This window comes from Pseudomonas sp. NY11955 (genome assembly GCF_048068035.1).
GTDB lineage: Bacteria > Pseudomonadota > Gammaproteobacteria > Pseudomonadales > Pseudomonadaceae > Aquipseudomonas.
In genome coordinates this window covers 512,903-569,379 of sequence record NZ_JBLUPS010000002.1, presented here as the reverse complement: position 1 = coordinate 569,379, position 56,477 = coordinate 512,903, and the positions used below count along the sequence as shown (strand labels likewise).

The window sequence follows — 56,477 nt, the reverse complement described above, 5'->3', positions numbered from 1 at the left end:
GCTGCGGCGAAGGCAAGCCATGGCAGCCCTCCACCCAGTCCTCGGCACTGAGGTACTCAAGGTTCAGCCATAGCGGCGGCAATGGACGGGCACGCATGGCCTCGACATAGGCCGCCGGCAATTGACAGGCGAACGCGCCGATCACCACGTCGGCCGGCGCCACCGGCAGCCACGCTCGCGGCCAGTGGCGCACATCCACACCGTGCTGCCACTGTTGCGCGGCAGTGGCGTCGGCGCCGGGGCACATGGGCGTGAAAGCGTCGAGGTCATCCACCCACAGGCGCACCGCCAGGCCATGCTCGTCGACCAACTGCCGGGCCAGGCGCCAGGTCACGCCGATGTCGCCGTAATTGTCGACGACACTGCAGAAAATGTCCCAGGTGGCGTTCATGCGCCCCTCCCGTGCTGGTGCAAAAACCGCGAATTCTGCGCATAAATTGTCGCCGACAAAAGCACCTGCGCGGAAAAATCCCCAAGCGCATGCGACAATGCACCCCGACTACCCTGCCAGGAGGCTGCCATGCCCCGCCACCGTGAACTGAAGATCACCCTCAAGCCGTTGCCGCTGATTGCATGCGTTGCCTTGGGCCTGTGGCTGGGCGCGGTGGCGATTGCCGTGAGCCTGTGGTTGGCCCTGCAGTGGTGGCCACAGCAGGTGCAACCTCTGGTCCAGGCTGTCGCACCCACCGTGCACCGCCCCGCCGCACCCGCTGCGCCGGCTGCCGCGCAGGACACCCAGGCCGAGATGTTCGAGCGCTACAAGGACATCCTGCACAAGCAGGAACTGCAACAGGCCGCCGAGGCCGCCCAAGGCAACCCGCGCAACCTCAACAGCCCGAAGTGCCAGTTCTGGCTGCAGCAGAACCGCACCGCACCCACCGACAAAAGCCAGGCCAACGTGCTGGAGTTCTGTTACTGACCATGGACAAGCCGCACCTATTGGCGCTGATCGTCGCCACCCTCGAGCGCGACTTGGATGTGCTGACGCGGGCGGCGCAAACCGCCTACGAGGCCGCCACCGCCGAAGAGAACATTGCCGAGAACAAGTACGACACCCTGGGCCTGGAAGCCTCGTACCTGGCCACCGGGCAGGCCCGGCGCAGTGCCGAGATACGCCAGGCGCTGTTGAATTACCAGCAATTGCTGCTGCGTGACTACGACCCGGCGCGGGGCGTGCAAGTGAGCAACCTGGTGGCGCTGGAGGATGAGGATGGTGGGCAACGCCGGCTGTTCCTCGGGCCTGAAGCCGCGGGGTTGAAGATTGGCGAGGGGGATGGGCTAGTGACGGTGATTACCCCGCGTTCGCCGCTGGGGCAACAGTTGATGGGCAAGAAGATCGATGACGAGGTGAATCTGGGCGCGCAGACATTGTTCATTGCTGATGTGGTCTGAAGGCGACCACTGGCATCAGCCCTGTGATCGCCTTGTGTAGGAGCAGCCTTGCGCTGCGAAGGGGCCACAGTCGATCCATAGCCTTGCCGGCCTCTTCGCAGCACAAGGCTGCTCCTACAGAGACCGCAGGGCATCGAACCGCTCGGCAAGCCCCTGTTCGGCAAATTGCTCCACCACAAAATCGATGAATGCCCGGGTCTTGCCCGGCATCAGCTTGTGCTCGGCGAAATACAGGCTGATGTGCCCATCGTCCACATACCAGTCCGGCAACACCCGCTGCAGCCGCCCCTCCTGCAAGTAGGGCACGGCAAACGGCAGGCTCACCAGGGCAATCCCCAGCCCCTGCTCGGCCACCGCGCACGCCGCATCCGAATCGCTCATGGTCATCGCCTGGCGCAATTGCAGCGGCTGCTGCACCTGCCAACGACTGGTCAACGGCCACGAGCGTACCCGCCCAGTCTGCGGCGAGCGGATCAGGATGCCGTCATGGCGCTGCAGCCCCTGCGGGTCTGCTATCGGCGCGTGCCGCCGCAGATAGGCCGGTGCCGCCACCAACACCCGGTGCGCTGGGGTCAGCTTGCGCGCCACCACCCCCGGCGGCAGTTCGAAACCACCGCCAATCGCTGCATCGAAGCCTTGGCCGATCAAGTCAACCTGACGGTTGTCGAAATGCCAGTCAGGGATAATCGCCGGATAGCGACGCAGAAACTCGCTCAGCAACGGCAGCACATACAAACGCCCGAACACCGTGCCCATGCTCACCCGCAACAACCCGGCCGGCTGGCCTTCGGCACTGGCCAGGTTGGCCACGGCGTACTGGATGGTGCGGAAGCTGTCACTGACCTCGCCGAGAAAACGCTGCCCGGCTTCAGTCAAGGTCAGCTTGCGGGTACTACGCTGGAACAACCGCACACCCAGGCGTGCTTCCAGCTGGGCAACGTGCTTACCCACGGCGGCCGGGGTAATGCTCAAGCGCCTGGCAGCCTCGGCAAAACTGCCGACTTCGGCACTGCGGATGAAGCATTCCAACGCGTTGAACGATTCCATGGCCATGATTGGCAACCAAAGGTTTACTCAGCAGATAGTGATTACCATCTTATCAGCAGCTAATCGAGCGCCGATACTGCGCCCATCCAAGGCATTCGGCCTGGCTTCCAGCAGGAGATCAGCATGTCCAAGCAACTTACACTCGAAGGCAAAGTGGCCCTGGTACAGGGCGGTTCCCGCGGCATTGGTGCCGCCATCGTGCGGCGCCTGGCCCGCGAAGGCGCGCACGTGGCCTTCACCTATGTCAGCTCTGCCGGCCCGGCAGAAGAACTGGCCCGGGAAATCAGCGAAAACGGCGGCAAGGCCCTGGCCCTGCGTGCTGACAGTGCCGATGCAGCGGCCGTGCAGTTGGCGGTGGATGACGCCGTAAAAGCCTTCGGCAGGCTGGATATCCTGGTCAACAACGCTGGTGTGCTGGCGGTGGCACCGGTGAGCGAATTCGACCTGGCCGACTTCGACCGCCTGCTGGCAGTGAACGTGCGCAGCGTGTTCGTCGCCAGCCAGGCCGCAGCGCGCTACATGGGCCAGGGCGGGCGCATCATCAACATCGGCAGCACCAATGCCGAGCGCATGCCGTTCGCCGGCGGCGCGCCATACGCCATGAGCAAGTCGGCACTGGTTGGCCTGACTCGCGGCATGGCGCGTGACCTTGGGCCGCAGGGCATTACCGTGAACAACGTGCAACCGGGGCCGGTGGACACCGACATGAACCCCGCCAGTGGCGAGTTTGCCGAAAGCCTGATCCCACTAATGGCGATCGGCCGGTATGGCGAGCCGGAGGAAATTGCCAGCTTCGTGGCCTACCTGGCGGGGCCTGAAGCGGGCTACATCACCGGAGCCAGCTTGACCGTGGATGGTGGGTTCGCGGCCTGATCGCTGGGTTACCAGAAACCCTGGAATCGCCCACAGGATCACCACAGGTTCAGGCCTGTGGTGATCCTGTAGTCTTGTTAAGCTTCACCGCACTCTACTGCCCGCCCCGAGAACCGCATGCACACCCCCACACTCAGCCGCGCCCTGATCTTGCTGATGGCCACCGCCACTGGCCTGGCCGTGGCCAGCAACTACTACGCCCAACCGCTGCTGCACAGCATCGCCCAGCAGTTTGGCCTGAGCACTGCCAGCGCCGGCAGCATCGTGATTGCCGCGCAGCTCAGCTATGGCGCCGGCCTGTTGCTGCTGGCACCGCTGGGTGACCTGTTCGAACAGCGCCGGCTGATTACCGTGATGACCGCTATCTCCACCCTGGGCCTGGTCATCAGCGCTTGTGCCCCGAGCCTGCCTTGGCTGATCCTCGGCACGGCGTTGACCGGGCTGTTCTCGGTGGTGGCGCAGATCCTCGTGCCGATGGCCGCTACCCTGAGCGAGCCGCATCAGCGTGGGCGCGCGGTCGGCACGCTGATGAGCGGCCTGCTGCTGGGCATCCTGCTGGCACGTACCGCTGCCGGCTTCATGGCCGAACTGGGCGGCTGGCGCAGCATCTACGTGCTGGCCGCCATACTCATGGCAATCACCGCCGTGGCGCTGTACCGCAGCCTGCCGCAGCACCACAGCCATGCCGGGTTGAAGTACCCGGCCCTGATCGGCTCGGTGTTCCGCCTGTTCCTCGAAGAACCCGTACTGCGTCTGCGCTCACTGCTCGGCTTGCTGTCGTTCAGCCTGTTCGCGCTGTTCTGGACGCCGCTGGCGTTCCTGCTAGCAAAAGGCCCCTACCATTATTCGGATGCGGTGATCGGCCTGTTCGGCCTGGCGGGCGCCGCGGGTGCGCTTTCAGCCAACTGGGCCGGGCGGCTGGCCGACCGTGGCAAGGGCTCGCTGGGCACCACCGTGGGCCTGGTGGTGTTGCTGTTGTCATGGGTGCCGCTGGGTTTTGCCGAGCAGTCGCTGCTGGCCTTGTTGCTGGGTGTGTTGATGCTCGACCTGGCGGTGCAGCTGGTGCACGTGAGCAACCAGAACGCCGTGATCGCCCTGCGACCCGAAGCGCGCACGCGGCTGAATGCTGGGTACATCACCTGCTACTTCATTGGCGGGGCACTGGGGTCGTTGCTGGGCACGCAATTGTTCCAGCACCAGGGCTGGAGTGGGATCGTGATGGCGGGGTTGGTGATTGGCGGGTTGGCGTTGTTGGCATGGGGCCTGGCAGAACGCAAGCGCAAGAACGCATTGCAAGTGGTCTGAAAAACCATCATTGGATCATTCGCGGGCACGCCCGCTCCCACAGGGGTATGACTACCCTTAACCTGTGGGAGCGGGCGTGCCCGCGAAGAGGCCATCAGCTAGGGCGACAAAGCACCGCACTACCCTCCGTCGCATGGCCGTTGACTTGCCTGCCCGGGCAGCGCTCAGTAGGCGCTGGAAAAATGCCCTTTCCCTGACAGGACGACTTTATGACAAGACTCACGGTGCAATCCGGCGATTTCTTGCAAGGTGAAGGCGAGTATCGCAACGGATCGCTTACTCTCAAGACCCCGCGCAGCCCCTCTCCCGGCGAGCGGATTTCCCTGGCACGCATCAGCGACTTGCGGCTGGCCAGCCTGGAATCCAGCCGCAGCCTGGGCAGCGCCCTGGGCTGGGGCGTGGCCGGCGCCCTGGTGGCAGGGCCGGTGGGGCTGTTGGCCGGGTTGTGGCTGGGCGGCAAGGAAGAAGAAGCGACCTTCCTGGCCACCTTCAAGGATGGGCGCAAGCTCATGGCCATTACCGATGGCAAGACCTGGTCGAAAATCGATGACAACTGGCGCCAGCACAAGCGGCCGACCGGCACAGGCTGAAAATCCAGGGGCCCTGATCGTTCCATGTTGAAGGCGGCTGTTAAGATGCCGCCTTTTTTCATGGTCGGAGCCCCCGCATGTCCTCGCATCACCCCCGCCTGCCCCTGAGCCTGCTCAGCCTGGGCCTGGCCCTGCAATGCCCCCATGTGCTTGCCGAAGACAGTGTGGTGCTGGCCCCGTTGCAGGTCTCCGACACCTACGCCAATGATGGCTACCAGGCACGCCAAGCCACCGTGGGCGGCTTCCAGCCCGCGCCGTTGCTCGACACACCGGCCGCTGTCAGCGTGTTCAGCCAGCAACTGCTGGAAGACCGCCAGGTGCGCATGCTCAGCGAAGTGCTGCAAAGCGACGCCTCGGTCGGTGAAAGCTACGCGCCCATCGGCTACTACGAAAACTTCAATGTGCGCGGCTTCGAGCTGAACGCCGCCAGCAGCTACCGCATCAATGGCCAGACCATCGCCGGCGAGCAGAATGTGGCCCTGGAAAACAAACAGCAGGTGGAGCTGCTCAAGGGCCTGTCCGGGCTGCAGAGCGGCGTTTCGGAGCCGGGCGGGCTGATCAACTATGTAACCAAGCGCGCCGAAGACGTACGCAGCATCACGGTGTCGACCAACGAACAAGGCGAACGCTACCTGGCCACCGACCTGGGCGGATGGTTCGGCAGCGAAAAGCAGTTCGGCCTGCGCGCCAACCTGGCCCATGAAGACATCCGCTCGTACGTCGACCACGCCGACGGCAAGCGCGACTTCGCCTCGTTGGCGTTCGACTGGCAGATCAACCCGGATGCCACCCTGCAGTTGGATGCCGAGTACCAGCACCGTGAACAACGCTCGGTACCGGGGTACCAGTTGCTCGGCGGCAGCGAAGTGCCCCACGGCATCGACCCGGATGACCGCCTGGCTTATCAGCACTGGGCCAAGCCCGTGCAGAACGACTCGCTGAACCTTGACGGGCGCTTCGAGTACCGCTTCAACGACGCCTGGACCGGCAGCTTGAGCGCCTCGCGCAGTAAGGTGGTGATCGACGACTACAGCGCGTTTGCCTGGGGCTCGAGCGAAGGCGCGTTTTTCGGCAGCAATGGCGACTATGACATCTACGACTTCCGCAGCCCCGACGACACCCGCCGCATCGACGAGGCGCAGGCCATGCTCAACGGGCGCTTCGACGCGCTGGGTGTGGGCCATGAGCTGACCGTGGGCAGCAGCGCGCAACGGCGCACGCTGGATCAGCGCCCCAGCTACATGGAATGGGTCGGCACAGGCAACATCCAAACCGGGGCGCCCGCTTTTGATCCATCCGCAAACCCCATCAAGTCCAGCGAGCGCCGCCTCGACAGCCGCCAATACGGCCTGTTCGTCAGCGACCGCATCAGCTTCAACGAACAATGGCAGACCGTACTGGGCGCCCGTGAAGTTCGCCTGGATGAAAAGACCTGGGACGAAAACGGCGTTGCCGGGCGCCACACCCGTCAATACGAGCTGCTGCCCAATGCTGCGATCATATTTAAACCGCAGCCGAACACCACGGTGTATGCCAGCTATTCCAAGGGCCTGTCTGCCGGTGGCACGGCACCTTGGTTTGCGCTGAACCGATTCGAAATCCTTGCCCCCACCACCTCCCACCAGCTGGAGCTGGGCCTCAAGCATGACTGGCAGGGCCTGAGTTTCAGTGCCGCGCTGTTCCAGATCCGCCAGGCTTACCAGTACGCGCGCCCTGACGGTGCTGGCAACTTCACCTACCTGCAGCAAGGCCAGCAGAAAAATACCGGCCTGGAGCTGGGCGCCAGCGGCTGGGTGACCTCGAACCTGCAGGTGCAAGCCAGCGCAGCCGCCATTCGCGCACGGGTGCAGAACAGCGGTACCGATGACTATGAAGGGCACCAGGCGATCAACGTGCCCAGGTTCCGAGCGGCGCTGCAGGCGGAATACAGCCTGCCGGTGCCAGGCCTGGCGCTGCTGGGCGGGGCGCGTTACAGCGCCAGCAAGTATGCGAGCCAGGCGGGGAATGTGCAGGTTGGCGGGTATACCGTGTTCGATCTTGGCAGCCGCTACCGCACGCGCATTGCCGGGTACGACACGGTGCTGCGGCTGACGGTGGATAACCTGTTCGACAAGCGTTACTGGCGTGATGTGGGGGATTACCTGGGGGATAACTACCTGTTCCAGGGCGCGCCACGTACGGCCCGGCTATCGGCCTCGGTTAGCTTCTAGATTTTTTGGGGCTGCTTTGCAGCCCATTCGCAGCACAAGGCTGCTCCTACAAGGGTAAACGCGATTCCTGTAGGAGCAGCCTTGTGCTGCGAATGGGCCGCAAAGCGGCCCCCAAAGGCGTCAAAAACAAAAAGCCCCCGGCTTTTCAGCGCGGGGGCTCTTCGTAGAATGTGGCGGTGAAGAAGGGATTTGAACCCTTGATACGATTTCTCGTATACACACTTTCCAGGCGTGCTCCTTCGACCACTCGGACACTTCACCGTTTCTCTTCAAGCCTTGCAGCCTGTCGAGGTGCGCTAATTTATTGAAAGACATTCCCTTTGGCAAGCATTTTTTTCAATTTTTTCATGTATTTGCACTTGGGCCACGGTGAACGCTGACCGACCAGTCAGCCTTGCTGCTTTACCTTGCCCCTGGCGCTGGGTAACGTCGTCGCCACGCCAACAAAAGGACTCTGCCATGAGCGAGCTGATTACCTACCACGCCGAAGACGGCATCGCCACCCTGACCCTGAACAATGGCAAGGTCAACGCCATCTCGCCGGACGTCATCAATGCCTTCAACGCAGCGCTCGACCGTGCCAGCGAAGAGCGCGCGGTGGTGATCATCACCGGGCAGCCGGGCATTCTGTCGGGCGGTTACGACCTCAAGGTGATGACCAGCGGCCCGAAGGAAGCCATCGGCCTGGTCACCGCCGGCTCCACCCTCGCCCGTCGCCTGCTGTCGCACCCGTTCCCGGTGGTGGTCGCCTGCCCCGGCAATGCCGTGGCCAAAGGGGCCTTCCTGCTGCTGTCGGCCGACTACCGCATCGGTGTCGAAGGCCCGTACAAGGTGTGCCTGAACGAAGTGCAGATCGGCATGACCATGCACCATGCCGGTATTGAACTGGCCCGCGACCGCCTGCATCGCTCGGCCTTCCAGCGCTCGGTGATCAACGCCGAAGTGTTCGACCCGCAAGGTGCGGTGGGTGCCGGTTTCCTCGACAAGGTAGTGCCGGCCGAGCAGTTGCAGGAAGCGGCACTGGCCGCGGCGCGGGAGCTGAAAAAGCTGAACATGCTGGCGCACAAGAACACCAAGCTGAAGGTGCGCAAGGGGCTGCTGGAGGCGCTGGACAAGGCAATCGAGCTGGACCAGCACCATATGGGCTGACCGCAAAAGGGCCGGAACAGGCTTACACCAAGGTTTGCCCCAACCAGTGCACACCCGTACACTCCCCGGCGACTGTCTGGTGTGAGCCGTACCATGCTTTATTCATTGCGCATGTTCCTACTGGCGCTGCATTTTCTTGCCGTTGGCGTGCTGGGCCTGATCATTGGCCTGTGCCGCCCCTTCAACCCCGACAACAGCCGCGTGTTCGCCCGGCTCTACAGCGTGCCGGCCACCTGGCTGATGCGCATCAAGGTCAAGGCCGAGGTTGGCCCCCTGTGGGACCAACCGCCCGGCTGTGTGATCGTTGCCAACCACCAGTCCAACTTCGACCTGTTCGTGCTGGGCCAGGTGGTACCACAACGCACCGTGGCCATCGGCAAGAAAAGCCTGGGCTGGATCCCGCTGTTCGGCCAGTTGTTCTGGCTGGGTGGCAACGTGCTGATCGACCGCAAGAACGCCTACCAGGCGCGCAAGGCCATGCACAAGACCACCCGGGTTCTGCAGAACGACACCTCGATCTGGATTTTCCCCGAAGGCACCCGCAATGCCGGCGAGCATTTGCTGGCGTTCAAGAAAGGCGCGTTTCACATGGCCATCGAGGCCGGCGTGCCAATCGTGCCGGTCTGTGTCAGCCGCTACGCCGGGCGCTTGAGCCTGAACAGCTGGCGCCAGCGCAGCGTGATCGTGCGCTCGCTGCCGCCAATCGCCACGGCGGGCATGACCCAGCAGGACCTGCCGCAGTTGATCGAGCAGTGCCGGGAACAGATGCAGCAGTGCATTGACCGCATGGAAAACGAGCTGGCCTGATCCGGGTTGCTCTTGCGCCGGGTACAGACCAAGCTGTACCCGTGTTCAACCGAAATAAGCGGGCAACCATGGGGCGAGTCGTGGCATCGGCGGTGTACAGCGCCGGCAGAAAGGTCACCAACATCAGCATCGACGAAGGCAGCGAATGGGCGCGCAAGCCGGGGCATTTCGTGTGGATCGGCCTGGAGGAGCCCAACGCCGAGGAACTGGCCAACCTGCAGCGCCAGTTCAACTTGCATGAACTGGCCATCGAAGATGCCCTGGAAAAGCACAGCCGGCCAAAGCTTGAAACCTTCGGCGACGCGCTGTTCATCGTCACGTATTCGCCAGTGCGCCACGAAGGCAAGCTGGAGTTCATCGAAACCCATATCTTCGCGGGCAACGGCTACATCATCACCTGCCGCAACGGCCACTCCAAATCCTACGCCATGGTCCGCCAGCGCTGCGAGGCGCGGCCATTGCTGCTGGAGCACGGCGAGGACTTCGTGCTGTACGCCCTGCTCGACTTCGTGACCGAGAACTACCAACCGGTCAGCGAGGCCATTCATGGCGAGATCGAAGAGCTGGAGCAAAGCGTGCTGGGTGGCTCGCTGCAGGAGGACGACATCCGTCGCCTGCACAGCCTGCGCCGCGACATCCTGCGTCTGCGCCGCTACGTGGCACCAATGGTGGAGGTGAGCGAAGAACTGCAGCGCCTGAGCTTCCCGTTCATCGACAAGAACATGCGCCCCTACTTCCGTGACGTGCAGATTCATGTGACGCGGCAGATGGAAGACCTGGCCGGTATCCGCGACATTGCCAGCCAGACCATCGAGATCGGCATGCTGCTGGAGTCGTCACGGCAAAGCATCGTACAGCGCAAGTTCGCGGCCTGGGCGGCGATCCTGGCGTTCCCAACGGCGATTGCCGGGGTTTACGGGATGAACTTCCAGAACATGCCGGAGCTGAGCTGGCACTATGGTTATTTCGCCGTGCTGGGGGTGATTGCGGCGGGGTGTGCGGGGTTGTATGCCAGCTTCAAGAAGTCGGGCTGGCTTTGAGCGCACAACCCCTGTAGGAGCAGCCTTGCGCTGCGAAGAGGCCCTCATGGTCACACCAGATGTGCCCGTCGTACCGGCCTCTTCGCAGCACAAGGCTGCTCCTACAGAAAAACGCTTCAGGCCGCGTCGTGCTTGCTCACCGAATGCTGGATGAAGCGCAGCATCCACTCCCCCACCAGGTCGCCCTGGTGCTCGGTGGCCAGGCTGGCCACGGCCTTGTGGTACACCTCGTCACCCAGGTATTCCTGGCGCGCATCGAGCAGCGCGCGCGAGTAGTCGTGTACGAACTCCGGGTGGCCCTGGAAGCACAATACCTGGTCGCGAATGTGGTACGCCGCATTCGGGCAAAAATCGCTGGAGGCGATCACCGTGGCACCTTCCGGCAGCTCGGTCACCTGGTCCTGGTGACTGATCAGCAAGGTCAGCTCCGACACCTCCGGGTCCATCCACGGCGCATGCGCCGCCAACGAGTAGCGGTGGATGCCCACGCCCCAGCCCTTCTCGGCTCGCTCGGCCTTGCCACCCAGGGTCAATGCCAGCAACTGGTGGCCAAAACACACACCCAGCAGCTTTTCGCCACGCTCGTACAACTTGAGCAGGTAGGCCTTGAGAGTCTGGATCCACGGGTCGGTACCGAACGAGTCGGCCTTGCTGCCCGTTACAAGGTAGGCATCGAACACTTCATTGTCGGCGGGGTAATCGCCGTTCATCACGTTGTACACACGAAATTCGGCGGCGATCGGCTGACGCGAGAAGAGCTGCTCGAACATCCTGCCGTAGCCCTGGTACTGCGCGGTCAACTCCGGTCGCAGGACATCGGTTTCAAGGATGCAGACGCGTAACGACATAGGGGTAGTCCTGAACGACATGGGTGGGAATCTGCTGTAGAGACTGACGCGAAAGGCACGTACAAGCAAGTAGGCTGCACTGACGAACGGTCACATTTCGTCGGCACGCACTCGACACTTGCGCCACTGTCTAGCCAGAGCATGCCAGCGGGCTGGCACTTCGCCTCATATCCAGAAGAAATCAATTTATCAGCCAATTAGAACAAAGGGTTCTCAAACATGGATGACGCACACCCTACTGTTGGTTGTATATCCACACACAAGAGGCAAGCAGTTCAGGCGCCACACCACGCCACTGCGATCGACCCGAAGCGCGACAGGGAAGCCAACGGGTATTCAGGAATAACAACAAGAAGGCGGTCCGCCATGTTCAGACAATCGAAAATTCGCCAAGCTGGGCTTATTCTCTTCGCCACGACTTTGCTGCTGATCCTGCCGAACCTGACACGTTTGTTCGGCTGACAACGGCGATGGCGCCAACGGGCAGTGCACAGGTAACCTGCTGGCCTTGATGGTCGGAGATTGCCCATGCGCCACTGCCTTGCCCTGTTAGCGTTGCTCCTGAGCCTGCCACTGTCGGCGGCGCAACTGCACCTTGAACTGGGCGCCAATACGCGCCAGTGGAGCAGCGCCGAACTGCTGGGCCACCCGCAGGCACGGGATATCAGCATCGAACAGGACGTTTCCTACAAACGGCCCATGCGGTATCGGGCGGTGCCGCTGGCCACCTTGCTCGAAGGCGTGAGCGCCAGCGATCACCTGCAGGCCGTGGCCCTGGACGGTTTTGCTGCCGAAATGCCCGCTGCGCCCCTGCTGCAGCAAGGCCCCGCGCGGGCCTGGCTGGCCGTGGAAGACCCGGGCAAGCCGTGGCCGCCACTGGGGCAGGGCAAGCCGAGTGCGGGGCCGTTCTACCTGGTGTGGACGGCGCCAGAGGCCAGCGGCATCCGCCCGGAGCAATGGCCGTTCCAGATTTCCGCCATTCGCCAGCTGGCAACTGTCGAGACGCGCTTCCCGGCCTTGCTGCCCGCCCCGACGCTGCCAGCCGACAGCCCGGTACGCCAAGGCTTCGCCTTGTTCCAGCAGAACTGCCTGGCGTGCCACCGGCTCAATGGCGCGGGGGATGCGCAGGTGGGGCCGGATTTGAATGTGCCGCACAACCCGACCGAATATTTCCAACCGCAATACCTACGCCAACTGATTCGAGACCCGCAAAGCCTGCGCCAATGGCCGCAGGCAAAAATGCCAGGGTTTGCTGAAGGTGTATTGAGTGAGCAGGAACTGAATGCGTTGTTGGCCTATCTGGGGCATATGGCTGGGCGCAAGCCTTGAAAGCAGTGCGTGCTTCTTCGCGGGCAAGCCCGCTCCTACAGGTACTCCACATCGCTCAATCCTGTGGTGCTCCTGTGGGAACGGGCGAGCCCGCGAAGAAGGCAACGCAATACGTTCAGGCAATGGGCCGTTCGTGCTTGACCCCCCACCCTTCCACCTCTCCCCCATAAGGTGTCACCAGCTGCTCGAAGGCCTCTTCGAAGTCGCCAATCCCGCCATAGGTGGCATACATGACCTTGCTCAGCTCCAGGTGCCAGGCACCGTCGCCCAGCTCCTTGACCTGGGCATTGAGTGACTCCCCGCGAAACTGCCCGGCCGCTCGGCGGGCCCCTGCTTCATCCGGAAAAACGGCATAGAACTCGATGGGGTGGATCTGGGTGAAGTCGAAACCGCCTGCTTTCATCTGGCGCAGGACGTTGCTGCTGATATCGTCGTTCTGGCTGCTCATGAATCGTCCTCCTGAGTAAAGCGATGGATAGACTTTCCGTGCACTGACGCACCTGCCGGCAGCGGCCAGGCAGTTCGAGCTGATGCAAGACGCGAATTGAGGCAGTGCCAACCCGCAGAATAGGCTGGCACCCTCCACCAGCGTAGTGCCTGCCAGGGCACCACGCAAACGTGTGGTTCAGGGCGCTTCGTGGATGCTGGTGATGGTCACGCCGCTGTGCTCTTTAAGCCAGCGGGCGGTCGGGGAGATGGTGCGGTCCTGGAAGTCGTTGAGGTCCAACTCGTCCATCACCGGGAACAGGTGCGAACGAATGGCCCGCGCGGCGTCCTCTTCGCTGGGGCAGTGCTCGGCCCGCAGCGTCATGGTGGACGGTTCGCCTTTCTGATCGGCAAAGATGACTTCCCACTCTTTCATTGAACGAGCCCTCTCAATCAAAGAACACCAGTTGGGTGATGCCTGATCAAGTGACCTTGGGGCTGAAGAAATGTTCAGTCTGAGCTGGCCTCTTCGCGGCTAAAGCCGCTCCTACAGGGATGTCACAGACTTGAAGGCAGTGATATCCCTGTAGGAGCGGCTTTAGCCGCGAATGGGCCGCATAGCGGCCCCGATTACAGCCTTACTTCGGTGTGCCGTGCACCACGCCAGCGGTGTTATCCAGCAGGCTCTTGGTAGCCGTCTGGATATAGGCTTCCAGCTTCTTGAGCATTTCCGGCTGGTCCGGGCTTTCGATCAGCTCGGCCTTGAACTCGCTGCCCAACTGGTAGCGGTACATGCGCGGGGTCATGTCCTTGGACTCGATCAGGATGCGGTCGCCCTGCACCAGGCCAACGATCTGCTCGCTGCCCGACGGCTTGATCATGCCCACGCCCTGGTCGCCTTCAGGCAGGTTGAGCAGGTCGCGGCCCCAGCACTGGTGGCGGGCCTGGCCACCCAGGCGGCCCATGATGGTCGGCACGATGTCGACCTGGGTGCCCACGGTGTGGTTGACCGCCCCGAACTTCTCCTGAATGCCTGGAGCGATCAGCAGCAGCGGCACGTTGAAGCGGCCCAGGTCCAGTTCGGTCACCTGCTGGTGGTTGCCAAAGCCATGGTCGCCGACGATGACGAACAGGGTGTCCTTGAAGTACGGCTCTTTACGCGCCTTCTCGAAGAACTGGCCCAGTGCCCAGTCCGAATAGCGCATGGCGGTCAGGTGCTCGTCCAGGCGGCCCTGGCCGGTGACTTTCTCTACTGGCAGGTCCTTGGGCAGCGCATACGGCGTGTGGTTGGACAGCGTCTGCAGCAGTGCGTAGATCGGCTTCTTGCCGTCGTGCTTGGCCAGCTCCTCGTTACCACGGTCGAACATGTCCTGGTCGGACACGCCCCAGGTCGGGTCGGAGAACACCGGGTTGACGAAGTCGTTACGGCCGATGAAGGTGGTCATGCCCTGGTTGCCGAAGAAACCGGACTGGTTGTCCCAGGCAAAGTCGCCGTTGTAGACGTACACATCGTCGTAGTCACGGGCGCTGAGCAAGGCCGGCAGGCCAGACAGCTTGTGGCCGCCTTCCGGGGTCTGCATCAGGTACTCGAAACCTGGCAGGTTGGGGAAGCAGGCCATGGTGGCGAACATGCCCTGGTGGGTATGGGTGCCATTGGAGAAGAAGCGGTCGAACAGCAGGCCCTCTTTGGCCAGCTTGTCGAAGTACGGGGTGATGTTGTTGGGGCTGCCCAGCGCGCCCACCGAGTGGCCGGCGAAGCTTTCCATCAGGATCACCACCACGTTCTTGATCGGCAGGGTGCGCTCAGCCGGCGGCACGAAGTCGCGGCGGATGGCTGCCTCGTCGGCATCGACCAAGGTGTCGTTGGCGGTCAGCAGTTGCTCACGCACGCTTTGCGTGGCCACGCTCTGCTCCAGTACCGGCTTCCAGATGTTGGCGCGGTCCTCGCCAAAGCGGCTCTTGGCAGCGTCGATCAGAGTCAGGGTGCCGTTCAGGCCCAGCTGGTTGACGAAGTTGGAGTCGGTGGTGAAGGCATCACCCCAACGCATCGGCGGGCCCTGGCGCAGAGTGCCACGGGCAGCGACCACGGCCACCAGCAAAATCACCATGAACACCGCCAGGCGATTATACCAAGGCGCCACGCGCTGCAGGCCCTCGCCACGGGTCGCGCGGTCGATACCTTTGAACAGCAGGCTCAGCAGCCAGGTGCCGAAGGCCCAGGCCAGCAGGTAGCGCACCACCGGGAAACCGTACCAGAGCATGCTCATGACGGTTTTCGGGTCTTCCTTGATGTACTGGAACACCAAGCCGTTCAAGCGCTGGTGGAACTCGCGGTAGAAGTCCATTTCCATCAGGCCGAGGAACATCACCACGCTCGAGGCGAGGGTCAGCCAGAAACGGAACACGCCACGCCGGGCCATGGCCCAGGGGCTGAGAATGGCCAGCAGCAATGGAATGCTGATGTACACCACCACCCGCAGGTCGAAGCGCAAGCCGTTGAGGAAGCCTTCGGCGACAGTCGAATAAGGGGTATCGCCGATCATGTCGCTGTTGTAGACCAGCAGCGCCAGGCGCACGAGGCTGAGCATCAGCATGATCACCAGGCCGCTGAGCAGCGTGTAGGCCAGGTGGGATTTCAGGGTCGGCGAAAACGACGTTCGCGCGCCCTGTTGCTTCAAGGCGTCCGTGTTAGCCATGAATGGGAAGGTCCTAGGATTGCGGTTTGCGAAGAGGCGATGGCGCTAGACCAACGCAGCATTGTGCGGGTGCGGATTCTGTTTAAACCAATGTGAAAATTTTGTCACGGGGGTGTTGCGGGTTTTGTCCGTACCGGCCTCTTCGCGGGCTTGCCCGCGCCCACAGGGCCGGTACAGGGTGTCAGATCCGCACATTCCCCCGCGGCCCGGCAATCGCCCAGATCACCAACCCCACCACCGGCAGCAAGGCGATCAGCAGTATCCACAACACCTTGATACCCACCTCGCTGCCACTCTTGATCACATTGAGAATGGCCCAGATATCCAGCGCCAGGATGATCAGCCCCACTAGGCTGTTGAACGTAGACCCCATGCCAAAACTCCTGTCCAAAGGCTTTGCTGCACAGCATAGTCAGCTATCAGGGTAATAGAAGGGAATCCTTGGCCGTTGCCACAGGTCCCTGAGTAGACTGCCTGTAACCATTGATTCGAGGTTCGCATGCCCCCCGCCCACAGCCAAAGCGCCGCTTCCCCCTCCCTGCTGCACGCCTGGCGCCAGCAGATCGCCAACACCCCTTGGCTCAGTGCCGGCCTGGGGCTGAGCCTGCTGGCAGTGTGCGTACTGCTGGCGGCCAGCGTGTGGAACGCGGTGAACGGCGACCATGCCGACAACCTGCACCTGGCCGTGCTAGGCGGGTTGTCCGGCTTTGCCGCCACCGCCCTGGGCGCGGTGCTGGCAGTGGTGCTGCGCGATGTCAGCGCGCGTAGCCAGGACGTGATGCTGGGCTTTGCCGCCGGCATGATGCTGGCCGCCAGCTCGTTTTCATTGATTCTGCCGGGCCTGGATGCCGCCCGCGAGATCACCGGCAACGGCCCGGCTGCGGCGTTTACCGTGGTGCTGGGCATGGGCCTTGGGGTGCTGCTGATGCTGGGCCTGGACCGCTTCACCCCGCATGAACACGAAAGCACCGGGCCGTGCGGCCCCGAAGCCGAGCGCATCAGCCGGGTGTGGCTGTTCGTGCTGGCGATCACCTTGCACAACCTGCCAGAAGGCATGGCGATAGGCGTGAGCTTTGCCAATGGCGACATGAACATCGGCCTGCCGCTGACCAGTGCCATCGCCATCCAGGACATCCCCGAGGGGCTGGCGGTGGCGCTGGCCTTGCGCGCCACCGGGCTTTCGAACCTGAAGGCCGCGCTGGTGGCGATAGGGTCCGGGCTGATGGAGCCGTTGGGGGCGGTGATCGGGCTGGGGATTTCGACCGGCTTTGCCCTCGCCTACCCAATCAGCATGGGGCTGGCGGCGGGGGCGATGATCTTCGTGGTAAGCCACGAGGTGATTCCCGAAACCCACCGCAATGGGCACCAGACCGCGGCGACCCTGGGGTTGATGGGCGGGTTTGCGGTGATGATGTTTCTGGACACCGCGCTGGGCTGAATCGGTTTGCCGCTGCATTTGCAGCGTCGGCGAGATCGAGCGCCGCCCGCGCGGCGCATCGCGAGCGAAGCTCGCTCCTACATTTGTTTCGGGCCAATCATTCCTGTGGGATTTGCGCGCGGACGCCTGGGCGCACGGCGCGATATCGCGTCGTACCAACAAGGCGGTCGCGCGCGCCCGTCACAGGCGTTATTGGCCCGAAACAAATGTAGGAGCGAGCTTCGCTCGCGATGCGCCGCGCGGGCGGCGCTCGATCTCACAGACGCTGAAAATCAGATATGAACCGCAACCTTCAGGGCCTCAAGCGCCGGCTCGACCTTGATGCCAACCTCAGCCCCCAACTCCAGCACCCGCGCCAGGTCGTTCTGCCCCACCATCACCATTTGCAGCTCGTCATCCAGCAACTGGCTGAAGTTCAGCAGCACATACCCTCCCGCCTCCTTGTTCAACGCGCCCATCTGTACCTGGATGCGGTTGAGCGCGGTCAGTGGCTCGGTGCGGGCCAACTGCTTGGGCTTGAGGGTAAACGGCACGCTGTTGTCGAACGAGTCGCTGATCTGCTGGAACAGGTCCTGGTAGCTGTCGGCCTGGAACACCACGGTGTCCGGCAGGCTGCCCAGCACCACCCATTCACCCAGCGGGATCGGGAAGGTGTCGTCGTAGTTGATATCAGGGTTGGCGGCCAGGAAGGCGGCAGGGTCGGCGTAGGCCTGGGCGGCCTCGTCGGCGATGCGCTCGATGTCGGCCTCGCGCATGCAACCGGCGCCAATGAGGCTGATGAATTCGAGCAACTGAGTTTTCATGAAAGGGGGCCTGCGACGGGTGAAAAGTCGCCAAGGATAGCCGCAAATGCCCCCTGGCGGTTAGCCGGCCAGCGCTTGCAGGCGCGCGGCGGCGTCCACTGCCCCCATGGTTTGGGCCGCCATCAGGGCGGTGGTACCGCGGGCATCCTGGCGCGCCGGGTCGGCGCCTTGCGCCAGCAAGTAGTCGAGGATTTCGCTACGGTTGAACATGGCCGCCAGCATCAACGCGGTGCGCCCGTCCTGTGCGGCGGCATCCACCGGCACGCCGTGCTCCAGCAACAGGCGGATCATGCCGAGGTCACCCTTGAACGCGGCGCCGGCAATCGGCAACTGGCCGTTGTCGTTGGCAATCAGCGGGTCGGCCCCTTGCGCCAGCAGCACGCGCACCGCGTCGTGATGGCCGTGGTAGCTGGCCAGCATCAACAGGGTGTCGCCCTTGTGGTTACGCAGGTTGGCCGGCAGGCCGCTGGCGAGCAGGCGCGCGAGCATGTCGGCATCGCCCTGGCGGGCACGCTCGAATACCTGTTCGGCAAATGCAGCCGTTTCATCATCGGTCATTGTGGCGGGCGCGGTTTGGCTGGACATCGGGAACCTCCTGGCATAAATGATTGCCCAAGTTTTCGTCAGGCATGCCATTGCGGTCAAAGGTTCAGATTCTATGGGGCCGATAGACGCATACCGAGCCGTGCAAAATGCACTGTGCAAAATGCACGACCATGCAGCCTGCACGATGCCGCTTCTGTAAATAACCCGTAATAGCCTGTATTTACTGGTTTTTTTGCCAACCGAGATTCTGGCACGGTCACTGCAACCATCAACTCACGTCTGCCACACAACAGCCAGGAGTTGATATGGACCTCATCCAGCAAAAGTTCGTCTCGGTATTTTCGGCCTATCAGGTGAATACCCAAGCCCGCCCCGATGGCGGCGTGCTGCTTACCCTGCGCGCGGCGGATGGCAAGGTGACCCGTCGGGTGTTGACCTACGGGCAACTGCACAGTGCCGAACAACTGTCCTGGGCGATCAGCGCCATCCGCCGCGACCTGGCTGAACAGGCCAGCGAATTGCCGGTGATTTCCATGCTGCAAAGCCAGCAACGGTTTGCCTTGCCGACCTACCGCTGAGTGTTGTGTTGGCTGATCTGGCCGCTTCGCAGCACAAGGCTGCTCCTACAGGAGACCGCATTCCTTTGTAGGAGCAGCCTTGTGCTGCGAAGAGGCCGCCAAGCCAATTACAACTCGTCAATCCCCAAGAACGCCCGCGCAGTCACATCCCCGGTAAACCGCGCCTGCACGCCCTGCTCGCTGCCGTAAAGGCGCAACGCTAGGCAAAACGGCGCATCACCCAGCTCTACCCAGCGTCGCGTTCCCGCCGGCACTACCAGCCGGTCGCCCTTCTCGCACAGCACCGAATAAACCCAATCGCCCAAACGCAGGCCAACCTGGGCCCGCCCGCTGACCACGGCAAACACTTCATCGGCGTCATGGACATGCTCGTCGCGCACATCGACCTGTGCCGGGTCTTCACCGTCACGGTTCAACAGCACAAACGCCTTGCTGCCATGCGCCGTCATCAACTGGTCCAGGTATTCACGGCAAGCACCCAGCACCTCATCCTGGGCCGTACCCGGGCGCACCCGCAGGCCATGCTCGGCATGGGTAAAGCGCACCCCGTGCTCGGCCAAGGTGGCGGCGATGTCATCGTGGTGGGTCAGCACCTTGTTCGGCAGCTCCGGGCTGGCGGGGTGGAAAACGCTGAGAATGCTCATCAGGGGCGGGTCCTGGTCGATTGCGAACAAAGGGCAATGATAACGGCTGCGGCCAAGGCTGCGGCACTGGCCATACCAAAGGTGAAGGTGGGGCCCAGCAGCTTCCAGCTGTAGCCAGAGTAAAGCGCACCCAGCGCACCGCCGGTACCCGACAGCGCCGCGTACAGCGCCTGGCCCTGGCCCTGCTGACGGGCGCCGAAGCTGGCCTGGACGAACGCGATACTGGCGGCATGGAAGCAACCGAAGGTGGCCGCATGCAGTAACTGGGCAAAGATCAGTACCGCCGGCTCCTGGGCCAGGTTGCCCAGCAGCAGCCAGCGCAATGCCGCCAGCAGGAAGCTGACCAACAGCACCTGCTGCACGCTGAAGCGGGCGAACAGGCGGCTCATGAGCATGAACATCAGCACTTCGGCCACTACCCCCAGCGCCCAGAGCAGGCCGATGGCACCGCGCGTGTAGCCCAGGTGCTCCAGGTGCAAGGTGAGGAAGGTGTAATACGGCCCGTGGCTGAGCTGCATCAGCGCCACGCAGGCATAGAACGCAACTACCCCCGGTGCACGCAACTGCTGCAGGAAGCCGCCCGCGCCGTTGCGCTCGCCCTGCTCCACCGGCTGGGCATTGGGCACCCACAGGCTGGCGGCGACGATGCCGGCCATGATCGTGACCAGCGCCACCGGGTAGATGTCCAGGCTCAACCATTCGAACAAGCGGCCCAGGCCAACCACGGTGAGGATGAAGCCGATCGAGCCCCACAGGCGCACCTGGCTGTAGCGCGACGTCTGCCCGTGCAGGTGGGCCAGGGTGATCACTTCGAACTGCGGCAGCACCGCATGCCAGAAGAACGCGTGCAGGGCCATCACCAGCGCCAGCCAGGCGTAGCTTTTGCCGAAGAAGATCAGGGCGAAAGTGGCCAGCGTGGAGAACGCGCCCAGCCGCACGATCAGCAGGCGCTGGCCGGTACGGTCGCCCAGCCAGCCCCACAGGTTGGGGGCGACGCAGCGCATCAGCATGGGGATGGCCACCAGCTCGCCGATGCGTGCCGGGGAGAAGCCCAGGTGGTCGAAGTACAGCGCCAGGAAGGGGGCGGTGGAGCCTAGCAGGGCGAAGTAGAACAGGTAGAAGCTGGACAGGCGCCAGTAGGGGATGGGTTGCATGGCTTTACCGTCTGAGCCGGCACCTTGCCCTGTAGGAGCAGCCTTGTGCTGCGAAAGGGCCGGTGCCGCCATGAAGAGGTGTGCTGGCTGCACCGGCCCTTTCGCAGCACAAGGCTGCTCCTACAAAGAGCGGGCCGGCGCAAGCAACAGGATCAGAGCTGGCCCAGCACCGGGGTATTCACCTTCACATCGGCGTTCTGCGCACGGTGGCGCAGCAGGTGGTCCATCAGCGCGATGGCCATCATCGCCTCGGCGATTGGCGTGGCGCGGATGCCCACGCAGGGGTCGTGGCGGCCTTTGGTGATGACGTCCACCGGGTTGCCATCGATATCGATCGAGCGACCCGGGGTGGTGATGCTGGAGGTCGGTTTCAGCGCCAGGTGGGCAACGATCGGCTGGCCCGAGGAAATACCGCCCAGAATGCCGCCGGCATTGTTGCTAAGGAAGCCTTGCGGCGTCAGCTCGTCACGGTGCTCGGTGCCACGCTGGGCAACGCTGGCGAAACCGGCGCCGATTTCTACGCCTTTGACCGCGTTGATGCTCATCAATGCATGGGCCAGTTCTGCGTCCAGGCGGTCGAAGATCGGCTCGCCCAGGCCTGGCATGACGCCTTCGGCGACCACCGTGATTTTGGCGCCCACCGAATCCTGGTCACGGCGCAGCTGGTCCATGTAAGCCTCAAGCTCCGGCACTTTGTTCGGGTCGGGGCTGAAGAAGGCGTTCTGTTCCACCGACTCCCAGGTCTTGAACGGGATTTCGATCGGGCCCAGCTGGCTCATGTAGCCACGCACGGTGATGCCCTGGGTGGCCAGGTACTTCTTGGCGATAGCGCCGGCGGCCACGCGCATGGCGGTTTCACGCGCCGAGCTGCGGCCACCGCCACGGTAGTCACGGATACCGTACTTGTGGTGGTAGGTGTAGTCGGCGTGGGCCGGGCGGAACAGGTCCTTGATGGCCGAGTAGTCCTTGGACTTCTGGTCGGTGTTGCGGATCAGCAGGCCGATCGAGCAGCCGGTGGTGCGGCCCTCGAACACGCCGGAGAGGATTTCCACCTCGTCGGCTTCCTGGCGCTGGGTGGTGTGCCTGCTGGTGCCAGGCTTGCGCCGGTCGAGGTCGTGTTGCAGGTCGGCGAGGGAAATTTCCAGGCCCGGTGGGCATCCATCGACAATGGCGACCAACGCCGGGCCATGGCTCTCGCCAGCGGTGGTGACAGTGAACAGCTTGCCGTAGGTATTGCCGGACATGGACGCTCCGCGAGATCTGCCTGAAATGGACGAAAAGCGCAGTATACAGATGGATTGACCGCCTGTGCTGGCCTCTTCGCGGGCAAGCCCGCTCCCACAGGTCTTCCACAATACTCAGGTCTGTGGTGATTCTGTGGGAGCAGGCTTGCCCGCGAAGGGGCCGAACCTGCCACGCACTGCCAGAGAACCTTCCCACAAACATTGGGTCAAACCACCATCTCCCCATGTAGTACCGCATGATGTCGCGCTTCGTCGCCTTGCTCTTCCTGCTGTGCACCAGCCTGGCCCAGGCCGCCGCCCCCACCGTACTGCAACGCCCCATCGACCTGGACACTGGCCAGGGTGTGCTGCACGGCAGCCTACTATTGCCACAACAGGCCACCCCACCGCCGGTGGTGCTGATCATCGCCGGCTCCGGCCCCACCGACCGCGACGGCAACAACCCGGCGTCCGGCAGGGTCGACAACCTCAAGCGCCTGGCCCTGCTGCTGGCCAACGAGCACATCGCCAGCGTGCGCTACGACAAGCGCGGGGTGGCCGCCAGCCAGCCGGCCACGCCTGACGAGCGTGACCTCAGCGTAGAGCGTTACGTGGCCGATGTGGTCGCCTGGAGCCACAAGCTCAAGGCCGACCCACGCTTCGGCCCACTGATCCTGATCGGCCACAGCGAAGGTGCGCTGATCGCCAGCCTGGCCGCCGAGCAGGCCGGTGCCAGCGCGGTGATCACCCTGGCCGGCAGCGGCCGGCCGTTGGCCGATGTATTGCGCGAGCAACTGGCCCAGCGCCTGCCCCCGGCGCAACTGGCCGGTGGCAGCGCCCTGCTCGACCGCTTGCAGGCCGGCCAAACCAGCCTGGAAGTGCCGGCGCCCTTGCGCCAGGTGTTTCGCCCCAGCGTGCAGCCCTACCTGATCTCGCTGTTCCAGCAAAACCCGGCAGCTGCCTTTGCCCGCCTGCCCATGCCCGCACTGATCGTGCAGGGGCGCAACGACGTGCAGGTGGACGTGGCCGATGCCCAGCGGCTGAAGGCAGCCAAGCCGGATGCGCAGCTGGTGCTGATCGACGGCATGAACCACATGCTGCGCATCAGCCCCAAAAGCATGAGCCAGCAGCGCGACAGCTACCTCAACCCCGAGCTGCCGCTGGCGCGCGAGCTGGGTGAGCGAATTGTGACCTTCATCCAGCATTTGCCTTCGGCATGAGCTGAGCGGGCTCAGGTCCCGGGCAAGCCTGCCGATACAGCAGGCATAGCCGAGGACAAGCCCTGATGACCATCGCCCCCGCCGCCGTAGAGCCGGCCGAAGAACCCCAGGAAAGCCCCGCCCTGCCCTGGGCCGAGCTGACCGCCGAACACTTCCAACTGCTGCGCCTGGCAGCACTGCCCACCGACCGCAGCACCGGCGCCCGGCCGCTGCGCTTCGTGCAGTTCGGCTATGCCGAGCGCCATGACAAAGCGCACAGCCTACTGCGCATGGAAATCCAGTTGCCTGGGCAGAAGGTGCACAAAGAGCAGAACCGCCTGGACATCCGCGTCGACCATGCCGAGCGCCTGGTGCGCATTGGCAATGAGCATGGCCTGCAACTGGAGCCCGTGAACCGTGGCATCGGTCGCTTCATGCTGGCCCAGGCCGCGCAGTGGCTGCAGCGCAAGTGGCCGCACTATCAGGTAGCGGGCATGGCGCTGCCGAGCAAGGATGCGCTGAACGAAGACTCACGCCTACGCCGTGACCACTGCTTGCGCGGTGTGGGGATTGAGGTGGAGTACGAAGACAGCCAGCACCTGAAGGGCCGTACCGTGGAGATGACGGTGGGGCAGCTCAAGGCCGCCTGGAGCAGCGAGCGCTTGCAGCGGGTGGAGATGCTGGATGCCGCCAACCTGCTGCAGCAGGCCGACCAGCAATTGCTGGAAAAGGAAGGGCAACTGCGCGAGCGCGATGAGCGGGTGGCCAAGTACCAGCGCGAAGACGGCGGGCTGCGCTTTACCATTACCTGCCTGGTGGCATTTGCGGTGTTCCAGGCAGGGTTGCTGATCTGGATTGCTACACGTTGAGGCTTTCCATGTGCTCGTCAGGGCATTTTCTGCGCTTGTGAGATCGAGCGCCGCCCGCGCGGCGCATCGCGAGCGAAGCTCGCTCCTACATTTGTTTCGGGCCAATTATGCCTGTGGCAAGGGCGCGCGACCCTTTGGCGCATGGCGCGGTATCGCGTCGTACAAACAAGGCGGTCGCGCGCGCCTGTCACAGGCGATACTGGCCCGAAACAAATGTAGGAGCGAGCTTCGCTCGCGATGCGCCGCGCGGGCGGCGCTCGATCGCTCATACAACGCAAATATCAAGGCAAACCCTTAGCAGCCTCAATCAAACCCGGGCCTTGAACAGCTCCTGATGCTGGCGGCACTGCTCGGCCGTCAGCATGAACACCCCATGCCCACCCCGCTCGAACTCCAGCCAGGCAAAGTCCACCTCAGGGTACAACGCCTCGACATGCACCTGGCTGTTGCCCACTTCGACAATCAACAACCCCTTGTCGGTCAGGTGGTCGGCCGCTTCGGCCAGCATCCGCCGTACCAGGTCCAGGCCATCGTTGCCGCAGGCCAGGCCCAGTTCGGGTTCGTGGTGGTACTCGGCCGGCATGTCGTCGAAGTCTTCGGCATCGACATACGGCGGGTTGGACAGGATCAGGTCGAAACGCTGCCCCGGCAAACCACCAAAGCCATCGCCCTGCACGGTGTACACGCGGGCGTCCAGGCCATGGCGCTCGATGTTCTGGTTGGCCACTTCAAGGGCCTGGAACGACAGGTCGGCCAGTACCACCTCGGCCTCGGGGAACACGTCGGCGGCAACGATGCCGATGCAGCCCGAACCCGTGCACAGGTCGAGAATGCGCGCCGGTTCACTGGCCAGCCACGGCTCGAAACGTTTTTCGATCAGCTCGCCAATCGGCGAACGCGGCACCAGCACCCGCTCGTCGACGATGAACGACATGCCGCAGAACCAGGCCTCGCCCAGCAGGTAGGCCGCCGGTACGCGTTCTTCGATACGGCGTTTGAGCAGGTGCTGCAGGCGTACGCGCTCGTCGTCCTCGAGCATGCAGTCCAGGTAGCTGTCGGCCACCTCCCATGGCAGGTGCACTGCACCCAGCACCAGCAGGCGGGCCTCGTCCCATGCGTTGTCGGCACCGTGGCCGAAGAACAGGTCGTGCTCGTGGAAGCGGCTGACCGCCCAGCGGATGTAGTCGCGCAGCGTGCGCAGACGGGATGTGATCACGGGGTACTCCTATTTCAGACCGGACAAAAGTCTAACAGCCCCACCCGCACATTTGTTCGTTTGCCTTGCCCAAAGGCTAGCCACAGGCCAGTAACCATGCCGCTTGCGTTGTCAACCATTCCCATTGGCGTCAAGGCAGGGGACAATAGGTATACAAAAGCCCTTCCAAGGAGCCCTTGATGTCCGTTCCAACCACGATGTTCCGCCTCACTGGCCGCGACTACCCGCCGGCCAAGCTGAGCCACGCCAGCCTGATCATCATCGATGCGCAAAAGGAGTACCTCAGCGGTCCCCTGCAGCTGTCGGGCATGGACGAGGCCGTGGCCAACATCGCCAGGTTGCTCGACGCCGCGCGCAAAAGCGGCCGTCCGATCATCCACGTTCGCCACCTGGGCACTGTCGGTGGCCGCTTCGACCCACAGGGGCCGGCCGGCCAGTTCATTCCGGGGCTGGAGCCGCTGGAAGGCGAAATCGTCATCGAAAAACGCATGCCTAACGCCTTCAAGAACACCCAGTTGCACGAGACGCTGCAGGCGCTGGGCCACCTGGACCTGATCGTCTGTGGTTTCATGAGCCACTCCAGCGTCAGCACTACCGTTCGCCGCGCCAAGGACTATGGTTACCGGTGCACCCTGGTGGAAGACGCCTCGGCCACCCGCGACCTGGCCTTCAAGGACGGGGTCATCCCGGCCGCACAGATTCACCAGTGCGAAATGGCCGTAATGGCCGACAACTTCGCTTGCGTGGCCCCCACCGCGAGCCTGATCTAAGCGGCTGGCAGTACCGCCCGGCAGCCGGGCGGAACCCGATGGGCGGCAGCAGGTCCTATTCCGGATATCCACAGAGGAGAGCGGAATGAAGCTTAAAGGCAGTTTCGACGCCAAGCGCCTGCGCACGCGCGAGCCGCGTAACTGGGGCGCTCGCCTGGCGGCCGGCCTGTCCGCCCTGCTAGCGACCCTGGGCGTGTTGCTGGCCATGGCCGGCGTCGCTGGCCTGCTGGGCAACTACCCTGCCCTGCAGGAACTCAATACCAACAAACCGCTGTCCAGCATCCTCACCGGGGCTGGGTTGCTGTTGCTATGGCTGGGCGTGCGCTTCTGGCGGCGCAGCCGTATCCGCCTGCGCCGCGGGCGGGAGTTGAACCTGTCGCCGCACCTGATGAAAAAACACGATTGATGGTTCTTCAACACCTGTAGCGACCTCTTCGCGGGCTTGCCCGCTCCCACAGGGGTATCGCCGGGCCTGAGCGTGGCGGAGTACCTGTGGGAGCGGGCAAGCCCGCGAAGAGGCCAGTACAGGCTGCACATGGCCCCACAGTCGCGTAAACTACGCCGCCCACGTGGAGGCATCATGCAAGACGACGATTTTTCCCTGTTCAAGGCCGAAGTGCGCGGCGTCAAGCCGATACGCCACGACCGTGCCGAAGTCGGCAAGCCCAAGGCCGACCGCCAGCAACTGGCCGGTTTGCGCCAGGCGGCAACCGTGCGCAGTGACAAGGCCCTGGTCATCGACGGCATGTCCGACCAGTTCGTCATCGACGTAGGCGCCGAAGACGAGCTGATGTGGCGCCGCGACGGCGTGCAGGAAGGCCAATTGCGCAAGCTGAAGCTGGGGCAGATCCCGTTCGAGGGCAGCCTGGACCTGCACGGCATGACCGTGGAAAAGGCCCGCGAAACGCTGTGGGACTTCATCGCCGAAGCCACCAAGCTGGAAGTGCGCTGCGTGCGCGTGACCCACGGCAAGGCCGCGCGCCTGGACGGCAAGCGCCCGATGATCAAGAGCCACGTCAACACCTGGCTGCGCCAGCACCCGCAAGTGCTCGGTTTTGCCTCATGCAGCGCCCGCCACGGCGGCACCGGCGCGGTGTATGTGATGCTCAAGCGAACCATGCTCGAAGGCCGCGACGAGTAACGCCGCGCTTGCAGCGCCGCCCTCACCGCCGTACCCTTCGTTTTTGCGATTTTTTCCCACAGGTAGATCCATGTCCCTGGAACAGAACTACACCGAGATCCTCAGCCAGATTGGCGAGGACGTCTCCCGTGAGGGCCTGCTCGACACGCCCAAGCGGGCTGCAAAGGCGATGAAGTACCTTTGCCGCGGTTATGAGCAAACACTGGAAGAAGTCACCAACAACGCGCTGTTCAGCTCTGACAACAGCGAAATGGTGCTGGTCCGGGACATCGAGCTGTATTCGATGTGCGAACACCACATGCTGCCGTTCATCGGCAAGGCACACGTGGCCTACCTGCCCAAGGGCAAGGTACTGGGCCTGTCGAAAGTGGCGCGTATCGTCGACATGTACGCCCGCCGCCTGCAGATCCAAGAAAACCTCAGCCGCCAGATCGCCGAAGCCGTGCAGCAGGTAACCGGCGCCGCCGGCGTGGCCGTTGTGGTCGAAGCCAAGCACATGTGCATGATGATGCGCGGTGTCGAGAAGCAGAATTCGACCATGATCACCTCGGTGATGCTGGGTGAGTTCCGCGAAAACGCCGCCACCCGCAGCGAGTTCCTCAGCCTGATCAAATGATTGGCTGCTGACCCCGAGCCGACCCCTGCGGGTCGGCTTTTGCATTTCAGGAGTTGCCCATGATCGTCAAAGCCCTGCGGGTTGGCCTCGGCCAGCTTATCGTCTTCGGTGACTGGATCAGCCGCCCGGCCAAGCGCAAGCGTGACGCCGCCGCCCAGGCCCGCGTCGAGCAAGCGGCCAAGGGCCTGGCGCTGTACCAGTTCCATGCCTGCCCGTTCTGCGTCAAGACGCGTCGCACCCTGCACCGCCTGAACGTGCCGGTGGCGCTGCGCGATGCCAAGAACGACCCGGTACACCGCCAGGCCCTGCAGGAAGGTGGTGGCCGGGTGAAAGTGCCGTGCCTGCGCATTGAAGAAGCCGGCAAGGTGACCTGGATGTATGAGTCCAAGGCCATCATTGCCTACCTGGATGAGCGGTTTGCTTCGGTCTGACTGTTTGTAGTTTTCCTGTGCCGGCCCCTTCGCGGGCTTGCCCGCGAAAGGGCCAGCACAGGTTAAAAGCTAGCCCACCATCGGCACATGCCGCGGGTGACTGCTGACCCGCTCCAGCCATGCCCTTACCGCCGGGTAATCGGCCAGGTCGAAACCGCCCTGCTGCGCCACATGGGTGTAGGCATACAACGCCACATCGGCAATCGAGTATTGCTCACCCACCAGGTACGGCGTCATCTGCAGCTGCCGCTCCATCACCTTCAGCGCCTTGTAGCCGCCCTTGTGCAGCTTGCGGTATTCCTCCAGGCGCTCATCCGGCAGCCCCAGGTAGAACTGGATGAACCGTGCCACGGCAATGTACGGCTCATGGCTGTACTGCTCGAAGAACTGCCACTGCAACACCTGCGTACGCAGGCGCGGCTCGCTGGGCAGGAATTCGCTGCCATCGGCCAGGAAGTTGAGAATGGCGTTGGACTCCCACAGGTAGCTGCCGTCTTCCAGTTCCAGCACCGGCACTTTGCCGTTGGGGTTCATCGCCAGAAACTCGGACGTTTCGGTTTCGCCCTTGAGGATGTCCACCGGGTGCCATTCATACGGCCGGCCCAGCAGGCTCAGCATCAGCTTGACCTTGTAGCAGTTGCCCGACTGGTAGTCGCCATAGACTTTGTACATCGCCCCTCCCCTCCATACCCAATGTTCTGGCCTGGCCCTGTAGGAGCAGCCTTGTGCTGCGAAGAGGCCGTTCAGACCCAGCAACTGCTTTGGCAGAAAGAGCCTCTTCGCAGCACAAGGCTGCTCCTACAAAAAAGCCGGCGCCGGAAATGCCGGATGCCTGTGCAGTTTTGCAATCCTGCCCAATAGTTGGTGACTGTACGGCTAAAAGCAATGGCCGCTGTATGGCAAGGATCAACCTTGCTCGCTGTAGTCTGAAAAAACTGCTTACACCTTTACAAGGATTTTGTTCATGACCAATGCCACCTCCGCACGCCTGCGGCCCCTGGCAGATACCTCCCCGTCGGCTGTGGTCGCTGGCTTCATCGCCATGCTCACCGGCTACACCAGTTCGCTGGTGCTGATGTTCCAGGCCGGCCAAGCGGCAGGGCTGACCACCGCGCAGATTTCGTCCTGGATCTGGGCCCTGTCCATCGGCATGGCGGTGTGCAGCATCGGCCTGTCGCTGCGCTACCGCACCCCCATCACCGTGGCCTGGTCCACCCCGGGCGCTGCCTTGCTGATCACCAGCCTGGGTGGGGTCAGCTATGGCGAAGCCATTGGCGCCTACATCACCTGCGCCGTGCTGGTGCTCATCTGTGGCCTGACCGGCAGCTTTGAGCGCCTGGTCAAACGTATCCCGGCCTCGCTGGCCTCGGCGCTGCTGGCGGGCATTCTGTTCAAGATCGGCAGCGAAATCTTCGTTGCCGCACAGCACCGTACCGTGCTGGTGCTGGGCATGTTCTTCAGCTATTTGCTGGTCAAGCGCCTGTCGCCGCGTTACTGCGTGCTGGCCGCGCTGCTGGTGGGCACGGCGTTGTCCGGCGCGTTGGGCCTGCTGGACTTCAGCGGCTTCCACCTGGAAGTGGCCAAGCCGGTGTGGACCACACCTAGCTTCTCGTTGGCGGCGACCATCAGCATCGGTATTCCACTGTTCGTGGTGGCCATGACCTCGCAGAACATGCCAGGTGTGGCCGTGCTGCGTGCCGACGGCTACCAGGTGCCGGCTTCACCGCTGATTTCGGCCACCGGCTTTGCCTCGCTGCTGCTGGCGCCGTTCGGCTCGCATGGGGTCAACCTGGCGGCGATCAGCGCGGCGATCTGCACCGGGCCGCATGCCCATGAAGACCCGAGCAAACGCTACACCGCGGCGGTGTGGTGCGGGATTTTCTACGGCATTGCCGGGGTATTCGGGGCCACCTTGGCGGCACTGTTTGCGGCATTGCCGAAGGAGCTGGTGCTGTCGATTGCCGCACTGGCGCTGTTTGGTTCGATCATGAACGGGCTGACCGTGGCCATGAGCGAAGCGCGCGAGCGGGAGGCGGCGGTGATTACCTTCATGGTCACGGCTTCGGGGTTGACCCTGTTCTCGATTGGCTCGGCGTTTTGGGGGATTGTGGCGGGGGTGCTGGCCTTGATGATCCTGAATCCGCGTAGGGTATGACGGTAGATTGGAGTTGGGGTTGAGATCGAGCGCCGCCCGCGCGGCGCATCGCGAGCTGCGCTCGCTCCTACGTTTGTTTCGGGCCAATTATGCCTGTGGGATTTGCGCGCGAACGCCTGGGCGCACGGCGCGATATCGCGTCGTACAAACAAGGCGGTCGCGCGCGCCTGTCACAGGCGTTACTGGCCAAAAACAAACGTAGGAGCGAGCGCAGCTCGCGATGCGCCGCGCGGGCGGCGCTCGATCTAAAACCCAACAAAAATCCCCGCCGGGCACTAGAGCCTGAAATGCCCCACCATCCCCTTCAAATCAGTCCCCAACTGCGCCAGTTCCACACTCGACCGGGCATTGTCCCGCATCGCCAGTGCTGCCTGATCCGCACTACCACGAATCTGCGTCACGCTGCGGCTGATCTCCTCCGCCACCGAGCTCTGCTGCTCGGCCGCCGCAGCAATCTGCTGGTTCATCTGCTGAATCAACGAAACCGCCGCCGCAATACTTCCCAGCGCACTTTCGGTCTGTAGCGCATCAGCCACCGCCAGCCGCACCAGCTCGGTACTGCCACGGATCTGCGCCACCGACTGCTGGGCATTGCCGCGCAGGCTGGCGACCAGCGTCTCGATCTGCTCGGTGGATTGCCGGGTACGCCGCGCCAACGCACGCACCTCATCGGCCACCACGGCAAAACCACGCCCCTGCTCGCCGGCGCGAGCGGCCTCGATGGCGGCATTCAGCGCCAGCAGGTTGGTCTGTTCGGCCACGCTCTTGATCACTTCCAGCACGTCGCCAATGGTGTGGATTTCGGCACTGAGGCTGTCGATGCCGGCACTGGCGGTTTCCGCCGCCGCCGCCAGCTGCTCGATGCGCTGCATACTCTGGCGCACCACCTGCTGCCCGCTATCGACCTTCTCGTCCGCCGCCTGGGCCGCTTGCGCCGCCTCCTCGGCATTGCGCGCCACATCGTGCACGGTGGCGGTCATCTGCTGCATGGCGGTGGCGACCTGCTCGGTTTCTTCCTTCTGGCTGCCCACCTCGCGGTTGGTCTGCTCGGTCACCGCGGACAACGCCTGGGCACTGCCGGCCAATTGCTCGATGCCCTGCTGCAGACCGCTGACAACACCCGAAAGCCCCGCCGCCATCTGCTGCATGGCCTGCATCAACTGGCCCACCTCGTCCCGGCGCGGCGCCTGGGCGTCGAAGCCCAGTTCACCGGCAGCAATGCGCTGGGCGCGGGCGATCACATGCTTGAGCGGGCCGACCACGGCGCGGGTAATCAGCCAGGCCGCCAGTACACCTACCAGCAGCGCCAGCGCCGTGGCCAGGCCGATGGCAACGGCGTTACGCTGCAACTCGCCCTGCAGCGCCTGCTCCTGCCCAAGATAGGCCTGGTCAACCCGGCCGGTAACCCGCTCGGCACTGGCTTGCAACTGCGCCTTGAGCCCCTGCTCGCGGGCCAACTGGTCGGTGTATTCGTTGAGTTTTTCCGAGAAGCTGCCAATGTGCCCCGCCACTTCGCCCAGCACACTCTGGTAACCGGCATCGCCAACCGCACCCTTTAGCTGACCGACCAGGCTGGCAGCCTCCACCGTCTGGGCAATACGCTCCTGGCCGGCTTCCTCGCCCTTGCGGCTTTTTTCCAGGCGCACCCGCGCTTCGTCCATGGCTTGCAACATCAGCCGCGACACCTGCGCCACCTGCGCGGCTTGCTCAAGGAACTCGCCCCCCTGCTGGCCCTGGGACTGTTTGAGGGTATACACACCGTCATCGGCCAGGCCGGCCTGCAGCACATCGAGGTTGTTGGCCACGCTGGACACCGACCAGCTGGCCATATCCAGTGCCAGCTCCTTGGCCTGCACCGCCTCGACGAAGGCCTCGAATGCCTGGCCATAGGCGGCCAGATCGGCTTGCGCCGCCGCCAGCGCCGGCAAGCCGCGAGCGCGCTCGACCAGGCCCTGCAAGCCGCTGCGCAAGGCCTCGGCCTGCTGTATGTCGGAGCGCAGGGCAAACGCCTGCTCGTGCTGGCGCAAGCGCAGCAGGTCGGTATTGAACTGGGCCAACTGGCGCAAGCTGTCGAAGCGCTGGCCGACGCTGTGCAACGCGGCGATGCCTATGGCCGCCACCGCCAGGGTCAACAGCAGCACCAGGGCAAAGCCCAGGCCGAGTTTGCGGGCCATGCCCAGGTTGGCCAGCACACCGTGCTTACTCGCGCCCATCGCCGACTCCCCTTCTGCTTGCGAGGTTATCCGAAGGCCAAGGGTGGCAACGTTGCCAGCCGATGAACAAGGGCCTGGCGTCAGAATAGTGTCAAATAGCTATGTGCGTGTCGTTATCAGGTTTGTGGAGGTCGTGTTGCGGGCCGAGTAAAGGCTGACAGGTGTTCGCCGCAAAATTTGCAGCGTAGGTGAGATCGAGCGCCGCCCGCGCGGCGCATCGCGAGCGAAGCTCGCTCCTACATTTGTTTCGGGCCAATTATTCCTGTGGCAAGGGCGCGCGGCCCTTTGGCGCATGGCTCGATATCGCGTCGTACAAACAAGGCGGTCGCGCGCGCCTGCCACAGGCGATACTGGCCGAAACAAATGTAGGAGCGAGCTTCGCTCGCGATGCGCCGCGCGGGCGGCGCTCGATCTCCCAGGCACCCCAAATACCACGGCATACACCCACAATCAGATCGCCGTAGCCCCACCATCCACCGTCAGGCAATGCCCGGTAGTGAAGGCTGCACCGTCGCTACACAGGTACAGCACAGCGCTGGCGATTTCCTCGACCTTGCCAATGCGTCCCACCGGGTGCATGGCGGCGGCAAACTCGGCCTTGCGCGGGTCGGCCTCGTAGGCACGGCGGAACATATCGGTGTCGATCACCGCCGGGCAAACCGCGTTCACCCGGATGCCCTTCTTGGCATATTCGATAGCCGCCGACTTGGTCAGGCCGATCACCGCATGCTTACTGGCGCTGTAGATGCTCATCTTCGGCGCCGCCCCCAACCCCGCCACCGACGCGGTATTGACGATGGCCCCACCGCCCTGCGCCAACAGCAAGGGCAGCTGATACTTCATGCACAACCACACGCCCTTCACGTTCACGCCCATGATGGCATCGAACTCCGCTTCGCTGCCTTCGGCCAGCCGGTGTTGCTCGATCTCGATCCCGGCGTTGTTGTAGGCATAGTCCAGCCGACCGTAGGCGGCGATCGTACGCTCGTGCAACTGACGCACCTCTGCGTCACGGGTAACGTCGCAAGCAATGAACTGCGCTTCGCCGCCCGCCGCGTGAATCAGCGCCACGGTGGCTTCACCGCCGACCGGGTCAAGGTCGGCCACCACCACCTTCAGGCCCTCGCGGGCGAAAGCCAGGGCGGTTGCCCGGCCAATGCCGGCGCCAGCGCCGGTCACCAGGGCTACCTGGCCAGAAAAGGTCATGCTCATCGCGTGCTCCTGTGAGGGTTAGGTGGGGTTCAGAGCATAGTCAGCCGCCGCTCGGCCGGGCAGCATCATCACACCAACGGTTGGGCTACCATGCTTGTCAGTGATGTTAAGGACCTGCCTACATCAACAAGGTAGATTGAACGCCTGACTCCCTCCACTGCCCACAAGGACCCGCCATGACCCAGACCAACCGCCGCTTCCTGCTTGCCAAACGCCCGGTCGGCGCCGTGCGCCGTGACGACTTCAGCTTTGAAAACGTACCCGCCGAACAACCCGGCGAAGGGCAGGTGCTGGTGCGTAACCTGTACCTGTCGCTGGACCCGGCCATGCGCGGCTGGATGAACGAAGGCAAGTCCTACATTCCACCCGTAGCCCTGGGCCAGGTCATGCGTGCCTTGGGTGTGGGTGAAGTGGTTGCCTCCAACAACCCCGCCTTCAAGCCGGGCGACCACGTGAGCGGTGCGCTTGGTGTGCAGGATTACTTCACCGGCGACGCCCAAGGCCTGCACAAGATCGACCCCACGCTCGCGCCCCTGCCCCGCTACCTGTCGGCGCTGGGTATGACCGGCATGACGGCTTACTTCGCCCTGCTGGACGTTGGCCAGCCAAAGGCCGGCGATACCGTGGTCATTTCCGGCGCGGCCGGTGCGGTGGGCAGCATTGTCGGGCAAATTGCCAAGATCAAAGGCTGCCGCGTGGTGGGTATTGCCGGCGGTGCCGAGAAGTGCCAGTACCTGAAGGAAGAACTGGGCTTTGACGGGGTGATTGACTACAAGGCCGAAGACGTACTGGCCGGCCTGAAGCGCGAATGCCCCAAAGGCGTGGACGTGTACTTCGACAACGTGGGTGGCGACATCCTCGATGCCGTGCTGACGCGCATCAACTACAAGGCCCGTATCGTGATTTGTGGCGCGATCAGCCAGTACAACAACAAGGAAGCGGTGAAGGGGCCGGCCAACTACCTGGCACTGCTGGTGAACCGTGCGCGTATGGAAGGGTTTGTGGTGATGGATTACAGCAAGGATTATGGCAAGGCCGCGCTGGAGATTGCCGGGTGGCTGGCCAGTGGGCAGGTGAAGAGCAAGGAGGATGTGGTGGAAGGGTTGGAGACCTTCCCTGAGACATTGCTTAAGCTGTTCAGTGGGGAGAATTTTGGCAAGTTGGTGTTGAAGGTGTGATTTTTGGGGGAGATGTTTGTGCTTGCAGGTGTACGCCTTTGGAGGTTTAGCGCCTGGTAGATCGAGCGCCGCCCGCGCGGCGCATCGCGAGCGAAGCTCGCTCCTACATTTGTTTCGGGCCAATTATTCCTGTGGCAAGGGCGCGCGGCCCTTTGGCGCATGGCGCGATATCGCGTCGTACAAACAAGGCGGTCGCGCGCGCCCGCCACAGGCGATACTGGCCCGAAACAAATGTAGGAGCGAGCTTCGCTCGCGATGCGCCGCGCGGGCGGCGCTCGATCTCAAAGCCAAAGAAATGCCATGGCGAACACCTCGCTGCCAACACCCTTTCTCCAGCCCCAAAAAAAGGCCAGCACTTTCATGCTGGCCTTCTTCAACACCGCAAGCTACTTACCCACGAATCTCCGCCACCACGGCCGCCAGCGCTTGCGCCGGGTCTGCCGCCTGGCTGATCGGCCGGCCGATCACCAGGTAATCCGAACCCGCATCCAGTGCCTGGCGCGGGGTGAGGATACGTCGCTGGTCATCCTGCGCACTCCCCGCCGGGCGAATCCCAGGGGTCACCAGTTGCAGCGACGGGTGCGCCGCCTTCAGCGCCGGGGCCTCGAGCGCCGAGCACACCAAGCCGTCCATACCAGCCTTTTGCGCCAGCGCCGCCAGGCGCAGCACCTGCTCCTGCGGGTCGACATCCAGGCCAATACCAGCCAGGTCTTCGCGCTCCATGCTGGTCAGCACGGTCACGCCGATCAGCAACGGCTGCGGGCCGCTGCGCTTGGCCAGCTCTTCGCGGCAGGCGGCCATCATGCGCAGGCCACCGGAGCAATGTACGTTAACCATCCACACACCCATCTCGGCGGCGGCCTTGACCGCCATAGCGGTGGTGTTGGGGATGTCGTGGAACTTGAGGTCGAGGAACACTTCGAAGCCCTTGTCGCACAGGGTTTCGACAATGCCCGAAGCGCTGCTGGTAAACAGCTCCTTGCCAACCTTCACCCGGCACAGCGCAGGGTCAAGCTGGTCAGCCAGCTTCAGGGCGGCCTCACGGGTAGGGAAATCCAGGGCGACGATCAGGGGCGTCTGGCAGGCGGACATGGCAGGGTCTCTTGGCAAGTCGAAAACGGCGCGCATTGTAAACGAAGTGACGCAGGCTTTGGGGCCCGCGGGTCACGGAATTGGCCCGGCAGTGGCTGGCTTCTATAATTGAACCAATACAACGGGCCAATGCTCAACATTTGTACAAGCGCTGCCCACCACCCGCTATAGGAGAACGACAATGCCCTGGTATGCCTGGCTGATCCTCATCATAGCCCTCGGCTCCATCGTCGGCGGGTTGATGATGCTGCGCGACACAGCCAAAAAACTGCCACTGACCGAAGAGCAACTGCGCAAGGTGCATGAGCGCAATGCCGAAGCGGATGCCAAAGACGCGCAGGACCGCTAAAAGGTTTAAACAATGGGTTTAAGCTGCAGTGGTCTCAGGCAACTTTTTGACACTTGGCAAAGTGCATAGTTAACTGATTGTTTTATTTGATATTTATGGGTGTGCCATACGCGCATCCTTTCGCGGCACAAGGCCGCTCCTACACAGGGTGTGGGAGCGGCCTTGTGCCGCGATGGGCTACACAGCAGCCCGCTTCCCTTACTCCACCATCACCTTGTCCCGATTGCGCTCCAGCAGGGCGCTGCCTATCCCCTTGATCTCCAGCAACTCATCCACCGAAGCAAACGGCCCATGGGCCTCTCGGTAGGCCACGATGGCTTCAGCCTTAGCCTTCCCTATCCCGTTCAACTCCTTCTGCAAAGTCAGCGCATCGGCCTTGTTCAGGTCCAGCCGCTGCGCCTCCTGGGCCTGCACCTGGGCTACCACCGGCACCGACTCGGGCACCGTTGTGGCGTTGCCCGGGGCTGCGCTGAGGGAGAACGACAGGCTCGCGAACAGTGGCAGTAGCAGGTACGACAGAACGTTGTTACGCATTGATGAACACTCCTTGGGTTGGTCGTTTTCAGCGGCCGTTTTCCTTCGGCTGCGCAACAAACCCTAGCGGTTCTGCCATTTTCCAAACAGCTGCTCGGCCCGTTTAAACGTTACCGAATCAAACATTGAAAAAACCAACTTCGGTGAATCAAAAATGATGGCGTTACGCCATGTTTCCAGTTAACTTCATGAAAAAAAAGCGATGGCAAATCGCCGCCGAGTAAATTCCCGTTTAACCTCGGTTTCATTCAGACCAAACGTCGTTGCTTTTCCTACAAGCCTTGCCGGACAAGGCTCCCACCCGTTCGTCGTATACCTTGGTGATATTGACTTTGTTGGCATGATGTCTGAATAACATCAAACAATCGTTTTTATTGATCGTTCAGACAAAAATAGGATCCAATCTATCGATAGCTATCGGCGATTTGTTACAATCAGGGGAAAAAAACGTGCCAGACGGGATGTCATAGTGATGACGAAATGATAAATTTGCGGCCTTAGGACAGCCGCTTCGCTTGAAGGATCCGAGCAGAATGAATTTTTTTTCACCTCCCCCCACTGGCCCTGCCCGGTTTCGACCGTGCTACGCCAGCCAGGCCACCCCCCGGCCGACCTGAGCACCACCCGAGATCCTCACCCGTAGCACCTGTTGCAACCGCCTTAACTCACACAGAAGACCGTCGCCGTGTCCCTCAAGACCCTCATCGTATTTGGCACTCGCCCAGAAGCCATCAAAATGGCACCGCTGGCCCTCAATCTCGCCCAGGACGACCGTTTCGAGTCGCGTGTCTGCGTAACTGGCCAGCACCGCCAGATGCTTGACCAGGTTCTGGAGCTGTTCGAGATCAAGCCCGACTACGACTTGAACATCATGAAGCCTGGCCAGGACCTGACCGACGTGACCACTGCCATCCTGCAGGGTCTGAAACCTGTGTTGGCCGAGTTCAAGCCCGATGTGGTACTGGTGCACGGCGACACCGCAACAACTCTGGCCACCAGCCTGGCCGCCTACTACCAGCAGATTCCGATCGCCCACGTGGAAGCAGGCCTGCGCACCGGCAACCTCTACTCGCCGTGGCCGGAGGAAGGCAACCGCCGCCTGACCGGCGCCCTGGCCGCCCTGCACTTCGCGCCAACCTCCACCTCGCAGGACAACCTGCTGCGTGAAGGCACCGATGCCGCGACCATCTACACCACCGGCAACACGGTGATCGATGCACTGCTGGAGGTCGTTCGCAAGCTGGAAAGCCCAGCCCTGAAGAACCAGTTCGAAGCCCAGTTCAGCTTCCTGAACCCAGAACGCCGCATGGTGCTGGTCACCGGCCACCGCCGCGAGAACTTCGGTGGCGGCTTCGAGCGCATCTGCCAGGCGCTGGTGCAGACCGCGCGTCAATTCCCTGACGTGGATATCGTCTACCCGGTGCACCTCAACCCGAACGTGCGCGAACCGGTGAACCGCCTGCTGGCCGACGTCAACAACATCCACCTGATCGAGCCGCTGGACTACCTGCCGTTCGTGTACCTGATGACCCGCTCGTACCTGATCCTCACCGACTCCGGTGGCATCCAGGAAGAAGCCCCAGCCCTGGGCAAGCCGGTACTGGTCATGCGTGACACCACCGAGCGCCCGGAAGCCGTGGCCGCCGGTACCGTCAAGCTGGTAGGCACCGACGTGGAATCGATCACCGAAAACCTGGCGAAACTGCTCACCGACGACGCGACCTACCGCGAGATGAGCGTTGCCCACAACCCCTACGGCGATGGAAAAGCGTGCGCGCGAATCCTCGACGCACTCTCCGCATTCTCCAACTCCAAGGACGTAGCATGAGCTTCAACAAGATTTCCGTCGTAGGCTTGGGCTATATCGGCCTGCCAACCGCCGCCGTTTTCGCCGCCCGCAAAAAGCACGTGATCGGTATCGATGTGAACCAGCATGCGGTCGATACCATCAACCGTGGCGAAATCCACATCGTCGAGCCTGAGCTGGACATGGTGGTACACGCGGCGGTAACCGAAGGCTACCTGCGCGCCTCTACCGTTCCCGAAGCGGCCGATGCCTTCCTGATCGCCGTGCCGACCCCGTTCATGGATGACCACCAGCCGGACTTGAGCTACATCGAATCCGCCAGCAAGGCCATCGCACCGGTGCTGAAAAAGGGTGACTTGGTCATCCTCGAGTCCACCTCCCCAGTCGGCGCCACCGAGCAGATGGCCTACTGGCTGGCCCAGGCCCGCCCGGACCTGAGCTTCCCGCAAACTCACGGCGAAGCCTCCGACATCCGCATCGCCCACTGCCCTGAGCGCGTACTGCCAGGCCACGTGCTGCGCGAGCTGGTGGAAAACGACCGCATCATCGGTGGCATGACCAAGAAGTGCTCGGACGCGGCCGTGCGCCTGTACCGCACCTTCGTCGAAGGCGAGTGCATCATCACCAACGCCCGCACTGCCGAAATGTGCAAGCTGACCGAAAACAGCTTCCGTGACGTGAACATTGCGTTCGCCAACGAACTGTCGATCATCTGCGACAAGCTGGACATCGACGTGTGGGAGCTGATTCGCCTGGCCAACCACCACCCGCGCGTTAACATTCTGCAGCCTGGCCCAGGTGTTGGCGGCCACTGCATCGCTGTGGATCCATGGTTCATCGTCAGCCAGACCCCAGAGCAGGCTCGCCTGATTCGCACTGCCCGTGTGGTCAACGACAGCAAGCCTGAGTGGGTGATCGACAAGGTGAAGATGGCCCTGGCCAACTTCCTGATCAAGAACCCAGGCAAGTCGGCCCAGCAAGTGAAAATCGCCTGCTACGGCCTGGCCTTCAAGGCCGACATCGACGACCTGCGTGAAAGCCCGGCCCTGAGCATTGCCGAACGCCTGGGCAATGAGCTGGAAGCCACCTTGCAACTGGTCGAGCCGAACATCGAAGCCCTGCCGCAGCGCCTGGCGCGCCACGAGCACGTTGATTTCGTGTACGCCCAGGACAGCGCCGACATCCACGTACTGCTGGTGAAGCACCGTGAGTTCCGCGAAACCTTCAGCGTGCGCGACGCCGCCTTCGTGATCGACGCTGCTGGCGTAACCTAGGGCTGATGGACCAAACCGCATGAACAATCCCACGCTTGAGAAACCTACCGTGAACACAGAGCTGCCTTCACCTTTGGCCGATATTCATGACCGCGTGATGGAAGCCTATTACGGCAAGCTGGGTGATCAGTTCATGCGCGAAACGCAAGCCCGCATCCACTGGATCTGCGCCCAGGTCAAAGGGCGCCGGATCCTGGATGTCGGCTGTTCGCAGGGTATCGTGCCCCTGTTGCTGGCACGTGAGGGTTGCCAGGTCACCGGCGTAGACACCAGCCCGCAGGCCATCGAAGAGGCCAAGGGTTACCTGTCCGCCGAACCGGCCCACATCCAGCAAAACGTCACGTACATCAATTCAGACTTCCTCGCGCTGGATACGCTCGAGGTTGAGCCGGACACCGTTGTCATCAGCGAAGTGCTCGAACACCTGGTGCGCCCGGAGCTGTTCGTGGAAAAGGCCTACGACCTGCTCAAGCAGGGAGGCCGGCTGGTGATCACGGTTCCGTTCGGGGTCAATGATTTCATTGACCACAAGCACACGTTCTACCTGATGGAACCGTTCCGACTGCTGGCCGAGCACTTGCAGATCATCGAAGTGAAGATGCTTGGCAAGTGGCTAGGCATTGTTGCGGTGAAGAGCGAGGCGCATAAGCCAGGGACTATCGACTCGCTGACTGTCGAACGGGTTCGAGAGCTGGAAAAGGCATTTGAGTCCATTGAGCGCTCGCTGCGTGGGAACCTTGGTGCCATCGGCAAACGACTGGACGAAGCGAACAAAAAATACCGCACTGCCACAGAGCAGATTGCACAGTTGAAGCCTGAGGCACAAAAGGCTGAAGCGCTGTCCAAGCAACTGCAGGCACGCGATGCGGATATTGCAACGCTGCAAAAAACCAACCGTGAAGTTCTCGAAGCAAAAGCCCTGCGTGTCAAAGAGCTCGAAGAAGCTAAGCTACGGTTGGAAGAGGCCAACAAGAAATACCGTGCAGTCACGGAAAGCTTTGCCCAAGTCAAGCCTGAGGCTGATAAGGCACAAGCACTTTCGCGCGAGGTTCAAGAATGCAAAACGCAAATCGCTTCGCTGGAGCAATCAAACCGCGAGTCGCTTGAGACCAGCGCCCGAAACATTGAAGAGCTGAGCGAAGCACTTGAGTCTCTCAAAACGCAATTGGGTGATGCCGACGAAAAATGCATCGCCGCGGCAGACCAATGCGCTCAGCTCGAACAGCAGTTTGCAGCACTAGAGGCGGCGCATCAGCAAAGCCTTGCAGAAGCCGAACAACAGTTGAGCGGGTTGCAGTCCAAGCACAATCAAGCGCGCGACGAATTAAGCGCTGCAGCCAATGAGCTATTCAAACAAGCCCAACAGAATGAAGAGTTGAATGAGAGTTTGCGACTTTCCGCAGACCAGCAGTTGGCTCTCAAAAATCAGTTGCAGACGTCTGAAGCCAAGCTTAATGAAGTGCAGCAAAACAATGACGCACAGCAAACTCGCATTGATCAATTAAACTCGTCATTGAGTCAAAAAATCAATGATCTGGAAACGCTGCAACAGTCACATCGCTTGGTTGATGACCAGTTGCAACAGTCCCTCCAGAATATCGATGATCAGGCTGGACACATCAGCCAGTTGAATTCCACACTGGCCCAACGTGACGCCGAGCTGGCAGCTCTTCGGCAACAAAAACACTCGTTTGAAGAGCAATTGCAGCTCACGGACCAGCAACGAAAAGCTGCAGAAGAGCGAGCGGTAAAAGAATCCGCTAGCCTAGCGTCGCTGCAGGTAGAACATGGGGCACTTGAAAATCAGCTCCAAGAGCTGACTGGGCAGCACATGCAAGCCCAGCAAGCCAATGCATCCCATCTCGAAACCATCACAACCTTACAGTCAGATCGCGCCACACTTGAAGCGCGACTGCAAGAGACCGCCGGGCTGCAGGAGAAGGCGCAGCAGGCCAATGCCACTCACCTCGAAACTATTAATGCCCTCCAGGTACGTCAGGTAGCACTTGAAGCAGAGCTGGAAAGCCAAGCACGGCAATCGAGCGAATTGCTGACTCATAGCCAAAAAGTAATTGACGACCAGACCAACATCAACGCGGCGCTACGCACGCGCCAGGCTGAACTCGAAGCCGAAATGGAAAGCGAATTGGAGTATATGAAGGAATTGCAGGCTCAAAGCCAGCGGGCTAACGCCGCTCAGGCTGAAATTATCGCTCTGTTGAAAACACGCCAGGCTGAGCTGGAAGTTGAGATTAAAGAACACCGGCAGGCCATGAACGAACTGCAGACCCGGAGCCTGCAGAAGCACGATGCTCAAAACGCAACCATTACCGCTCTGCAATCTCGCCAGTCCCAACTGGAAAATCAGTTGCAGGACATGAGCGAAGTTCAGGCACGTCGCGAACGAGAGCATACAGCTCAAGCCAATACGATCAATTCACTTGTTGAGCAACGCAACGGCTTGGAAAAGCAATTGCAAGCATTGGCTGCAGCTAACAGCGAAGCCGAAGAGATTGCGGCGGGACAAACAGAAACCATCAATGTACTCAATCAAGCCAAAATGGATCTTGAAGAGCAATTGATGCTTGAAAGTACCAGCCGCCAGGCCGCCGAGGCCAGTCTTGCTGCTACCAACGAGCAATGGCAAGGTCTGCGCCAGCAACTGGAAGCTGAGCTCAACTCGTCCAAAGCAGGTCTTGGTGCGGCAAACATGAAGTACCGCACTGTGACTGGCGAACAAATCCCGCAATTGAAGGCTAGCCTCAACCAATTGCTGGAACGCAGTGCCTCTCAGCAGCGCAAGATCGACGAGCTCAATGAAAACTTGGGACGCGCTAACACTCAGCGTCACCTGGCAGAGCAGCGCCTGGTGAAAACCCGCGCAAGCATGACCTATCAGCTCGGCTACCAGATCAAGAACAGCGCCACCTCGCTGGGCGGACTGGTGAAACTGCCTGTTCGCCTGCTGCGGCTGTACCGCAAGGCAAGCCAGCAACGCCAGCAAAATGAGCAAAAGCTGCTGGCCAACGAACCGCTCAAGGCTCTGCTGCCGCCAGCACCTGTGCAGGATGAAAACTACCTCAAGCTGCCGGCCACCTTGCCGACCAGCGAGCAGGCTCGCACTACCCTGCTGCGTCAGGCCGATCAGCCAGTCAGCCGCCTGAAAGTGGCGTGCGTGATGGACGAGTTCACTTTCGGCTCCTATCGCTACGAATGCGATCTGATGCCGCTGACTCCCGCCAACTGGAAAGCAGAAATTGAAGGTTTCGGCCCGGAACTGCTGTTCATCGAATCCGCCTGGCGCGGCAAGGATGACCTGTGGGGCAGCAAGGTTGGTCACAACGGCCAAGAGCTGCAGGACATTCTGACCTGGTGCCGTCAGAACAAGGTGCCGACCGTCTTCTGGAACAAGGAAGACCCGGTTCACTTCGAAACCTTCCTGACCACCGCCAAGCAATTCGACCACGTGTTCACCACCGACATCGACTGCATTCACCGCTACAAAGGTGCACTCGGTCATGACCGTGTCTACCTGCTGCCGTTCGCCTGCCAGCCAGCGTTGCACAACCCGATCGAACTGTACGAGCGTAAAGACGCCTTCTGCTTCGCCGGCGCCTACTACGCCCGTTACCCGGAACGCACCCGTGACCTGGGCAACTTCGTGTGCGAGCTACCAAAGTTCCGCCCGCTAGAAATCTTCGACCGCAACTTCGGCAAGGACGACGTCAATTACCAGTTCCCCGAAGAATACCAACCGTACATTGTAGGCACCCTGCCCTTCGAGAAGATCGACACGGCCTACAAGGGCTACCGCTACGCGATCAACCTGAACTCGATCAAGCAGTCGCAATCGATGTTTGCCCGCCGTGTATTCGAGTTGCTTGGCTGCAACACCCTGACCGTCAGCAACTTCTCCCGCGGTGTACGCCTGCTGTTCGGCGACCTGGTGGTGACCACCGACAACGGCGAAGAGATGCTGCGCCGCCTGCAATTACTGGCCGAAGACCCGCTGAATAGCGACAAGCTGCGGCTGGCAGCCCTGCGTAAGGTGATGCAAGAGCATACCTATACCCAGCGCCTGGAATATGTGATGAGCAAGGTGACCGGTAGCGCGAAGGCCCAACGCCTGCCGGAGATTGTGGTCATCGGCGAAGCACAGGACCGCCAGCAGTTCGACATGCTGCGCGCCCATCTGGATCGCCAGACCTACAGCCAGGTTCGCATGGTCATCATCAGCGATGCCTACCAGAGCAGCATCGTCAGCGACGACCCACGCATCCTTGTTCTCAAGCCGGCACAACTGAAGAAGAGCTCGTTGGGCGAGCTGGTTGGCAATACCCCATGGGTTGCTGCTTTCTTGCCTGGTGACTACTACGGCCCGAACTACCTACTCGACCTTGCTCTGGCAACACGCTATAGCAATGCTCGAGTGATTGGTAAAGCAGCGCACTTTACCTGCAAAGGTCAGAACGCCGAGTTGCTGTCCAATGAACAGGCCTACCGTCCGACTCAGTCCTTGAGCGCGCGGCGTTCGCTGGTTGCAACCGAATTCGTTGCTGCCCAACCGCTGCGCATCTGGCTGAAGAGCCTGCCGTCACTGCAGTACACCCACGCACAAGGCGTGGCCATCGATCCGTTCAACTACTGTGAGAACGGAGCTGCTCAACAAGAGAACATCAGTGCCAAGGTCAATGACCTTGAGCTAAACCTCGGCATGACCATTGATCAACTGCAGGCACGCGCGCAATCAATTGCCCCGCTGCAGGCCAGCCACGATGCGCCGGAAATTACAGGCCGCGGTTTGGCCGAAATGTTTGGCGTCATTCGCAACAAGTTCGTGGACCTGGTCGTCGACGGTGACACCTGGCGCGTGCACTCCAAGCTGGCCGACGGCAAGCATGAGTACATCTATGCCCAGCAGGAAGTCCGTTTGGAGGAGCTCGGCTGCGAAGATGGCCGCCTCAAGTTGTTCGTGGACTGCACACCTGGCCTGAACCTACAGCTGGTAGTGCTGTTCCTGGATGCCGAAAAACAACGCATCAGCCACGTGATGCAGTACGCCAACCGTAACCAGACCGCCGATATTCCACCGGAAGCCGTTTACATCCGCTTCGGCCTGCGCGCCTACGCTGCCGGCAGTGCTGATCTGAAGGCGCTGGTGTTGGGCCATCGCAACCTGCAGCCATCGGAAATGATGGGCCGTGGTGAGCATTTGCTACTGACCAACCACTATCCAGCTTACTCGGACCTGTACCGCAACAAATTCGTGCATAGCCGAGTCACGGCCTATCAGGATCGAGGTATCGACGTGGACGTATTCCGTCTGCGACCAAACGAAACTGTCAGCTACCATGAATTCCAGAACGTAGATGTGGTTACCGGCTGCGCTTCGACCTTGACCAAGATGCTCGAAAAGAATCGCTACAAGTCGATTCTCGTGCACTTCCTCGACGAGCAGATGTGGAAGGCACTGCGCCCGTTCCTGAACTACACGCGCATCACTGTCTGGGTGCACGGTGCAGATATTCAGCCTTGGTGGCGTCGTGAGTTCAACTTCACCACTGACGAGCAACTGCGCTTGGGCAAACTGGCCAGCGAAAAACGCATGGCGTTCTGGCGCGAACTACTGCAGCCGATGCACCCAAACCTGAAGCTGATATTCGTATCGCGTTACTTCGCCGAAGAAGTGATGGAAGACCTTGGCTTCCGCCTGCCTGAAGGTCAGTTCGAGATCATCCACAACCCGATTAACACCGAGCTGTTTGACCATCGCGAAAAATCGGCCGAGCAACGCAAGAAAGTACTGTCCATTCGCCCCTATACCTCTAAGACCTATGCCAACGACCTGACCGTGAAAGCGATCCAGAGCCTGGCGGGTAAATCCTGGTTCAACGACATGGAGTTCTGCCTGATCGGTGATGGCCCGCTGTTTGACGAAACCCTTGAACCACTCCGTAACTTCAGCAACGTCAAGATCAAACAGGGTTTCCTCAACCACATGGAAATTGCCGACACGCACAAGGACTACGGCATCTTCCTCTGCCCAAGCCGCATGGACACCCAGGGGGTATCCCGCGACGAAGCCATGTCGTCAGGCCTCGTCCCAGTTACTACCGCCGTGGCTGCCGTTCCTGAGTTTGTCGACAACGCCTCTGGCTACGTGGTCGAACCAGAAAGCTACGAGGAACTAGCCAAAGCTATCGAGGATATGTACCTCGATGGCAACACCTTCATGAAAAAATCCAGGGCCGCCGCCAAGCGAGTTCGCGGGCAGAGCGCTGGCGAAAAGATGGCAGAGCGGGAAATCGCTGTGATCCAGAACCATTGAAGACATGATGAAACCCGCTTTGAAGCATTTGGTTTTCACCAATTTTGGTATCGGCATCAAGGATGAACTGTGGCTGTCTTACAGGCTGGAGATCTTTGCCAACACTGTTCTCCCATCCTTGGTAAACCAGAGTAATCAAGACTTCGAGTGGGTGATCTTCATTGATGAAGCATTGCCGATTCTACACCGTACGCGTCTTGAGCAATTGCTGCGAGGCACTGACCTGAATGCCCGCACGCTTCAGGTCAGCGATTACAGCATGGTCAGCCGGGACATCACGCGCCTCATCAAGGATGTCGATGAGCAGACGCTGATAACTTCTCGTATTGACGACGATGACTGTATACATGAAGGCGTCATCGCGCTAATTCAGGCCGAGGCCACTTCCGAGCACAATGCTTCGGAGGTGCTGCTCATATCGTTGAAAAACGGCTTGGAATTCCTGCCTTCAGACGAGTGCTACCGCCCGGTAGATTACGACACGCTGGCGTTGGCGCTCACGATGGTAGACAAAACCAGCGGCCCCAAGACCCATGCAATTACCCAATATGCACATCACCTTGTCGTCTCCACCCTTGAGCAGCGGCAGATCTCTGCCGAGCACATTCACCTGACGCGTGAAGAACCGCTGTATCTCTACACCAAGCATCCACTTAGCGATTCTTATTTCTTTGGGGCCCGGGCTCGCATACTCGGGTCCCCTGAGAGCGTTAAAGGTTTCGACCCTACTCTGTTTTCCCGGTTTGGCCTGCAACAAGCACAGCTTGTCTACCTCAGCCAACTTCTCAGGCAATCGCCGCTGGGCATGCCTCACAAGTACCTCGAGAAACTCAACAACGTACGCCAGCAGCTCAGGGCTGAGCGCAAAAACAATGATGGTCCTGAGACGGCAGTGGTGAGCGGTCTCTTGTCACAGAAGGCCAGGCTTGAGATCAAGGCATCACGACCGAACCCCGTCAGAGCAGGCTCGGAAAAGGTACGTGTCGCCATCCTTGGATCAAGCGCCACCCACAATCTTTTCAAATTTCAGAAGAAGGCGCTGGAACGCTTTGAGGTGTGTTTCTACATGTCTCAATCTTCAGTAATTTCGTATATGGCGCCGCCATGTCTCGATGCAAGGTTCTGTCTTGAGGCAAATGACGCAGAAGCCAATCGCGTTCTCTGGGATGCCTCGAAAGAGCATTGGCAACAATTTGAAAAGTCTCGTCCTGATATCGTCATTGTGGATTTCTTTGACGAAAGCATCGGCATTGCAACATTTGGTACATCGATTGTTACAGCCAGCCCATTGATGCTCAAGACGTTGGCTAAATGTGGTATCGATTACACCGTGCAAGCTCCCTGGAGTGAAGAGGCAAAGCGACTGCGTGCATGGGCCCTACCCATGTTCCTAGATCGTGTCGCCAGCCTATGCCCGAACATTTTTGTGCATCAGGCCAATTGGGCCAGTCAATATAAAAGCAAAGAGGCGATTGCCAGCTTCGCCGGCAGCACCTTCGAGAGCCTGATCGAACTTAACAACGCCATCATCGACCCGATGCTGGACAGCCTGGAAGACTCAACTGTGCCGGTTGAGCGTATTGGTGGCAAGGATGCCGGGCTAATCGCTGGAGGCGTCTCGCGCTGGGCTTACTGCCCCTATCACTACGATAGCTCTTATTACAGAACCATTGCTAAACAAGCCTTTGCGAAAATGGTGCAGTACGTCTCGAAAAATGAGCACAAGTGGGCATTCTGCCCCTACTACTACCATGGCACCTACTACAGCACCGTCGCCAAGCAATTACTGGCGCGGGTCATCAATTGAAGTGATCACACTATGAAGCCATACGTTTTCATTATTGCGCTCTTGACCATGCTGACTGGCTGCGAACAACCGCCTGCTGCTGATGTAATGGCGGCGGATAAAACTGCCAATGCCCTCTACCTGAGTGACGCCACTTATGTGCTACTCAGAGGGACGCATCAGAAATCACACAAGAAGCCCAACAATGCGGGTTACCTGAGTATGCACGAGTTCGTCTACTCTGGCGTTGATAAAATTGCCGAAAATGATGTGTTTGCAGTTCTGAAAGCCAATGGCTACACCCGCAAGATCATCACCAATGACTCTAATCAGTTTAAAGTACAGTATTACAAAAAGGCCACACCTCCAATCGGTGCAATTTTTATCACGCAACCTAAAGACGACGGTTACGAAACACTTGCCAGCATTTATTGGCAGGAAAAATGATGGACACACGCAAAAAATTTGCGCGTAAGGTTTCGGTCTGACATGAAACTCCAACACCAGATCAAAGCAACGATCGGCTGGTGCATCTCCCTAGGCGTGAAATTCGTCCGGGTAGTACCTATTATCACGTTTCTCGTCCAAGTCAGCACACTGGCCAGCCAAATCTTTCTTCTGTTGGCGTTTTTTCTACCGCTTAAAGTCATCATTTTGCTGGGCTCGGAAAAAACACCTGCTTATTTCCCATCCATCTTGCATACGCTTAAAAAAGATCATTTGATCTATGCGCTGACTGCGGCGGCAGCACTTTGCTACATCGCTTATCTATTATCAGAACTGGCGACCGCCCTCCTTTGTCGTAAAGGTACGCGAACGCTTCTTGCACGCACCTCGAAACTGAACTTGTTTGAGAATCAGGACAAGATTGCCACCAATGCGTACACACGTTTCAATCGCGCCATGGCCGGCGCGGCTTTCTTCGGCCTCAGTGCACTCGCACTACTGTACGTATACCCGAGCTTGCTCCTGGCAATTCTTGCTTACTTGGTCATAGCCGGTACCGTTTGTGTCTTGGCCTACAACCACGTTAAAAAAATTCGCGAGAGCTTTGATCATCATTACGGCCCGATTCTCAACGCCTTGGCCGCGACTGGCTTTCTTTTGAGTTTTTTCTATCTGGTTACCGATTTTCTGTACTACCAGCAAAGCAAGATTTTCAATGCAGTTATTGCCGTGCTAATCATGCGACAAGGATTACAAAGGCTGTCCGGCATGATCTTGGACCTCATTGGTCTGCGCATTCAGCATCGACAAGTAAATGCTTTATTTTATCAATCTCAACCTCTTATCGAACTTCGCCCCCAGAGTAATGGCCTTGAGTACATTCTAGACGCTGAAAATAGAGAGAAATGGGTTAAGACACTTCTTGAAAAAATCAACCTGAAAGCAGTCGACGGTTACTTGATGCAATGGCATCAGGTGGGTTTTGCAGATATCTACGCGTTTACGCTTCATCTGGACCAGCAAGACGACAGCGGTGCACTGCTGGTCAAGGTGTTTGGCAACAATATTTCATCCTCAGCTTTGCAGGAGCGGACGCTGCTGACTACACAATCGGGTCTGCCCGGCTTGCCGTTTGTTGGTCACCATCGGGTCAACGATATTGACTGCCATCTCTACAAATTTGAAGGCTCCGAAAAGCTGAGCGGCGGGAAGAGAATCGGCGAAGGCATTCTTGCGATTGCTCAAAAAATGATGCTGCTCGAGCCCTCCGCAGAACTGATCGCACAATTCACCCGCACGCGCTTGTACCTTGAACAGCGCCTGGATGTAACAACAATCAACTCGCTGCGCCTGGCGTGCATCAACGACGATGACACGGGTAACGTTGAACGTATCATCGCCAACTTGCCAGCGATTACCGGATACCTCGCCGCGCTTCCCCGCCAGATCGTACCTTTGGACATCACCAACAACACGATTCTTGCCTCGCCTGCATCGGGATTTGTTCTCAGCCACTGGAGCAACTGGCGAATCGAAGCGATTGGTTGCAGTTGGCCTGTCGCCCAAAAGGACGCACTTTTCGAAACCCTGCGCAGCGCAGATCAACGTCAGGCACTCACTTCAGCCGATCCTCAAAAAGTGTGGTTGGCCGCGCTGATGTACATGCTGGAAAGACATATTGTGCGAAAAGACTATTCGGCAGCCCTTGCATTGACTCCCGACGTCGTTAACTGCATTGAAATTCTCAAAAGACCTGTAGCTGCAGAGGGGGCAACGCAATGACAAAAGTCTCAATGATTGTCTGGAATGAATTCCTCAATGACGCACGCGTAATGAAAGAGGCCCAAACGCTGCAACGGGCTGGCTATAAGGTGAGGGTATTTGCGCTGCATACTCCTGGTGTTACCCAAGAGCACACCGTCCTGCAAGATGGCATCGAAGTCGTACGGGTAGCCCGCTCTCCTCTGTGGAAACTGCGCAGGAAAGATGTACCGGCTGCTACCAATCCAGGCCTCAAGGCGCCTAGGTCCACCCCAGTCAAAGCCAGCCTGAAGCTTCTCGTGTTCAGAGCTATCGCGCGCGGCTGGACCCATTTTGCGCTGCTTCTCAAAATGCTTGAGTACCGCGCTCCAGTGGTTCACTCACACGATGTAAATACCCTGCCTACTGCCTGGCTGGCCGCGAAGCTGTCACGCGCCAAGCTTGTATATGATGCACATGAGATCAGCACCAGTCGCGAAGGCTACAAGAGCTTGCGAAAAGTGGTGGGGTTCGTAGAGAAGCGCTTAATGCCCTCTGCCAATGGCACTATCACCACCACCGACGCGCGCGCCAAGTACTTCGCCAGAGCTTATGGGGTGGAGCGACCACTGGTTCTGCAAAATCGCCCAAGACTAGTTGAGAGCCCGCGCTCGAACAAGATCAGGGATGAACTGGGGCTAGTGGAGTCATGGCCGATCGTTGTGTACCAAGGTGGCTTGCAGCAAGGACGTGGCCTGGAAAAACTGATCCGCTGCGCACAGCATGTGCCTGACTGCTATTTTGTGCTGATTGGCGGGGGTAGGCTGGCACAGCCGCTCATGGCGTTGGCACAAGATCTGAACATTCAGCATAAAGTTCACTTCATCCCGACGGTAGCCTTGGCTGATCTCCCTGGCTATACAGCATCTGCAGATATTGGTGTACAACCAATTGAAAACACGTGCCTGAACCATTATACAACGGACTCGAACAAGCTCTTTGAGTACGTGATCGCCGGGTTGCCGGTGGTCGCTACTGATTTCCCTGAAATCCGCAAGATTGTCAGAAATAATGACATTGGCCTACTGGTACCTGCAAACGACGAACAAGCACTTAGCGACACCATTGTGAAGCTTCTAGCCGATCATGAACTTCGCAAACGTTTCTCGCACAATGCGCAATTGACCGCGCAAAATTTGAACTGGGAAACGCAAGAAAAAAGCCTGGTCGATCTTTATGAAAGGGTTTTACTTACCCCCGCTATAGCCAGGTGAACTGATCGTGAAAACTCGCATCCTCTTTCTCAGCTATTACTATCCACCGGATTTGTCGGCGGGGTCTTTTCGTGCAGAAGCATTGGTAAAAGCATTACTGGAAAATGTCAGCGATCATGTTGAAATTGATGTCATCACGACACAACCCAATCGATATCACACGTTCAAGGCCAGCGCCTCCAGCTACGAGCAGTTACCAAACCTGACGGTGCGGCGCCTTTCGGTGCCATCACATAAAAGTGGATTTATCGACCAGGCAGTTTCGTTCGGTAGTTTTGCCATACAAGTATGCAAAGCTGCAAGAAACAGACACTACGATTTAATTTTCGCCACATCATCTCGCCTGATGACGGCTTCGCTCGGCGCCTACATATCTAAAAGAACAGGTACAAAGCTCTACCTAGACATCAGGGATATTTTTGTTGATACATTGCGGGGCGTGCTACCACCGACACTGGGAAAAATAGCCTCATTTTTTTTCTCATCAATAGAGGCTAGCACCATCCGCCAAGCGGACAAAGTGAATCTTATTTCACCAGGCTTCATACCCTATTTTAATAAGCGCTACCCAGAAAAAGTATACACACTTTATACAAACGGCATTGACGAGCTTTTCTTGCAGCCACTCCCTGCCTCTACCGCACCACAGAATCTCCTTGCACAAGCACAAAGATTGAAAGTCGTATACGCTGGAAACATTGGCGCCGGTCAAGGGTTGCATCTTATTATTCCGCAACTGGCCAAGCGTTTGGAGAGCGAAGTAGATTTCCATCTCGTTGGCTCTGGCGGCGCAATAGACCAACTAAGAAAAGCGCTACGCCGCGAAGAAGTACACAATGTTTACCTGGTTGCGCCAATGAAACGTGATTTTCTGCTGAAACTCTATCGCGAAGCCGATGTGCTATTCTTGCATTTGAATGACATTAAAGCGTTTCGTCGCGTGCTGCCCTCCAAACTATTTGAATATGCGGCAACGCAAAAGCCAATATTAGCGGGTTTGTCAGGCTACCCCGGCCGTTTCGCCAGCAGGCGTATTCAAAATACGGCCGTGTTCAACCCATGTGATATAGAAGGCGCTATCGAGTCCTTCAGAAAACTAGACCTGCGCCCAACTGCTCGAAACGATTTTATACAAAAATATTCGCGAACAGTGATCAAAAGGAGAATGGCATTCGACTTGCTCAAAACCTCACCCAAGCATGCAAAGTTTGAGCAGACAGAATAGCAAACCACTGCCAGGCCTGCTAAGATCCAAAACCAAATTTCACACTAACAACCTTAGGTATATATTTCAAAAATGAAGAAGATTACTAGCATTGCCGTTTTTTCCTGCCTGCTCGCTTTAGGCGGCTGCAATGAAGAAAAGGGCATCGACATCCAACTCCCAACGGGCGAAAAGCTGACCCTTCAAGGAGACCTGACGAAGAACATTTCGAAGCCCATTGAAAACGGAACGAAGAAGCGTTTCGAGGTCCAATACAGCTCTCCACAAGACGCAACCAAAAGTAAAGTAGATGAGCGATTCCGCTCACTCGGTTATATTGCTACCGTGCAACCCAACGCAGAATCCCCAGCAATCAAGGTTCATTACCACAAAAAAGGCTCACCAACAATCGGTGTTCTCATTGGTGAAAAAGAACCCTCACTAGTTAGCGTATATTGGCAAGAGCAGCAACAGTAATTATCAGCCTAAGATTTTTGCCACAACACCACTAATCATTCCCACTGACACTTTCGGCGGGAATGATTAACTCATTTAATAGAGTATCACCATTGCAAGCCGCCACTGGAGCTTCGTAAGCTTCAGCCAATTACCCTCAAGACCAGCCCTAAGCGCCCCCTCACTATTCCTTATTGCTTTACTAGGCGACAACCTGAAAATATCTCTTGCCCCGAAAATATTGCCCCTACATGGCCTCCATCGCACATGTCACGGGGTGATCTTTATCGTGGCCTTGGGTATAATTCGCTATCTCGCGGGTAAGCCAGGAAAAGAGTTTCAATGAAAATCGACTACGACACACTCACTACAGAATGGTTCGACAGAGCCATGAGCACGGGCCCAATAAACCCGACTTGGAAACCAAAGCACTATCTTGACCTTTTCCGCGAATGGCCCGAAAAATATATAAAAAACTACAACCAGCCATTTAACCCTTTCGCTTTTGCAATAAACTCTTCAGCACTCGCTTCATCCAGCAAAAAGCATGAGGACTTAAAAGCAATAATGGCCCAAGCATCATTTCTCGACCTCGCAGCAAGTCTGTACACTGAAGAAATTGAAGGCCATGCTTATATAAGAAATGATTTTTCATTCTCCATATATTGGGCGACTATGGAAAAGCCATTTTATGGCGCATTCATGAATGCATATACTGCATATGGCTATCTAAAACTTTACGAAGCAACGAACAACGCAAAGTATCTATCAAAAGCAGAAAAACTAGTTAAAACCATCACATCTAAAGATTGCAAAATAAAATTATCCAGTACAGATTCTAACGATGATTTTTGGCTAAACGAGTACGTCTTCATCCCAACACCATCTGAAGTTGACTACCTGCAAAAGCTAGGCACTGAACTGCATGACGATGGCTACATGCGTTTCAGAATCTACAACGGCAACATATCCGCCATTTTAGGCCTGATGAAGTTTAGAAAAACATCTGGACTCAGCTTTGCAGATGAAACAATTGAAAAATCTTGTTTAACCATGTCGAAACTACTTCACAAGCAAGCATTCAATGGCAAGTATTTTTCGTATTCGATTGAAGCCGAAATAATGCCAGACTATGGACAGCTGAGGGCTGTAAATCTAGCAAAGTTTTTGGCAGAGGCAACCAATGATGACTCGTTAAAAAACACATTCAAATCGTTTGAAAAACTTTTTAATGACTCAATTAAAGACTCTATACAAGACATTTACGCGAAAGGCAGTGCTGACGCGGCACTAACCTACCGACCGCTTAAAACACCTGTATAAAATTAAACACTATAGAACCATAACTCGAGAACAGCCTCTTAACAAAAACCGTCACCTTTGCAGTGTTGCTCGAATCAATATAAGTCCGCGCGATAGCGTGGTTATTTTTCGAGCTTCGCCCCACACATAAAGACGACAGATCTATTTTTATTATTGATATTTAGGCATTGCGGAAAAATGATGACTCACGACCTCTCCGCTTTCAAAAATTTCGCCATGAATGTGCCGTAGTGACAGAAAATAACCACATAACTCCGACATGAAAATTTCTAAACCGAAGTAAAACACTTAAAATTAATTTCTATTCTCAGGCCGTATTACAAGGGAATTTTAATGCAAGGCAATCATTCGGCTTACCGCCCAGACATAGATGGGCTAAGGGCATTAGCAGTTCTAGCTGTGACGATCTTTCACTTCAATAAGGAGTGGCTCCCAGGTGGATTCGTCGGCGTAGACATATTTTTCGTTATATCTGGCTACCTGATTACGGGAATCATCTACGGACAAGGGAACAGCTTCTCGTTCGGCGACTTTTATGGACGTCGAGCCCGCCGGATACTGCCTGCTGCAGTCTTCGTGATATTCACCACACTTATGGTAGGTTCTTTTATCCTCCTACCTACCGACGTTAAAAGCCTCTCTGAGTCGGCAATAGGTGCTACTCTTTCGGCAGCCAACATATACTTTTGGCTTTTTCTAGACACCGGTTACTTTGCTGCTTCATCTGATACTGTCCCACTGCTACACATGTGGTCACTTGGCGTTGAAGAACAGTTTTATCTGATCTGGCCTGCATTGATGATTGTCGCAATGAGGATCGGCGGAAAGCGGCTTTTGGCGGCCACAGCCATATTTCTAGCATTCGCGTCTTTCGCTGTTAGCGAATATTTTTTGGCCCGAGATCCATCCTTCGCCTATTATATGCTGCCATCTCGTGCAGGTGAATTACTGATCGGAGCACTGCTTTTTTTATGGCAGGGCACACGCCGTATTTCAGTCCGCACTGCGGCTGTGACCGGTGTAGTTGGCTTATCAATGGTGGCTTGGGCCCTCTTCGCACTCAACGAAAAAGATGGTTTCCCTGGTTTCCGTTCTTTAGTTCCATCCGCTGGCGCAGCACTATTGATCCTTTCGGGCACCAACTCGAATAATATTCTATCGAAAATTTTTGGAAATCCCGTGGCCCGTTACGTGGGCCTTCGATCTTTCTCGCTCTATCTTTGGCATTGGCCTGTACTAGCTTTTTATCGATACGCATATGGTGAGCCTACGTTAGTTGGCGGGATCTACTGCGCGCTCTTAATATGTATTCTTACGCTTATTTCGTACAACCTGATAGAAACGCCCTTTAGAGCTCGCTCCCCGATGTGGATTGTTACAAAAGCAGCTCCCATCTTCGCAACCAGCGCAGCCGTAATAATAGTTGGTTATATATTAACGAATAACGGAGGATATTGGCCAACTACTGCCGGCGTAAAATATAAACGAGAAATCTCCCAACACGACTTCAATACAAAGCCTGCGAGCCGTTTCCCTTACAACTGCCAAATGATGGAGTATGATTCAGCCAAATGGAATGAGGAAAAATGCGTCAATGGTGACAAATCTATTCCACCCGAAATTTTGCTGTGGGGTGATTCGAATGCAGCACATTATGTTGGGTATTTGAAGTCTGTCGGCGAGAGCCGTCATTTTGCAGTTCGTAATATATCAGTATCTTCATGCCCACCGGTTCGAGACACATCAAAACTTATTGCGCCAGCGC

The 56,477-nt window shown here is 59.5% G+C and carries 51 protein-coding genes, 1 tRNA gene and 1 pseudogene (2 of these 53 running past the window's edge); 33 read left to right on the top strand and 20 right to left on the bottom strand.

What is annotated here, in order from left to right; genetic code table 11:
• Positions 1–391 carry the start of an elongation factor P maturation arginine rhamnosyltransferase EarP gene (earP, locus tag ACNFBR_RS05680; RefSeq protein ID WP_416734012.1) on the bottom strand. It extends 743 nt beyond the left edge of the window, so 391 of the gene's 1,134 nt are visible here — the first part of the coding sequence; its start codon is at positions 389–391; the stop codon falls past the left edge of the window.
• A gap of 129 nt (positions 392–520) precedes the next feature.
• Between earP and ACNFBR_RS05675 the strand changes: the two genes are divergently transcribed.
• On the top strand, positions 521–919 hold the full coding sequence (locus tag ACNFBR_RS05675) for a hypothetical protein (protein ID WP_416734011.1): 399 nt from the start codon (positions 521–523) through the stop codon (positions 917–919).
• Positions 920–921: 2 nt separating this feature from the next.
• Positions 922–1,392 (top strand): GreA/GreB family elongation factor, encoded by a 471-nt coding sequence (locus ACNFBR_RS05670; RefSeq protein WP_416734010.1) that lies wholly within the window; start codon positions 922–924, stop codon positions 1,390–1,392.
• A gap of 114 nt (positions 1,393–1,506) precedes the next feature.
• Here the strand turns inward: ACNFBR_RS05670 and ACNFBR_RS05665 are convergent, their stop codons facing one another.
• Positions 1,507–2,445 (bottom strand): LysR family transcriptional regulator, encoded by a 939-nt coding sequence (locus ACNFBR_RS05665; protein ID WP_416734009.1) that lies wholly within the window; start codon positions 2,443–2,445, stop codon positions 1,507–1,509.
• Positions 2,446–2,562: 117 nt separating this feature from the next.
• On the opposite strand from ACNFBR_RS05665, the gene ACNFBR_RS05660 reads away from it, so the two are divergent.
• The 4 genes from ACNFBR_RS05660 (at position 2,563) to ACNFBR_RS05645 (ending at position 7,417) form a co-directional block, all read left to right on the top strand.
• On the top strand, positions 2,563–3,312 hold the full coding sequence (locus tag ACNFBR_RS05660; RefSeq protein WP_416734008.1) for a 3-oxoacyl-ACP reductase family protein: 750 nt from the start codon (positions 2,563–2,565) through the stop codon (positions 3,310–3,312).
• A 117-nt stretch (positions 3,313–3,429) separates the two neighbouring features.
• A complete protein-coding gene (locus ACNFBR_RS05655; protein ID WP_416734007.1) occupies positions 3,430–4,617 on the top strand; it encodes an MFS transporter in 1,188 nt (395 codons plus the stop codon).
• A gap of 209 nt (positions 4,618–4,826) precedes the next feature.
• Positions 4,827–5,207, top strand: a complete 381-nt coding sequence (locus ACNFBR_RS05650) for a hypothetical protein (protein WP_416734006.1) — start codon at positions 4,827–4,829, stop codon at positions 5,205–5,207.
• A gap of 77 nt (positions 5,208–5,284) precedes the next feature.
• Positions 5,285–7,417, top strand: coding sequence for a TonB-dependent siderophore receptor (locus tag ACNFBR_RS05645; RefSeq protein ID WP_416734005.1), 2,133 nt, complete (start codon positions 5,285–5,287; stop codon positions 7,415–7,417).
• 171 nt (positions 7,418–7,588) lie between these two features.
• On the opposite strand, the gene ACNFBR_RS05640 is transcribed toward ACNFBR_RS05645, so the two are convergent.
• Positions 7,589–7,678 (bottom strand) — tRNA-Ser (locus tag ACNFBR_RS05640).
• 198 nt (positions 7,679–7,876) lie between these two features.
• Between ACNFBR_RS05640 and ACNFBR_RS05635 the strand changes: the two genes are divergently transcribed.
• From ACNFBR_RS05635 to ACNFBR_RS05625, 3 genes are all read left to right on the top strand, one after another.
• Positions 7,877–8,566 (top strand): crotonase/enoyl-CoA hydratase family protein, encoded by a 690-nt coding sequence (locus tag ACNFBR_RS05635; RefSeq protein WP_416734004.1) that lies wholly within the window; start codon positions 7,877–7,879, stop codon positions 8,564–8,566.
• A gap of 93 nt (positions 8,567–8,659) precedes the next feature.
• The gene (locus ACNFBR_RS05630) at positions 8,660–9,373 is read left to right on the top strand and encodes a lysophospholipid acyltransferase family protein (RefSeq protein WP_416734003.1); all 714 of its coding nucleotides are present in this window, start codon (positions 8,660–8,662) and stop codon (positions 9,371–9,373) included.
• A gap of 68 nt (positions 9,374–9,441) precedes the next feature.
• Positions 9,442–10,413, top strand: a complete 972-nt coding sequence (locus ACNFBR_RS05625) for a magnesium and cobalt transport protein CorA (RefSeq protein ID WP_416734002.1) — start codon at positions 9,442–9,444, stop codon at positions 10,411–10,413.
• A gap of 116 nt (positions 10,414–10,529) precedes the next feature.
• Here the strand turns inward: ACNFBR_RS05625 and ACNFBR_RS05620 are convergent, their stop codons facing one another.
• A complete protein-coding gene (locus tag ACNFBR_RS05620) occupies positions 10,530–11,261 on the bottom strand; it encodes an amidotransferase (protein WP_416734001.1) in 732 nt (243 codons plus the stop codon).
• 528 nt (positions 11,262–11,789) lie between these two features.
• On the opposite strand from ACNFBR_RS05620, the gene ACNFBR_RS05615 reads away from it, so the two are divergent.
• Complete coding sequence (locus tag ACNFBR_RS05615) at positions 11,790–12,590, top strand: c-type cytochrome (RefSeq protein WP_416734000.1); 801 nt, start codon at positions 11,790–11,792, stop codon at positions 12,588–12,590.
• Between the two features lie 115 nt (positions 12,591–12,705).
• Here ACNFBR_RS05615 and ACNFBR_RS05610 read toward each other — a convergent pair whose 3' ends face one another.
• The 4 genes from ACNFBR_RS05610 to ACNFBR_RS05595 form a co-directional block, all read right to left on the bottom strand.
• Positions 12,706–13,038, bottom strand: a complete 333-nt coding sequence (locus ACNFBR_RS05610; protein ID WP_016715077.1) for a ribonuclease E inhibitor RraB — start codon at positions 13,036–13,038, stop codon at positions 12,706–12,708.
• Between the two features lie 177 nt (positions 13,039–13,215).
• Positions 13,216–13,452 (bottom strand): hypothetical protein, encoded by a 237-nt coding sequence (locus tag ACNFBR_RS05605; RefSeq protein ID WP_264362233.1) that lies wholly within the window; start codon positions 13,450–13,452, stop codon positions 13,216–13,218.
• 202 nt (positions 13,453–13,654) lie between these two features.
• Entirely contained in the window at positions 13,655–15,712 is a 2,058-nt protein-coding gene (locus ACNFBR_RS05600; RefSeq protein ID WP_416733999.1) for an LTA synthase family protein, read from the bottom strand.
• 181 nt (positions 15,713–15,893) lie between these two features.
• Positions 15,894–16,085 carry a PLDc N-terminal domain-containing protein gene (locus ACNFBR_RS05595; RefSeq protein WP_012271091.1) on the bottom strand — a complete coding sequence of 64 codons (192 nt, stop codon included), beginning with the start codon at positions 16,083–16,085 and terminating at the stop codon, positions 15,894–15,896.
• 126 nt (positions 16,086–16,211) lie between these two features.
• On the opposite strand from ACNFBR_RS05595, the gene ACNFBR_RS05590 reads away from it, so the two are divergent.
• Entirely contained in the window at positions 16,212–17,150 is a 939-nt protein-coding gene (locus ACNFBR_RS05590) for a ZIP family metal transporter (RefSeq protein ID WP_416733998.1), read from the top strand.
• A gap of 272 nt (positions 17,151–17,422) precedes the next feature.
• On the opposite strand, the gene ACNFBR_RS05585 is transcribed toward ACNFBR_RS05590, so the two are convergent.
• Entirely contained in the window at positions 17,423–17,953 is a 531-nt protein-coding gene (locus ACNFBR_RS05585) for a hypothetical protein (protein ID WP_016715073.1), read from the bottom strand.
• A gap of 60 nt (positions 17,954–18,013) precedes the next feature.
• A complete protein-coding gene (locus ACNFBR_RS05580) occupies positions 18,014–18,538 on the bottom strand; it encodes an ankyrin repeat domain-containing protein (protein WP_416733997.1) in 525 nt (174 codons plus the stop codon).
• Positions 18,539–18,804: 266 nt separating this feature from the next.
• On the opposite strand from ACNFBR_RS05580, the gene ACNFBR_RS05575 reads away from it, so the two are divergent.
• The gene (locus ACNFBR_RS05575; protein WP_346646575.1) at positions 18,805–19,077 is read left to right on the top strand and encodes a DUF3509 domain-containing protein; all 273 of its coding nucleotides are present in this window, start codon (positions 18,805–18,807) and stop codon (positions 19,075–19,077) included.
• 107 nt (positions 19,078–19,184) lie between these two features.
• Here the strand turns inward: ACNFBR_RS05575 and ACNFBR_RS05570 are convergent, their stop codons facing one another.
• The 3 genes from ACNFBR_RS05570 to aroC form a co-directional block, all read right to left on the bottom strand.
• Positions 19,185–19,721, bottom strand: a complete 537-nt coding sequence (locus ACNFBR_RS05570) for an oxidase (RefSeq protein WP_416733996.1) — start codon at positions 19,719–19,721, stop codon at positions 19,185–19,187.
• Positions 19,721–20,875, bottom strand: coding sequence for an MFS transporter (locus ACNFBR_RS05565; protein WP_416733995.1), 1,155 nt, complete (start codon positions 20,873–20,875; stop codon positions 19,721–19,723). The genes ACNFBR_RS05570 and ACNFBR_RS05565 overlap by 1 nt, the downstream gene beginning before the upstream one ends.
• A gap of 152 nt (positions 20,876–21,027) precedes the next feature.
• A complete protein-coding gene (gene aroC, locus ACNFBR_RS05560) occupies positions 21,028–22,119 on the bottom strand; it encodes a chorismate synthase (protein ID WP_416733994.1) in 1,092 nt (363 codons plus the stop codon).
• A 236-nt stretch (positions 22,120–22,355) separates the two neighbouring features.
• Between aroC and ACNFBR_RS05555 the strand changes: the two genes are divergently transcribed.
• Both ACNFBR_RS05555 and ACNFBR_RS05550 read left to right on the top strand, forming a co-directional pair.
• The gene (locus ACNFBR_RS05555; RefSeq protein ID WP_416733993.1) at positions 22,356–23,318 is read left to right on the top strand and encodes an alpha/beta hydrolase; all 963 of its coding nucleotides are present in this window, start codon (positions 22,356–22,358) and stop codon (positions 23,316–23,318) included.
• Positions 23,319–23,383: 65 nt separating this feature from the next.
• Positions 23,384–24,166: a hypothetical protein gene (locus tag ACNFBR_RS05550; protein WP_416733992.1), complete on the top strand. Its 783-nt coding sequence runs from the start codon at positions 23,384–23,386 to the stop codon at positions 24,164–24,166.
• Positions 24,167–24,473: 307 nt separating this feature from the next.
• Here the strand turns inward: ACNFBR_RS05550 and prmB are convergent, their stop codons facing one another.
• Positions 24,474–25,382 (bottom strand): 50S ribosomal protein L3 N(5)-glutamine methyltransferase, encoded by a 909-nt coding sequence (prmB, locus tag ACNFBR_RS05545; protein WP_416733991.1) that lies wholly within the window; start codon positions 25,380–25,382, stop codon positions 24,474–24,476.
• A 179-nt stretch (positions 25,383–25,561) separates the two neighbouring features.
• On the opposite strand from prmB, the gene ACNFBR_RS05540 reads away from it, so the two are divergent.
• The 5 genes from ACNFBR_RS05540 to ACNFBR_RS05520 all read left to right on the top strand — a co-directional run bounded on the left by ACNFBR_RS05540 (position 25,562) and on the right by ACNFBR_RS05520 (position 28,340).
• A complete protein-coding gene (locus ACNFBR_RS05540) occupies positions 25,562–26,152 on the top strand; it encodes a cysteine hydrolase family protein (protein WP_012271080.1) in 591 nt (196 codons plus the stop codon).
• An 85-nt stretch (positions 26,153–26,237) separates the two neighbouring features.
• Entirely contained in the window at positions 26,238–26,558 is a 321-nt protein-coding gene (locus ACNFBR_RS05535; protein WP_416733990.1) for a hypothetical protein, read from the top strand.
• A 174-nt stretch (positions 26,559–26,732) separates the two neighbouring features.
• Complete coding sequence (locus ACNFBR_RS05530; protein ID WP_104962313.1) at positions 26,733–27,293, top strand: Smr/MutS family protein; 561 nt, start codon at positions 26,733–26,735, stop codon at positions 27,291–27,293.
• Positions 27,294–27,363: 70 nt separating this feature from the next.
• A complete protein-coding gene (folE, locus tag ACNFBR_RS05525) occupies positions 27,364–27,909 on the top strand; it encodes a GTP cyclohydrolase I FolE (protein WP_012271077.1) in 546 nt (181 codons plus the stop codon).
• A 59-nt stretch (positions 27,910–27,968) separates the two neighbouring features.
• Positions 27,969–28,340 carry a glutaredoxin family protein gene (locus ACNFBR_RS05520; RefSeq protein WP_012271076.1) on the top strand — a complete coding sequence of 124 codons (372 nt, stop codon included), beginning with the start codon at positions 27,969–27,971 and terminating at the stop codon, positions 28,338–28,340.
• Between the two features lie 69 nt (positions 28,341–28,409).
• On the opposite strand, the gene ACNFBR_RS05515 is transcribed toward ACNFBR_RS05520, so the two are convergent.
• The gene (locus ACNFBR_RS05515) at positions 28,410–29,012 is read right to left on the bottom strand and encodes a glutathione S-transferase family protein (RefSeq protein WP_416733989.1); all 603 of its coding nucleotides are present in this window, start codon (positions 29,010–29,012) and stop codon (positions 28,410–28,412) included.
• A 292-nt stretch (positions 29,013–29,304) separates the two neighbouring features.
• On the opposite strand from ACNFBR_RS05515, the gene ACNFBR_RS05510 reads away from it, so the two are divergent.
• Positions 29,305–30,495, top strand: coding sequence for a benzoate/H(+) symporter BenE family transporter (locus ACNFBR_RS05510; RefSeq protein WP_416733988.1), 1,191 nt, complete (start codon positions 29,305–29,307; stop codon positions 30,493–30,495).
• Between the two features lie 275 nt (positions 30,496–30,770).
• Here ACNFBR_RS05510 and ACNFBR_RS05505 read toward each other — a convergent pair whose 3' ends face one another.
• From ACNFBR_RS05505 to ACNFBR_RS05495, 3 genes and pseudogenes are all read right to left on the bottom strand, one after another.
• Entirely contained in the window at positions 30,771–31,634 is an 864-nt protein-coding gene (locus tag ACNFBR_RS05505; RefSeq protein ID WP_416734031.1) for a methyl-accepting chemotaxis protein, read from the bottom strand.
• A pseudogene (locus tag ACNFBR_RS05500) lies at positions 31,632–32,156 on the bottom strand (HAMP domain-containing protein); the annotation flags it as partial. The gene ACNFBR_RS05505 and the pseudogene ACNFBR_RS05500, both read right to left, overlap by 3 nt.
• A 1,002-nt stretch (positions 32,157–33,158) precedes the next feature.
• On the bottom strand, positions 33,159–33,920 hold the full coding sequence (locus ACNFBR_RS05495; protein WP_416733987.1) for an SDR family oxidoreductase: 762 nt from the start codon (positions 33,918–33,920) through the stop codon (positions 33,159–33,161).
• 176 nt (positions 33,921–34,096) lie between these two features.
• Between ACNFBR_RS05495 and ACNFBR_RS05490 the strand changes: the two genes are divergently transcribed.
• Positions 34,097–35,098 (top strand): NADP-dependent oxidoreductase, encoded by a 1,002-nt coding sequence (locus tag ACNFBR_RS05490; RefSeq protein WP_416733986.1) that lies wholly within the window; start codon positions 34,097–34,099, stop codon positions 35,096–35,098.
• Between the two features lie 390 nt (positions 35,099–35,488).
• Here ACNFBR_RS05490 and pyrF read toward each other — a convergent pair whose 3' ends face one another.
• Complete coding sequence (pyrF, locus tag ACNFBR_RS05485) at positions 35,489–36,190, bottom strand: orotidine-5'-phosphate decarboxylase (RefSeq protein WP_012271070.1); 702 nt, start codon at positions 36,188–36,190, stop codon at positions 35,489–35,491.
• Between the two features lie 181 nt (positions 36,191–36,371).
• On the opposite strand from pyrF, the gene ACNFBR_RS05480 reads away from it, so the two are divergent.
• Positions 36,372–36,539, top strand: a complete 168-nt coding sequence (locus ACNFBR_RS05480) for a DUF2897 family protein (RefSeq protein ID WP_003252762.1) — start codon at positions 36,372–36,374, stop codon at positions 36,537–36,539.
• A 198-nt stretch (positions 36,540–36,737) separates the two neighbouring features.
• Here the strand turns inward: ACNFBR_RS05480 and ACNFBR_RS05475 are convergent, their stop codons facing one another.
• Entirely contained in the window at positions 36,738–37,073 is a 336-nt protein-coding gene (locus ACNFBR_RS05475; protein ID WP_416733985.1) for a ComEA family DNA-binding protein, read from the bottom strand.
• Positions 37,074–37,758: 685 nt separating this feature from the next.
• Between ACNFBR_RS05475 and wecB the strand changes: the two genes are divergently transcribed.
• The 11 genes from wecB to ACNFBR_RS05420 all read left to right on the top strand — a co-directional run.
• On the top strand, positions 37,759–38,901 hold the full coding sequence (wecB, locus tag ACNFBR_RS05470; RefSeq protein WP_416733984.1) for a non-hydrolyzing UDP-N-acetylglucosamine 2-epimerase: 1,143 nt from the start codon (positions 37,759–37,761) through the stop codon (positions 38,899–38,901).
• A complete protein-coding gene (wecC, locus tag ACNFBR_RS05465; RefSeq protein WP_416733983.1) occupies positions 38,898–40,154 on the top strand; it encodes a UDP-N-acetyl-D-mannosamine dehydrogenase in 1,257 nt (418 codons plus the stop codon). Before wecB ends, wecC begins: the two co-directional genes overlap by 4 nt.
• Before the next feature lie 19 nt (positions 40,155–40,173).
• Entirely contained in the window at positions 40,174–46,482 is a 6,309-nt protein-coding gene (locus tag ACNFBR_RS05460) for a methyltransferase domain-containing protein (protein ID WP_416733982.1), read from the top strand.
• A 4-nt stretch (positions 46,483–46,486) separates the two neighbouring features.
• Positions 46,487–48,289: a glycosyltransferase gene (locus ACNFBR_RS05455; protein WP_416733981.1), complete on the top strand. Its 1,803-nt coding sequence runs from the start codon at positions 46,487–46,489 to the stop codon at positions 48,287–48,289.
• Positions 48,290–48,301: 12 nt separating this feature from the next.
• On the top strand, positions 48,302–48,715 hold the full coding sequence (locus tag ACNFBR_RS05450) for a hypothetical protein (RefSeq protein WP_416733980.1): 414 nt from the start codon (positions 48,302–48,304) through the stop codon (positions 48,713–48,715).
• A gap of 42 nt (positions 48,716–48,757) precedes the next feature.
• Positions 48,758–50,497 carry a hypothetical protein gene (locus ACNFBR_RS05445; RefSeq protein ID WP_416733979.1) on the top strand — a complete coding sequence of 580 codons (1,740 nt, stop codon included), beginning with the start codon at positions 48,758–48,760 and terminating at the stop codon, positions 50,495–50,497.
• Complete coding sequence (locus ACNFBR_RS05440; protein ID WP_416733978.1) at positions 50,494–51,729, top strand: glycosyltransferase family 4 protein; 1,236 nt, start codon at positions 50,494–50,496, stop codon at positions 51,727–51,729. The genes ACNFBR_RS05445 and ACNFBR_RS05440 overlap by 4 nt, the downstream gene beginning before the upstream one ends.
• A gap of 7 nt (positions 51,730–51,736) precedes the next feature.
• Positions 51,737–52,954 carry a glycosyltransferase family 4 protein gene (locus ACNFBR_RS05435; protein WP_416733977.1) on the top strand — a complete coding sequence of 406 codons (1,218 nt, stop codon included), beginning with the start codon at positions 51,737–51,739 and terminating at the stop codon, positions 52,952–52,954.
• A 72-nt stretch (positions 52,955–53,026) separates the two neighbouring features.
• The gene (locus ACNFBR_RS05430; RefSeq protein ID WP_416733976.1) at positions 53,027–53,410 is read left to right on the top strand and encodes a hypothetical protein; all 384 of its coding nucleotides are present in this window, start codon (positions 53,027–53,029) and stop codon (positions 53,408–53,410) included.
• A 321-nt stretch (positions 53,411–53,731) separates the two neighbouring features.
• Positions 53,732–54,712 (top strand): D-glucuronyl C5-epimerase family protein, encoded by a 981-nt coding sequence (locus tag ACNFBR_RS05425; protein ID WP_416733975.1) that lies wholly within the window; start codon positions 53,732–53,734, stop codon positions 54,710–54,712.
• A 333-nt stretch (positions 54,713–55,045) separates the two neighbouring features.
• Positions 55,046–56,477: the 5' portion of an acyltransferase family protein gene (locus tag ACNFBR_RS05420; protein ID WP_416733974.1), read on the top strand. Its footprint extends 539 nt past the window's final position; only the first 1,432 of its 1,971 coding nucleotides appear in the window; the start codon lies at positions 55,046–55,048; its stop codon lies off the right edge, out of view.

What these genes read in the sequence shown, in the direction of transcription:
- ACNFBR_RS05585 (WP_016715073.1), bottom strand. Translation starts at nt 17,953, where the DNA reads ATGAAAACTCAGTTGCTCGAATTCATCAGCCTCATTGGCGCCGGTTGC.
- ACNFBR_RS05575 (WP_346646575.1), top strand. Translation starts at nt 18,805, where the DNA reads ATGGACCTCATCCAGCAAAAGTTCGTCTCGGTATTTTCGGCCTATCAG.
- ACNFBR_RS05430 (WP_416733976.1), top strand. Translation starts at nt 53,027, where the DNA reads ATGAAGAAGATTACTAGCATTGCCGTTTTTTCCTGCCTGCTCGCTTTA.
- ACNFBR_RS05650 (WP_416734006.1), top strand. Translation starts at nt 4,827, where the DNA reads ATGACAAGACTCACGGTGCAATCCGGCGATTTCTTGCAAGGTGAAGGC.
- ACNFBR_RS05605 (WP_264362233.1), bottom strand. Translation starts at nt 13,452, where the DNA reads ATGAAAGAGTGGGAAGTCATCTTTGCCGATCAGAAAGGCGAACCGTCC.
- ACNFBR_RS05515 (WP_416733989.1), bottom strand. Translation starts at nt 29,012, where the DNA reads ATGTACAAAGTCTATGGCGACTACCAGTCGGGCAACTGCTACAAGGTC.
- ACNFBR_RS05450 (WP_416733980.1), top strand. Translation starts at nt 48,302, where the DNA reads ATGAAGCCATACGTTTTCATTATTGCGCTCTTGACCATGCTGACTGGC.
- ACNFBR_RS05535 (WP_416733990.1), top strand. Translation starts at nt 26,238, where the DNA reads ATGAAGCTTAAAGGCAGTTTCGACGCCAAGCGCCTGCGCACGCGCGAG.
- ACNFBR_RS05505 (WP_416734031.1), bottom strand. Translation starts at nt 31,634, where the DNA reads ATGGCGGCGGGGCTTTCGGGTGTTGTCAGCGGTCTGCAGCAGGGCATC.
- wecC (WP_416733983.1), top strand. Translation starts at nt 38,898, where the DNA reads ATGAGCTTCAACAAGATTTCCGTCGTAGGCTTGGGCTATATCGGCCTG.
- ACNFBR_RS05610 (WP_016715077.1), bottom strand. Translation starts at nt 13,038, where the DNA reads ATGAGCAGCCAGAACGACGATATCAGCAGCAACGTCCTGCGCCAGATG.
- ACNFBR_RS05635 (WP_416734004.1), top strand. Translation starts at nt 7,877, where the DNA reads ATGAGCGAGCTGATTACCTACCACGCCGAAGACGGCATCGCCACCCTG.
- ACNFBR_RS05595 (WP_012271091.1), bottom strand. Translation starts at nt 16,085, where the DNA reads ATGGGGTCTACGTTCAACAGCCTAGTGGGGCTGATCATCCTGGCGCTG.
- ACNFBR_RS05655 (WP_416734007.1), top strand. Translation starts at nt 3,430, where the DNA reads ATGCACACCCCCACACTCAGCCGCGCCCTGATCTTGCTGATGGCCACC.
- ACNFBR_RS05580 (WP_416733997.1), bottom strand. Translation starts at nt 18,538, where the DNA reads ATGTCCAGCCAAACCGCGCCCGCCACAATGACCGATGATGAAACGGCT.
- ACNFBR_RS05630 (WP_416734003.1), top strand. Translation starts at nt 8,660, where the DNA reads ATGCTTTATTCATTGCGCATGTTCCTACTGGCGCTGCATTTTCTTGCC.
- ACNFBR_RS05565 (WP_416733995.1), bottom strand. Translation starts at nt 20,875, where the DNA reads ATGCAACCCATCCCCTACTGGCGCCTGTCCAGCTTCTACCTGTTCTAC.
- ACNFBR_RS05660 (WP_416734008.1), top strand. Translation starts at nt 2,563, where the DNA reads ATGTCCAAGCAACTTACACTCGAAGGCAAAGTGGCCCTGGTACAGGGC.
- ACNFBR_RS05570 (WP_416733996.1), bottom strand. Translation starts at nt 19,721, where the DNA reads ATGAGCATTCTCAGCGTTTTCCACCCCGCCAGCCCGGAGCTGCCGAAC.
- ACNFBR_RS05620 (WP_416734001.1), bottom strand. Translation starts at nt 11,261, where the DNA reads ATGTCGTTACGCGTCTGCATCCTTGAAACCGATGTCCTGCGACCGGAG.
- ACNFBR_RS05510 (WP_416733988.1), top strand. Translation starts at nt 29,305, where the DNA reads ATGACCAATGCCACCTCCGCACGCCTGCGGCCCCTGGCAGATACCTCC.
- ACNFBR_RS05460 (WP_416733982.1), top strand. Translation starts at nt 40,174, where the DNA reads ATGAACAATCCCACGCTTGAGAAACCTACCGTGAACACAGAGCTGCCT.
- ACNFBR_RS05490 (WP_416733986.1), top strand. Translation starts at nt 34,097, where the DNA reads ATGACCCAGACCAACCGCCGCTTCCTGCTTGCCAAACGCCCGGTCGGC.
- ACNFBR_RS05555 (WP_416733993.1), top strand. Translation starts at nt 22,356, where the DNA reads ATGATGTCGCGCTTCGTCGCCTTGCTCTTCCTGCTGTGCACCAGCCTG.
- ACNFBR_RS05645 (WP_416734005.1), top strand. Translation starts at nt 5,285, where the DNA reads ATGTCCTCGCATCACCCCCGCCTGCCCCTGAGCCTGCTCAGCCTGGGC.
- ACNFBR_RS05675 (WP_416734011.1), top strand. Translation starts at nt 521, where the DNA reads ATGCCCCGCCACCGTGAACTGAAGATCACCCTCAAGCCGTTGCCGCTG.
- aroC (WP_416733994.1), bottom strand. Translation starts at nt 22,119, where the DNA reads ATGTCCGGCAATACCTACGGCAAGCTGTTCACTGTCACCACCGCTGGC.
- ACNFBR_RS05475 (WP_416733985.1), bottom strand. Translation starts at nt 37,073, where the DNA reads ATGCGTAACAACGTTCTGTCGTACCTGCTACTGCCACTGTTCGCGAGC.
- ACNFBR_RS05440 (WP_416733978.1), top strand. Translation starts at nt 50,494, where the DNA reads ATGACAAAAGTCTCAATGATTGTCTGGAATGAATTCCTCAATGACGCA.
- ACNFBR_RS05495 (WP_416733987.1), bottom strand. Translation starts at nt 33,920, where the DNA reads ATGAGCATGACCTTTTCTGGCCAGGTAGCCCTGGTGACCGGCGCTGGC.
- ACNFBR_RS05670 (WP_416734010.1), top strand. Translation starts at nt 922, where the DNA reads ATGGACAAGCCGCACCTATTGGCGCTGATCGTCGCCACCCTCGAGCGC.
- ACNFBR_RS05455 (WP_416733981.1), top strand. Translation starts at nt 46,487, where the DNA reads ATGATGAAACCCGCTTTGAAGCATTTGGTTTTCACCAATTTTGGTATC.
- ACNFBR_RS05480 (WP_003252762.1), top strand. Translation starts at nt 36,372, where the DNA reads ATGCCCTGGTATGCCTGGCTGATCCTCATCATAGCCCTCGGCTCCATC.
- ACNFBR_RS05425 (WP_416733975.1), top strand. Translation starts at nt 53,732, where the DNA reads ATGAAAATCGACTACGACACACTCACTACAGAATGGTTCGACAGAGCC.
- ACNFBR_RS05600 (WP_416733999.1), bottom strand. Translation starts at nt 15,712, where the DNA reads ATGGCTAACACGGACGCCTTGAAGCAACAGGGCGCGCGAACGTCGTTT.
- ACNFBR_RS05665 (WP_416734009.1), bottom strand. Translation starts at nt 2,445, where the DNA reads ATGGCCATGGAATCGTTCAACGCGTTGGAATGCTTCATCCGCAGTGCC.
- ACNFBR_RS05550 (WP_416733992.1), top strand. Translation starts at nt 23,384, where the DNA reads ATGACCATCGCCCCCGCCGCCGTAGAGCCGGCCGAAGAACCCCAGGAA.
- pyrF (WP_012271070.1), bottom strand. Translation starts at nt 36,190, where the DNA reads ATGTCCGCCTGCCAGACGCCCCTGATCGTCGCCCTGGATTTCCCTACC.
- ACNFBR_RS05530 (WP_104962313.1), top strand. Translation starts at nt 26,733, where the DNA reads ATGCAAGACGACGATTTTTCCCTGTTCAAGGCCGAAGTGCGCGGCGTC.
- ACNFBR_RS05615 (WP_416734000.1), top strand. Translation starts at nt 11,790, where the DNA reads ATGCGCCACTGCCTTGCCCTGTTAGCGTTGCTCCTGAGCCTGCCACTG.
- ACNFBR_RS05540 (WP_012271080.1), top strand. Translation starts at nt 25,562, where the DNA reads ATGTCCGTTCCAACCACGATGTTCCGCCTCACTGGCCGCGACTACCCG.
- ACNFBR_RS05590 (WP_416733998.1), top strand. Translation starts at nt 16,212, where the DNA reads ATGCCCCCCGCCCACAGCCAAAGCGCCGCTTCCCCCTCCCTGCTGCAC.
- folE (WP_012271077.1), top strand. Translation starts at nt 27,364, where the DNA reads ATGTCCCTGGAACAGAACTACACCGAGATCCTCAGCCAGATTGGCGAG.
- ACNFBR_RS05625 (WP_416734002.1), top strand. Translation starts at nt 9,442, where the DNA reads ATGGGGCGAGTCGTGGCATCGGCGGTGTACAGCGCCGGCAGAAAGGTC.
- ACNFBR_RS05520 (WP_012271076.1), top strand. Translation starts at nt 27,969, where the DNA reads ATGATCGTCAAAGCCCTGCGGGTTGGCCTCGGCCAGCTTATCGTCTTC.
- ACNFBR_RS05445 (WP_416733979.1), top strand. Translation starts at nt 48,758, where the DNA reads ATGAAACTCCAACACCAGATCAAAGCAACGATCGGCTGGTGCATCTCC.